The 57,671-nt window shown below is 42.4% G+C and carries 51 protein-coding genes, 4 tRNA genes and 2 pseudogenes (1 of these 57 only partly in view); 4 read left to right on the top strand and 53 right to left on the bottom strand.

Annotated elements, in window-relative coordinates:
- Nucleotides 1–103: 103 nt before the first annotated feature.
- From ASG89_RS29760 to ASG89_RS29840, 16 genes are all read right to left on the bottom strand, one after another.
- The gene (locus ASG89_RS29760; RefSeq protein WP_057314976.1) at nucleotides 104–319 is read right to left on the bottom strand and encodes a hypothetical protein; all 216 of its coding nucleotides are present in this window, start codon (nucleotides 317–319) and stop codon (nucleotides 104–106) included.
- Nucleotides 320–1,152: 833 nt separating this feature from the next.
- Nucleotides 1,153–3,945, bottom strand: a complete 2,793-nt coding sequence (locus ASG89_RS29770) for a polysaccharide lyase family 8 super-sandwich domain-containing protein (protein WP_057314978.1) — start codon at nucleotides 3,943–3,945, stop codon at nucleotides 1,153–1,155.
- Between the two features lie 44 nt (nucleotides 3,946–3,989).
- Nucleotides 3,990–5,378 (bottom strand): FAD-dependent oxidoreductase, encoded by a 1,389-nt coding sequence (locus ASG89_RS29775; protein WP_057314979.1) that lies wholly within the window; start codon nucleotides 5,376–5,378, stop codon nucleotides 3,990–3,992.
- A gap of 95 nt (nucleotides 5,379–5,473) precedes the next feature.
- Nucleotides 5,474–7,006, bottom strand: coding sequence for an extracellular solute-binding protein (locus tag ASG89_RS29780; protein WP_057314980.1), 1,533 nt, complete (start codon nucleotides 7,004–7,006; stop codon nucleotides 5,474–5,476).
- A 43-nt stretch (nucleotides 7,007–7,049) separates the two neighbouring features.
- The gene (locus ASG89_RS29785) at nucleotides 7,050–7,910 is read right to left on the bottom strand and encodes a carbohydrate ABC transporter permease (RefSeq protein ID WP_057314981.1); all 861 of its coding nucleotides are present in this window, start codon (nucleotides 7,908–7,910) and stop codon (nucleotides 7,050–7,052) included.
- Nucleotides 7,904–8,830: an ABC transporter permease gene (locus ASG89_RS29790; RefSeq protein ID WP_057314982.1), complete on the bottom strand. Its 927-nt coding sequence runs from the start codon at nucleotides 8,828–8,830 to the stop codon at nucleotides 7,904–7,906. The genes ASG89_RS29785 and ASG89_RS29790 overlap by 7 nt, the downstream gene beginning before the upstream one ends.
- A 153-nt stretch (nucleotides 8,831–8,983) precedes the next feature.
- Entirely contained in the window at nucleotides 8,984–10,723 is a 1,740-nt protein-coding gene (locus ASG89_RS29795; RefSeq protein ID WP_057314983.1) for a histidine kinase, read from the bottom strand.
- Entirely contained in the window at nucleotides 10,720–12,282 is a 1,563-nt protein-coding gene (locus ASG89_RS29800; protein ID WP_057314984.1) for a response regulator, read from the bottom strand. The genes ASG89_RS29795 and ASG89_RS29800 overlap by 4 nt, the downstream gene beginning before the upstream one ends.
- Before the next feature lie 148 nt (nucleotides 12,283–12,430).
- Nucleotides 12,431–12,742, bottom strand: coding sequence for a hypothetical protein (locus ASG89_RS29805; protein ID WP_057314985.1), 312 nt, complete (start codon nucleotides 12,740–12,742; stop codon nucleotides 12,431–12,433).
- Between the two features lie 9 nt (nucleotides 12,743–12,751).
- Entirely contained in the window at nucleotides 12,752–13,426 is a 675-nt protein-coding gene (locus tag ASG89_RS29810; RefSeq protein ID WP_057314986.1) for an MBL fold metallo-hydrolase, read from the bottom strand.
- Nucleotides 13,427–13,521: 95 nt separating this feature from the next.
- Complete coding sequence (locus ASG89_RS29815) at nucleotides 13,522–14,337, bottom strand: carbohydrate ABC transporter permease (protein WP_057314987.1); 816 nt, start codon at nucleotides 14,335–14,337, stop codon at nucleotides 13,522–13,524.
- 15 nt (nucleotides 14,338–14,352) lie between these two features.
- A complete protein-coding gene (locus ASG89_RS29820) occupies nucleotides 14,353–15,246 on the bottom strand; it encodes a carbohydrate ABC transporter permease (RefSeq protein WP_057314988.1) in 894 nt (297 codons plus the stop codon).
- Nucleotides 15,247–15,366: 120 nt separating this feature from the next.
- Complete coding sequence (locus tag ASG89_RS29825) at nucleotides 15,367–16,689, bottom strand: ABC transporter substrate-binding protein (RefSeq protein WP_057314989.1); 1,323 nt, start codon at nucleotides 16,687–16,689, stop codon at nucleotides 15,367–15,369.
- A gap of 12 nt (nucleotides 16,690–16,701) precedes the next feature.
- Nucleotides 16,702–17,580, bottom strand: coding sequence for an HAD-IIA family hydrolase (locus tag ASG89_RS29830; protein ID WP_235549980.1), 879 nt, complete (start codon nucleotides 17,578–17,580; stop codon nucleotides 16,702–16,704).
- Nucleotides 17,581–17,800: 220 nt separating this feature from the next.
- A complete protein-coding gene (locus ASG89_RS29835; RefSeq protein WP_057314990.1) occupies nucleotides 17,801–18,349 on the bottom strand; it encodes a glycerol-3-phosphate responsive antiterminator in 549 nt (182 codons plus the stop codon).
- Nucleotides 18,350–18,447: 98 nt separating this feature from the next.
- Complete coding sequence (locus tag ASG89_RS29840; RefSeq protein ID WP_057314991.1) at nucleotides 18,448–23,853, bottom strand: glycerophosphodiester phosphodiesterase family protein; 5,406 nt, start codon at nucleotides 23,851–23,853, stop codon at nucleotides 18,448–18,450.
- Between the two features lie 426 nt (nucleotides 23,854–24,279).
- Between ASG89_RS29840 and ASG89_RS38780 the strand changes: the two genes are divergently transcribed.
- Complete coding sequence (locus ASG89_RS38780) at nucleotides 24,280–24,402, top strand: hypothetical protein (RefSeq protein WP_200963583.1); 123 nt, start codon at nucleotides 24,280–24,282, stop codon at nucleotides 24,400–24,402.
- 578 nt (nucleotides 24,403–24,980) lie between these two features.
- On the opposite strand, the gene ASG89_RS29850 is transcribed toward ASG89_RS38780, so the two are convergent.
- From ASG89_RS29850 to ASG89_RS29875, 6 genes are all read right to left on the bottom strand, one after another.
- A tRNA-Leu gene (locus ASG89_RS29850) sits at nucleotides 24,981–25,062 on the bottom strand.
- Between the two features lie 16 nt (nucleotides 25,063–25,078).
- Nucleotides 25,079–25,150: transfer RNA gene (locus ASG89_RS29855), tRNA-Glu, on the bottom strand.
- 171 nt (nucleotides 25,151–25,321) lie between these two features.
- The gene (locus ASG89_RS29860) at nucleotides 25,322–27,064 is read right to left on the bottom strand and encodes a methyl-accepting chemotaxis protein (RefSeq protein ID WP_057314993.1); all 1,743 of its coding nucleotides are present in this window, start codon (nucleotides 27,062–27,064) and stop codon (nucleotides 25,322–25,324) included.
- Between the two features lie 146 nt (nucleotides 27,065–27,210).
- Nucleotides 27,211–27,299 (bottom strand) — tRNA-Ser (locus tag ASG89_RS29865).
- A gap of 5 nt (nucleotides 27,300–27,304) precedes the next feature.
- A tRNA-Asn gene (locus ASG89_RS29870) sits at nucleotides 27,305–27,380 on the bottom strand.
- A gap of 19 nt (nucleotides 27,381–27,399) precedes the next feature.
- Nucleotides 27,400–27,873 carry a SprT family protein gene (locus ASG89_RS29875; protein ID WP_057314994.1) on the bottom strand — a complete coding sequence of 158 codons (474 nt, stop codon included), beginning with the start codon at nucleotides 27,871–27,873 and terminating at the stop codon, nucleotides 27,400–27,402.
- 113 nt (nucleotides 27,874–27,986) lie between these two features.
- On the opposite strand from ASG89_RS29875, the gene ASG89_RS29880 reads away from it, so the two are divergent.
- The 3 genes from ASG89_RS29880 to ASG89_RS29885 all read left to right on the top strand — a co-directional run bounded on the left by ASG89_RS29880 (nucleotide 27,987) and on the right by ASG89_RS29885 (nucleotide 29,419).
- Entirely contained in the window at nucleotides 27,987–28,340 is a 354-nt protein-coding gene (locus ASG89_RS29880; RefSeq protein ID WP_057314995.1) for a hypothetical protein, read from the top strand.
- Nucleotides 28,341–28,413: 73 nt separating this feature from the next.
- Complete coding sequence (gene cmpA, locus ASG89_RS36830; protein WP_141692697.1) at nucleotides 28,414–28,578, top strand: cortex morphogenetic protein CmpA; 165 nt, start codon at nucleotides 28,414–28,416, stop codon at nucleotides 28,576–28,578.
- 250 nt (nucleotides 28,579–28,828) lie between these two features.
- Nucleotides 28,829–29,419, top strand: a complete 591-nt coding sequence (locus tag ASG89_RS29885; protein WP_057314996.1) for a hypothetical protein — start codon at nucleotides 28,829–28,831, stop codon at nucleotides 29,417–29,419.
- 233 nt (nucleotides 29,420–29,652) lie between these two features.
- On the opposite strand, the gene ASG89_RS29890 is transcribed toward ASG89_RS29885, so the two are convergent.
- From ASG89_RS29890 to ASG89_RS30020, 31 genes and pseudogenes are all read right to left on the bottom strand, one after another.
- Nucleotides 29,653–31,923 carry a Tex family protein gene (locus ASG89_RS29890; RefSeq protein WP_082593703.1) on the bottom strand — a complete coding sequence of 757 codons (2,271 nt, stop codon included), beginning with the start codon at nucleotides 31,921–31,923 and terminating at the stop codon, nucleotides 29,653–29,655.
- Nucleotides 31,924–32,008: 85 nt separating this feature from the next.
- A complete protein-coding gene (locus tag ASG89_RS29895; RefSeq protein ID WP_028553893.1) occupies nucleotides 32,009–32,359 on the bottom strand; it encodes a type II toxin-antitoxin system PemK/MazF family toxin in 351 nt (116 codons plus the stop codon).
- 3 nt (nucleotides 32,360–32,362) lie between these two features.
- Nucleotides 32,363–32,644, bottom strand: a complete 282-nt coding sequence (locus ASG89_RS29900; protein ID WP_028553892.1) for a CopG family ribbon-helix-helix protein — start codon at nucleotides 32,642–32,644, stop codon at nucleotides 32,363–32,365.
- 217 nt (nucleotides 32,645–32,861) lie between these two features.
- The gene (alr, locus tag ASG89_RS29905; protein ID WP_057314997.1) at nucleotides 32,862–34,052 is read right to left on the bottom strand and encodes an alanine racemase; all 1,191 of its coding nucleotides are present in this window, start codon (nucleotides 34,050–34,052) and stop codon (nucleotides 32,862–32,864) included.
- Nucleotides 34,053–34,075: 23 nt separating this feature from the next.
- Nucleotides 34,076–35,401 (bottom strand): YecA family protein, encoded by a 1,326-nt coding sequence (locus ASG89_RS37990; RefSeq protein ID WP_057314998.1) that lies wholly within the window; start codon nucleotides 35,399–35,401, stop codon nucleotides 34,076–34,078.
- A 174-nt stretch (nucleotides 35,402–35,575) separates the two neighbouring features.
- The gene (locus ASG89_RS29915; protein WP_321166540.1) at nucleotides 35,576–36,742 is read right to left on the bottom strand and encodes an outer membrane lipoprotein carrier protein LolA; all 1,167 of its coding nucleotides are present in this window, start codon (nucleotides 36,740–36,742) and stop codon (nucleotides 35,576–35,578) included.
- A 163-nt stretch (nucleotides 36,743–36,905) separates the two neighbouring features.
- Nucleotides 36,906–37,061, bottom strand: coding sequence for a hypothetical protein (locus ASG89_RS36835; RefSeq protein ID WP_157276865.1), 156 nt, complete (start codon nucleotides 37,059–37,061; stop codon nucleotides 36,906–36,908).
- An 87-nt stretch (nucleotides 37,062–37,148) separates the two neighbouring features.
- On the bottom strand, nucleotides 37,149–37,694 hold the full coding sequence (rfbC, locus tag ASG89_RS29920) for a dTDP-4-dehydrorhamnose 3,5-epimerase (protein ID WP_057315000.1): 546 nt from the start codon (nucleotides 37,692–37,694) through the stop codon (nucleotides 37,149–37,151).
- A gap of 168 nt (nucleotides 37,695–37,862) precedes the next feature.
- A complete protein-coding gene (locus ASG89_RS38310) occupies nucleotides 37,863–37,988 on the bottom strand; it encodes a hypothetical protein (protein ID WP_268795680.1) in 126 nt (41 codons plus the stop codon).
- Nucleotides 37,989–38,074: 86 nt separating this feature from the next.
- Entirely contained in the window at nucleotides 38,075–39,481 is a 1,407-nt protein-coding gene (locus ASG89_RS29925; RefSeq protein WP_057315001.1) for an undecaprenyl-phosphate glucose phosphotransferase, read from the bottom strand.
- Between the two features lie 6 nt (nucleotides 39,482–39,487).
- Nucleotides 39,488–40,354, bottom strand: coding sequence for a glycosyltransferase family 2 protein (locus tag ASG89_RS29930; RefSeq protein ID WP_057315002.1), 867 nt, complete (start codon nucleotides 40,352–40,354; stop codon nucleotides 39,488–39,490).
- Nucleotides 40,355–40,452: 98 nt separating this feature from the next.
- Nucleotides 40,453–41,415: a glycosyltransferase family 2 protein gene (locus ASG89_RS29935; protein WP_057315003.1), complete on the bottom strand. Its 963-nt coding sequence runs from the start codon at nucleotides 41,413–41,415 to the stop codon at nucleotides 40,453–40,455.
- A complete protein-coding gene (locus ASG89_RS29940) occupies nucleotides 41,415–41,822 on the bottom strand; it encodes a type II toxin-antitoxin system VapC family toxin (protein ID WP_057315004.1) in 408 nt (135 codons plus the stop codon). The genes ASG89_RS29935 and ASG89_RS29940 overlap by 1 nt, the downstream gene beginning before the upstream one ends.
- Nucleotides 41,819–42,058, bottom strand: a complete 240-nt coding sequence (locus ASG89_RS29945; RefSeq protein WP_057315005.1) for a hypothetical protein — start codon at nucleotides 42,056–42,058, stop codon at nucleotides 41,819–41,821. The genes ASG89_RS29940 and ASG89_RS29945 overlap by 4 nt, the downstream gene beginning before the upstream one ends.
- A 1-nt stretch (nucleotide 42,059) precedes the next feature.
- Nucleotides 42,060–42,191: a hypothetical protein gene (locus tag ASG89_RS38315; RefSeq protein ID WP_268795681.1), complete on the bottom strand. Its 132-nt coding sequence runs from the start codon at nucleotides 42,189–42,191 to the stop codon at nucleotides 42,060–42,062.
- On the bottom strand, nucleotides 42,188–42,352 hold the full coding sequence (locus ASG89_RS38320; RefSeq protein WP_268795682.1) for a sugar nucleotide-binding protein: 165 nt from the start codon (nucleotides 42,350–42,352) through the stop codon (nucleotides 42,188–42,190). The genes ASG89_RS38315 and ASG89_RS38320 overlap by 4 nt, the downstream gene beginning before the upstream one ends.
- Nucleotides 42,349–43,035: pseudogene (locus tag ASG89_RS29950) on the bottom strand (SDR family oxidoreductase). The gene ASG89_RS38320 and the pseudogene ASG89_RS29950 overlap by 4 nt, the downstream one beginning before the upstream one ends.
- 61 nt (nucleotides 43,036–43,096) lie before the next feature.
- Nucleotides 43,097–43,417, bottom strand: a pseudogene (locus ASG89_RS29955) (GDP-mannose 4,6-dehydratase); the annotation flags it as partial.
- A 240-nt stretch (nucleotides 43,418–43,657) separates the two neighbouring features.
- Complete coding sequence (locus ASG89_RS29960; protein WP_057315006.1) at nucleotides 43,658–43,996, bottom strand: EamA family transporter; 339 nt, start codon at nucleotides 43,994–43,996, stop codon at nucleotides 43,658–43,660.
- Complete coding sequence (locus tag ASG89_RS29965) at nucleotides 43,989–44,336, bottom strand: EamA family transporter (RefSeq protein WP_057315007.1); 348 nt, start codon at nucleotides 44,334–44,336, stop codon at nucleotides 43,989–43,991. Before ASG89_RS29965 ends, ASG89_RS29960 begins: the two co-directional genes overlap by 8 nt.
- Nucleotides 44,337–44,541: 205 nt before the next feature.
- Nucleotides 44,542–45,342, bottom strand: coding sequence for a glycosyltransferase family 2 protein (locus tag ASG89_RS29970; RefSeq protein WP_057315008.1), 801 nt, complete (start codon nucleotides 45,340–45,342; stop codon nucleotides 44,542–44,544).
- Nucleotides 45,343–45,368: 26 nt separating this feature from the next.
- Nucleotides 45,369–45,929, bottom strand: a complete 561-nt coding sequence (locus ASG89_RS29975; protein WP_057315009.1) for an HAD family hydrolase — start codon at nucleotides 45,927–45,929, stop codon at nucleotides 45,369–45,371.
- Nucleotides 45,926–47,878, bottom strand: a complete 1,953-nt coding sequence (locus tag ASG89_RS29980) for a lysylphosphatidylglycerol synthase transmembrane domain-containing protein (protein WP_057315010.1) — start codon at nucleotides 47,876–47,878, stop codon at nucleotides 45,926–45,928. Before ASG89_RS29980 ends, ASG89_RS29975 begins: the two co-directional genes overlap by 4 nt.
- Nucleotides 47,879–47,881: 3 nt before the next feature.
- Nucleotides 47,882–48,625, bottom strand: a complete 744-nt coding sequence (locus ASG89_RS29985; RefSeq protein WP_200963584.1) for a sugar phosphate nucleotidyltransferase — start codon at nucleotides 48,623–48,625, stop codon at nucleotides 47,882–47,884.
- Between the two features lie 444 nt (nucleotides 48,626–49,069).
- Nucleotides 49,070–50,701, bottom strand: a complete 1,632-nt coding sequence (locus tag ASG89_RS29990) for an alginate O-acetyltransferase AlgX-related protein (RefSeq protein WP_057315011.1) — start codon at nucleotides 50,699–50,701, stop codon at nucleotides 49,070–49,072.
- A 17-nt stretch (nucleotides 50,702–50,718) separates the two neighbouring features.
- Nucleotides 50,719–52,140, bottom strand: coding sequence for an MBOAT family O-acyltransferase (locus ASG89_RS29995; RefSeq protein ID WP_057315012.1), 1,422 nt, complete (start codon nucleotides 52,138–52,140; stop codon nucleotides 50,719–50,721).
- 566 nt (nucleotides 52,141–52,706) lie between these two features.
- The gene (rfbD, locus tag ASG89_RS30000; protein ID WP_057315013.1) at nucleotides 52,707–53,555 is read right to left on the bottom strand and encodes a dTDP-4-dehydrorhamnose reductase; all 849 of its coding nucleotides are present in this window, start codon (nucleotides 53,553–53,555) and stop codon (nucleotides 52,707–52,709) included.
- A complete protein-coding gene (gene rfbB, locus ASG89_RS30005) occupies nucleotides 53,552–54,574 on the bottom strand; it encodes a dTDP-glucose 4,6-dehydratase (RefSeq protein WP_057315014.1) in 1,023 nt (340 codons plus the stop codon). Before rfbB ends, rfbD begins: the two co-directional genes overlap by 4 nt.
- A 15-nt stretch (nucleotides 54,575–54,589) precedes the next feature.
- A complete protein-coding gene (gene rfbC / locus ASG89_RS30010) occupies nucleotides 54,590–55,138 on the bottom strand; it encodes a dTDP-4-dehydrorhamnose 3,5-epimerase (protein WP_057315015.1) in 549 nt (182 codons plus the stop codon).
- Nucleotides 55,139–55,152: 14 nt separating this feature from the next.
- Nucleotides 55,153–55,896: a sugar phosphate nucleotidyltransferase gene (locus ASG89_RS30015; protein WP_057315016.1), complete on the bottom strand. Its 744-nt coding sequence runs from the start codon at nucleotides 55,894–55,896 to the stop codon at nucleotides 55,153–55,155.
- A gap of 47 nt (nucleotides 55,897–55,943) precedes the next feature.
- On the bottom strand, nucleotides 55,944–57,671 hold the 3' portion of the coding sequence (locus ASG89_RS30020; RefSeq protein ID WP_057315017.1) for a hypothetical protein. It continues 225 nt past the right edge of the window; only the last 1,728 of its 1,953 coding nucleotides appear in the window; its start codon lies beyond the right edge, outside the window; it ends in the stop codon at nucleotides 55,944–55,946.

Raw genomic sequence — 57,671 nt, forward strand, 5'->3', positions numbered from 1 at the left:
TACGCATCAATTTGCAGATTGATATGTACAGATCTCATCATTTCATCGGTTGAATTCAATGATAACCGTTTGTGTGTGATAACTCCTTGCCTAAGGATGAATCTTACACAGCGGTTTGTTTCATTTCACGCATCATGCCCATCATCATCGTCATCATCTCATCGCATGACTGCATTTTGGACATCATCATATCCATATCCATCATGTCCTTCATTTCCATACCTTGCATGCAATCCATCATCATCTTCATGTTGTTCATTTTACACATCATTTCTTCCATACACATCGACATCATCATTTTCATGCTCATCATTTCCATTCGTTCCACTCCTTTCTCTCTACTTTATTTGTTTTCCAACAATTAGAAGATTAACCCATTTGAATGATTTAATCAAGCCTTTTTCAAAAAAAATATTGCATTCAGCTAAATGATTATGTTATATTTATTAGTTTGCTAAATACCAATTTCACCCCTTGGACTGAGGGTTTTAGTCGGATTTAATGCTAGTGCGCGAAGAAAAACGGCTGTGGATCAGCCAAGTTGGAGCAAGCGTGCGACTCCCGCTTTGGCGGGCCCTAAGTCGATTTTTTCGACTTACGAGCACGCTGCTCGCGCTTTGGCGGGCCCTAAGTCGATTTTTTCGACTTATGGGCGCGCGGCTCGCGTTTTGGCGGGCCCCAAGTCGATTTTTTCGACTTACGAGCACGCTGCTCGCGCTTTGGCGTGCTCTAAGTCGATTTTTTCGACTTACGAGCGCGCTGCTCGCGCTTTGGCGGGCCGTAAGTCGATTTTTTCGACTTACGGGCGCGCGGCTCGCGCTTTGGCGGGCTCTAAGTCGATTTTTTCGACTTATGGGGGCGCAGCTCCCGCTTTGGCGGGCTGTAAGTCGATTTTTTCGACTTACGGGCGCGCAGCTCGCGCTTTGGCGGGCTGTAAGTCGATTTTTTCGACTTACGGGCGCGCTGCTCCCGCTTTGGCGGGCTGTAAGTCGATTTCTTCGACTTACGGGCGCGCGGCTCGCGCTTTGTCGGGCCCTAAGTCGATTTTTTCGACTTACGGGCGCGCGGCTCCCGCTTTGGCAGCTCCGCTCGAGGCGCGCAAGCCATGAACCAAACGAAAAAGAAGCCTCTCGGCTTCTTTTTCCCTACCTGCTAAGGCACTGGCTCAAATTTAACCGCATCCACGGTTACATAACCATTCGCGCCATCGTTGCGCACCTTTACATTGCCTGACGTACCTGCATCAAACGTATACGTACCCAACAAATTCCACTGGCCGCCATCCTGGGTTTCATCTATGGTAACCGTTGAAGTAACGCCAGCATGAAGGATGTCCACCTGGGCATTCGTTGCCCTATTCGTGTGGGAAGGCCACCACATATACACCTTATACGTCCCTGCTGCCGTTAGCGTAGGAGTGAAGGCAGCACTCTTTAATCCATGATAGGTGTTACCGTCATGCAAATAACTTATGCCATACTTATTAGTCAGATTCGTGCCAAAAGACCACCTTCCAACCAGCGTAACGCCCGTAGTATCAGCATCATCCACAATAATCGTAGCTGCAACCGGCGCTAAACTGAACTTCACTTTGAACGCTTTCCCCTTCGCCCCATTCACATTCACGCTAAATTTAATCGTAGGGCTCAACTGGGTAACGGTAATGCCTGCATCTGCCGTGAGTGTCCCAGCCCCCGCCTTGTTAATCTCAACCTGAATAGAGCCCGTATTCGCCTGCTTCGGATCGGATACAGATATTTCGAAACCATTCGATGTTTCCTTCGTCATAACGGCTGTTTTCTTATTCGAGGTTATCCGATCCACAGTCGTCACCGCATCGTTCCAGAAATTCACACCTACAACATTCAGCGTATTCTCTTTCACCGCTTGCGCACTGGCGGAATTCTCCAACACCGTAATATTCGGATTGTTGGCATAGCTAGCAACCTCTGCGCTGGTCTTGTTCGGCAGAATCACATACTGATACGCCTGATCCGTTGCATTGCCGCCATGATCTAACCACATCGTCATATAATTCTTCGTAATGCTGGTGCCCGACGTAACACCCGTCGTCTTAATTTGATTCCATTTGCCGGTTCTCGCTTCCCGTTTCGCTTGGACCGCTACCGCCGTTGGGAAATAGTAGCCGATATCCGAACCTGGCACATTCCCTGCCAGATGCATCGTGCTAACGCTAGGCAGCGATTGCGACCATCCCAAACTAGTGGATTGCGCCACGCCATTCACCGTCAAAGCATTGGAACCTGTACTGTTCAATTTACGATTCTCAACAATCGTTTCAATCGACTTCGCATCAGCACTCGTAATTCCCACTCCTAATGCTACAATCTCATCATCAAACATAAACCACGATTTTTTGGCGGTTAACGTACTTGGCGTATTCGAGGTAATCCCCATCTCCATGCCAGTAACACCATATACGCCAAGGATATCTGTTCCTCCGACCCAATTGCTCGTATTATGCTGGCTTACCGCATACGTCGCAGAAACGACCGTCGTTCCAGGCAACCGATATTTATCAACTGTCGGCCAGAAATCCTCGCTATATTGGTTCAGGTCATTATTATACAGATAAGTCGTACCTACACCCGTATACCAGCCCTTCAAATTTTCACTATTGGCTCCTTCGTAGCTTCCTATTTTGTTCGAGAATAGAGCAAGACCGAATCCATAGCCAGGCCGAAGCTGGACCGTTCTAGCCATGGAGCTAAATTGTTGATATTTCACCAGTTCGCTAGCCGGAGCTACAGCAGAGTCGCTCATGATGCCTTGGGCTAACAAGATCATGTTGATGGATGCATCCGTGTAGAACTTGTTCGTGGTACTGCCTTGATTTTCCGCCCCAATCCAGTATTTGATCATGCTTTTGAAGGCGTTGGCATCCGCAGCAGGAGCAATTTGAGATAGACGAATTATTCCTTGCATAATGAAATGTCCTGCATCCCGATCCTGGGAAGTGTAGCGAGCGATTTCTCGGCCACGAGACATATCCATCATGGCCCCTTTGTAGATAAGCGGCTGATAGGATTTATAAATCCATTGATACACATTCGACTGGTTGGCATTCGTAATCTCGTAAGTTGAGCCTTTTAACAAATACATCATATTGGCCGTATCTATTAAGATGTTAGCGCCATATCCACCTGTGTACGCATAAACATTATGCTGGATGAAAGAACCATCTGCGTAGAACCCATCACCTGTCGTCACATTTGAAAATAAGGTCGTTAAGGCATCGCGAGCGGCAATAAGCTTCACACTGTCCTTAATAATCACACCTCGCAAGATGAGAACCGCTGCCTGCCATGACAGATTGGCTCCAGCTTTATTCACCGAAGGCAAGTACTTAATCACGGCATTCATGTAGTTCGTTATTTGCGTCGCGCTGAGTGAATCGTACATAAGTACAACGGTATCATTCAATGCTGTTGGTGCGCCGATCTGCCAATCCCACCAATTGTCATAGGAGGCTTTGGTAGAATTGTATCGCCATGTATTCATCCAATCCAACGCCATGATGACATCTGCAATAAGTTGAGGGTCCCCATACAGCGGAGATCCGTAAGTCTGTGTCGCTAACGCCATGTCCCTAATGCGACGGAATCCGGAAGTCACTTGACTGGACGTACGATCTCCAGCTGGCAAATCGACCCACAAATAATTCGTAGGTGCCGCCGGCGCCTTGTTCATACGGTCCCAATAGTCTTGAGCAGTAGCCGTAATCGCTGCGATTTTCGGACTAATATCCCCATCCGTCACGGAGTAGGAGGTTCCCCCAGTCAGCATTGTTTTCCATTTGGCCCTCAATGTATCGAATTCATCTGTTGCATACGCTTTTTGCGGGACGTAAGTACTTATAATCATAAACACCATTAACAACATGAAACTAACATACCAAATTCGCAGTCCTTTCCCGTTAACCATGGAACATCCCCTCTCATAATGGTAGTGCTATTAGCCGATCTCATTTACAAAATAATAGATCCCCCCTCTCGCAGCGTCGAGCGAAGCTCCTCCGTATTCACGTCGCCAACTCCGATATCTGCTCGCAGCGCTAGATAAGCCGCAACGCCAGCTGCTTCACCAGTCTGATTCATATTTACCATGACACGAACTGCACCATAGGCGACTTGATCCACATCAATCATGCGACCGCAGGTCAGCAAGTTGTCATAGCCTCCGGGAACTAAGCAGCGGTACGGTATCTGATAAAATGTAGGATCTTGCTCCGTTTTCTCCCGCCATCTCCCTTTGACCACGGGATATCCTGGGCGCACATACGCCTGCTCGCCATCCAAATATTGAAAGGTGATCCCCGGCTTATCATCATGGTGAATATCCACACGATAACTGCCATTCGCAATGGCATCCTCAAAGCGGACACCATACAGCACATCATTCCCAGTAAGGCGATACTGACAATGGATATGCCTAGTTTCGCGAATGCCAATGTAAGAGGGAAGCGAGAGCAGTGTCAGCTTATTGTCTGGCCCATATTTGCGTACCATATCCATGATCGCTCTAACCTGTCTTCTTCCTTCCATTTCGCTTTGTGTCAAGGATAACCCCTCCTTGCAGTCCACATCATACACTCTTGTCCCCGCATACATATAGACATCTTTACTGCCGGGTACGAAGCGCCCCCAACCGAAGCCCTCTGGCAAGTCGAATTCAGCCTGATGCTTAATGAGGGCATCATTTAAGTCAAGTCCCTTCAAAGAATTAAACCCTGTGACATCATTAAACCCTGGGCCCGATCCCCATCCACCGATTTTGGCACAAGTCGTAGGTGGTTGCCGATGATCCTCATTCGTTAACGGCAGCATCAGACGCGCGCACAAATCACCGTCACCTGTTGCATCGATGAACATTTTCGCTTTAATCGCACCTCTGCCTGACTTGTTCTCCACGAGGATGGCCGTTAATTTACCATCAGTAAGGACTGGTGCCACGAACATCGTATGCAAATAAGGCCCCACCCCCGACTCTGTGATGAGCTCATCCAATTCGATTTTCAACTCTTCCGTATTCAGCACATAGCCGACCGAATGGCTCTTCTTCTCTTCCGCCACAGCCCCTCGCCGATCCAATCGTTCCACGGTTTCTTGCGTTAAACCGCCAATAATCTGCTGCTTGAACTCGGTATCATAAAAGCTATGCCAGATATTGACTAAGCCCGACGTCGCAACGCCGCCGAAATTATTTTGCTTCTCCACAATAACCACACTTGCACCCAGCCTCGCTGCCCGTACAGCGGCGAAGACTCCTGTGCAGCTTCCGCCAAGCACACAAATATCCACTTCTTCAATGACTGGAACCGACTTCGCTTCTTCCAAAATATATTCGTTTGTATGCATCTGCATCGACTCCTCATTCATCCTTTAAATGTGAAAGGGCTGAAACGAAAGCTATTTGACAGCCTTGCTCCAGCCCCTTAAAATACCTTGCTTTTCTACTTGATATAGCCCAGCGGCTTCAGAACCAAGTTGCCTTGCTCCACATATTTGGATAGCTGATAGTTGGTCTCTAGTGTTTTGGTGAACGCATCGAAGCTGTCTAGTGGACTCTTGCCAAAAATAAACTTCGTAATCTCTTCGCTTTCGAAGCGATTTTTATCACTGATGGACACGCCTTCCGGATTCGGAATAAGCTCTGTATAGGTCTCAATGCGCGGTTGTTTCTCGGCAAAATCAATAAATGGCAGCTGCTTCGTAAATTTCGCTTTCAAATAATTCTTTTCATCTCGTCCTGTTAATTGATGATTGAAGGCGAAGCCTGTTTTGGAGCTGTCCGTCACGACAGGGATGTTATTTTCCATTTTATAATGCGTACCTTCGATTCCGTACATTGTCGTTAAATAGCCTGGGCCATCTGCGATATAATTGAAGTATTCTAGGATTTTATTCAGCTTCGCCGGGTCCTTCGCGACTTCCTTGGACACAGCAAACCGTCCACCTGTAGCACTGATGTCAAAATAGCCTTGGTACTTACCACCTGGACCTGTTAACGCATCCATTTGTACCCAATTCGCTGCTGGATTCACCGCTTTGTACTGCGCAATATAATCATCCTTGGTCATTTCGCCCCAGTTGATATATAGAATACCCGCTTGCCCTTTAAAAGCTTTCTCCTGATGCTTCAAACCTTTGTTCGTCATAAATTCCGGATCGACCAAGCCCTCGCTAATCATATCCTTAATGTAGGACAGGGCTTGCTTCGTTTCTGGCTGTGTAGTCGAGTACACAACTTTATTATCCTTGATCATGAACTGACCAGGTGAAGCCACGCCGAATGCGGAAAATACGGGGTCAAAGGTACTTGGTGTATTCACAGCATCTGGTGTTCCAATACCAATCCCGGTAATCCCGTACGTATCTTTTTTGCCATTGCCATCGGGGTCACGCTCTGTAAAAGCCTTCGCTACAGCCTTCAATTCATCCAACGTTTTCGGAGACTGTAAGCCCAACTTATCCAGCCAATCCTGACGAACCCAATAGCTCGACATCGGCAGATAGGCACGTTTCGCGATCGCATATTGCTTGCCGTCTACCTTACCTTTATTCAGATCAACGTCCTTCAACTTCGCTTTAATATTCGGCATTTTATCCATATAAGGGGTCAAATCCAGCAAAATCCCTTGTTTCACATAGTTAGCAAGCTGCACCTTGGACACCGAGAAAATATCAGGCGTTGATCCCCCGGCAATTTTCACATTCAACTGTTGGTCATAATCCGTCGCACCGACGTTAAATTGCAAATCCATATTCAAATCCTTGTTCAGCTTGCTCAAAATAAAATCGTCAGCCATGCCCGGATAGTTGGATCCGCCTATGAACAAATTAATTTTCACCGGACCTGCGGCCGTTGTCGTGCTTGGTGCCTTCGTGCCCTTCTCTTGGCCACTTTCAGTCTTAGATGAACACCCCGTCACAACCACACATCCAATTAATATCGTTGATAAGACTACTGATAGCTTTCTTTGCATCTGATAATCCCCTCTCATATGTGTACTAGAAACATTAACCCCATTAACCTTTAATGCCGCCAAGCAGAACGCCTTGTGTAAAATACTTCTGGATGAACGGATACACGATGATGATCGGTACCGCCGATAGCACAACAGCAGCCATTTGCAGGGATTGCGTAGGTAACACACTCTCTATATCCATGGGCGGCAGCATTGAGTTAATCAGAATCGTCTTCAAGACGACCTGGAGCGGATACTTGCTCGTATCATTGACATACATGATGGCCTGAAAGAATTCATTCCAGTGACCAACCGCATAGAAGAGACCGATTGTCGCAATAATGGGCAACGAGAGCGGAAGCACAATGGTCCAGAGGATTCGCAGTTCACCAGCACCATCGATTCTAGCAGCCTCATCGAGACTTTCAGGGAGATTTTCAAAAAATGTTTTCATAATCAATAAATTAAAGGACCAGACCAAGCTTGGAATAATTAACGACCAGACCGAATTAATTAACCCCGTCGCTTTGACAACAAGATAGGTTGGTACGACACCGCCATTGAATAGCAACGTAAAGGCAACCAAGAACAGGAGAATGTTCCTTCCGGGCAGTCTGCTCTTACTAAGCGGATAAGCCATCATCGTTGTGACTAACAGGTTCAGCACTGTCCCCACAACCGTAATGAAAATCGTAACCCCATACGCTCTTGGTATTGTAGGATCATGGAGGAAAGCCGAGTAGGCTTCCAACGTTAATTTTCTCGGAAAGGCTACGAAGCCGCCATTTTTGAGCACTTCACTAAGCGGTGTCAATGACACGGACAGCACGTACATGAGCGGGAATATAACAGATACGACGAGAAGGGCAAGGATCAGATAGACAAGGACATCGAACCAGACCTCTTGTTTACTTTTTACCATACGCCTTCCCCCCAACGTCTAGCTATGCGATTCGCTGTAATGACCAACACGAAACCGACAACTGATTTAAACAATCCAACGGCTGCAGCCAAGCTGAAATTCAACTCTTCCAACCCTGTGCGGAATACCCAGGTATCGATTATGTCAGCAACCTCGTAAACTTGCACATTATACATAATGTAAATCTGATCAAATCCGGCATCGAGAATCTGTCCAAGCTTCAAGATCAGAAGCAGGATGATAACATGACGTATGCCTGGAAGGGTCACATGCCAAATCATGCGCAATCTTCCTGAACCATCGATGCGTGCCGCTTCATACAGGGTCGGATCAATGCTTGTAATGGCAGCCAAGTAAATGATCGCTGTCCAGCCGATATCCTTCCACACATCCGATGCGACAAGAATCGTACGAAACCATGTGGTGGAAGTTAGGAACGAAATCGCGTCCCCGCCGATGTTCTTCACCCACAGATTGACCAGACCATCCGTTTCGGAGAGGAACGCTGCTGCAATTCCGTAGATAATAATCCAAGACAGGAAATGCGGTAAATAGGTGACGGTTTGCACGAATCTTTTGAAGAAACGGGCTCTGACTTCACTTAATAGAATAGCTAAAGCAATTCCCGGCACCATACCGAACAACAGCTTATAAATGCTGATCAGGAACGTGTTCCTTAGCAAAGTGAAGAAGTACGGTGAATCATAAAACGTTTTGAAGTATGCGTACCACGGGCTTGCCCATGGACTGTCGAATACGCCGAGCATGACATTGAAATTCTTAAATGCGATAATCGCGCCAAACATCGGACTATAGCGATACACCGCGTAATAAATCAAGCCTGGCAGCAGCATCGCGTATAAGACGCGAAATGACCATATGACGCTAAGTTTTCTTGTAAGTGTCGATGTTCTCTGCATCGCTGTGTCCCCGCTTTCTATCTGGTTGACCTTGCCTCCTGATAGATTTATGATAAGCTTTTTCCAATAACGGGGTAACAGGTCAGAATTAAAGAAACACATGACATTTTTAAGGCAAAAAAAGCAAGGACACATTCCCTCGCTTTCCGTTAATTAGTCCGTTGATTCCAGAATTGGATGACGCAACGTCGCTTTAAAGCCGTGTGGCACCTTGTTTTCTACCTCTACGCCATAGTGGCGACCGTAGTGCAATTGCAGCCTTCTATTTACATTATATAGCCCAATACCGCCTTCGGTAGCGCCTTGGACAGGAGTCGTCCATTTGTAATCTTCTAACTGGTCCGCTTCGCAGCCATTCCCATTATCCTCAACGAGGATAACGAGATCTTCAGCTTCTTGATAAACCGTAACCAAAATTTTTCCCTTACGTTCCGTTAATTTATTCATGCCATGCCTCACAGCATTCTCTAATAACGGTTGAACGAGCAGCTTTAATATTTTCAGATGGAGTGACGATGGTTGAACATCAAATAAGACCTGAAAAGCCTGATTATTGCGTAGCAGCTCAATTTTAATATAGTTCCTCACATGCTCCAGCTCTCGCTCAATGGTTGTCCATTCGTTCTCCTCATTCATGCTGAACCGAAGCATATTAGCCAGTGTCGTCACCATGTCGCCAATGGTTTGCTCATGCGCGGACTCTGCTTTCCATTTAATCGAATCGAGTGTGTTATAGAGGAAATGGGGATTGATTTGGTTAATCAACATCCGCTGCTGAAGCTGCTGCTTCTCGGATTCAATCTCTTTCGTCGTCTGCAGGAGACCCTCCATCCCTTGAATCATCGAGTTAAAGCCACGCACCATTTGCCCGATCTCATCCTTCTTCGTAGCAAATTTCTTGAAATAGAGCAGTCGCCCCAGCTGAACCTGCCGCATATGCCGGACAACCTCTTGGATCGGTGTGGTGAACTGGCGAACAATGAAGAATAGCATGACGAAAATAATAAAAAGACTCCCAACGATCATCCAGAAGGTAAATATTTTAATCCCATCAATCCGAACCGTTAAATCAGATACTGGAATGGTGGCAATCAGGCTCCACAGATCCTTCCCGCTATCGGCTATAGCTTGAGAAGCGACATAATACGATTTCCCTTGCATCAGCTCTGTTTCGAACGTACTCTTCTGACCTTGAAGGGTAGATGTTGGCAGCGAAACCGACTCTTCCGGCCCTATCGGCAAATTAGAAGCAAGGACATTCGCCTGACCATCCGCTAGCAGCAATCGGAAACGCGGGTATTGCGAAGGCGTAATCAGTTGCTTAGTCATCCACGTATGCGATATTTTGAACACCATCACACCGGCATTCTGAAAATCAGTGAGGGTGCGTATCGCCCGGACATAATAGAGATCTTTGGACGCTCCGCTTTGCCCCGTCTCGAAAGCCCAGTAGGCTTTTCCGCCTAATTCGAAGGATTTCGTGATTCGCTCCTTTGTCAGCTCCAACCCGAAAGAAGAATGGCTATTCATATAATTCGGATAGTTCTCATAATGATTCGGCAAAATGAACAACTCATAGGCCCCTCGGAGCTCCTCCGTAATTCCTTTCATCTCCGTGATGAATTCCGCTTCTTGAAAAAAGTCCAGAGGCGGCGGATTCTGCAGCATGCGCTGCAGCTTCGATGAGCCAATGACACGAAATCCAGCTGTATCCAGCTCTCTCAGAAACTCATTCACTTTCTCCGTATTATGCTGGAGATTATCCTGCAGGAAGGCGGACGTGACGTCCTCCACTTGCATTTTCGAACGCTCATAGGACAGGTACCCCAGTAGTACAACAGGGATAAAAATAGCGACCATCAAGGGCAGCAGCAGCTTTTGAAATAAGTTCATTTTCCGTATCGAAACTCCTTCGGGGTCTGCCCTGTCCGCTTCTTAAACAGCTTGCCGAAATACTGCAAATCTTGATACCCCACTTGCTCGGCAATTTCATATATTTTCAACTGGCTGTCGCGCAGCAGCTTCTTCGATTGCTCCATGCGCAGCTCCGTCATATAATCCAAAAAGTTCGTGCCCGTCTCTTTCTTGAACAACTGACTGAGCCATACGGGATGAATCGCTAACTGATCCGCGACACTCTGCAGAGTGATATGCTGCGCATACTGCGTGTCCAACAAGTTCTTAGCCTTTTCTATAATCGCATTGGAATGACTGCTAGCAACTCGCTTGGCCACACCCGTTAAGTAATTGAGCATGAGTGCCTTTAATTGTTCCAATTGTTCGCACTGCTCAAGATCTTCCCACAGGGACATCGGAATTTGATTCACTGGAACCGCATATTTATCCCGCAGCACACTATGCAAATTCAATATCCATTCCAGGCATTTCTTCGATACATCTTGGTAATCCTTCACTTCCTGGGCGGAGACGTAATAACTGACAATATGATCGACCGTCTTGCTTATTTGCTCCAAATCCCCCTGCAGCATGCCGCTCGCAGCTAATTCGAACGACAATCGACTCGGCTCCTGGTCGGACTGAAGCTCCTCAGCATATGTATGGACGTTATGGCCCGGAGTCATATAGACCATCTTCAAAGCTTTCAAGGCTTGTTGGTACGCTGTCGAAATGCTCTGGAACGAGAACTGTTCTTCACTTATTCCGAAGCCTAACGTTAACTTTTGATACTGCCATACTTGGGTTTGAACCTCCGCCACCATCTGCTCGATTACTTCACTAGGCGCAATCAGTATCCAATTGTGATGGATATTCGGGAACACGACTGATGGTTGAAAACTCTCGATCAGTTCCTCCGTAATGTTCCCAACGGCAAAGTTTTCTAACTCCGCTTGTTTATCCACGAGATTCGTCCGATCTTGCCGCACAATATCCAGGGCAATCACAGAAAAATTGGCATTCGCGAGCCAAGTGAGCTCCCACATTTGCAAGCGGTGGAAAATATGCTCCTGCAAGACAGTTGGCGTCATACATAAGCTTAGCAAGAATTTATTCTGGAGCAGCTTCTTCCCCAGTTCCGCCTGTTTCATTTGCCCTGAGATGTACTGGTCGTTCCTTCGCTCGCCTTCAATCATTTCGATAACCTGCTTGATTTTCGTACTAAATTCCTCTTTCGAGAATGGCTTTAATAAATAATCCATCGCACCCAGCTGCATGCTGCGCTGCGCATATTGGAAGTCACTGTAACCGCTTACCATAATGATTTTGGGATGATAGTCTGGCATTTGAATCGCTTGCAGCATATCAATCCCCGATTGTTGCGGCAGGACAATATCAGAAATAATGATTTCTGGTTTATGATGTCTAATCAGTTCTGTCGCTTCTTCCGAATTCGTAACGGTGAAGATTTCTAATTCATCCGTGGCAATCGCAGCCACAGCCTCTGCCATACCTTGCAAGATCTCCTGCTCATCCTCGATAATGATTAGCCTCATGGTTTCTCAATCCCTTACATAAGATGTGTCCTGTGAGATCATGATTGTCTTGCAATCACTTTACCATCATGGTGAGAGAGAAAACAATGGATTTCATCTCAAAATAAAAAAGACCCAACACCATAGATCCCATGGGTTGAGTCATTCCTCAATCGTACTTCTCTTCATCCACGCGTTCTACCCGATCTAGAATCAATTCTAATTCCGTCTCCAAATTCAAATGCAAAGGCGCAGGCAGCTCATCGAAAATATGTTGAATCATTTCATTTCCAAGCAGATCATCCAGGGTTAGAGGCATCGGTTCTTGACGGAGCACCCACTCACGGACCGTATCAATAAATACATAGAACGAAGATTGAAATTGATCGGCTACAGCTTCCTTCTCATCACTTTGATACGAGGTCATTACCCCCCAGTGATGAAGTGTCGTCTCAAAAGCTTGTTTGACTTTGGGATCCATGGCGTACTCCTATGCCTGACCTTGTGCAATTTGAGCAAGACGCTCTTTAATATTATCCGTACAAATGCCACCATGATATGTGATGACAGTTTCAATGTCATAGTTCAGCAGCTTTGCTACGGATTCGAGCGCTAACGGCATATCCGGCGTGAACTGAGGATTTGGAGGCATCAGTACGCCGTCTTGCGACGTCAGTGCGTCTCCGGAAATTAATGTTTTGCTGTTCGGGTGATACAGACTGATATGATCCTGTGTATGCCCAGGTGTATAAATGACTTGAATGCCGCCGCAATAAGGGAGAACATCCCCATCCTGAAGCGTCACATCCACGTTAGTCGGAGTGACCAAAATCTTGCGTTTCTCCGTAGGTATTTCCCCTTGAATGTAAGGCTTGCCTAGTTCGTGTGCCAGCACTTCGATCCGTCCTTCTGAAGCGTTGACCAGATCTGGCAGACTGCCGATGTGATCCATATCATGGTGCGTAATAATGATTTTCGTCAGCTTGTCAAAAGGAAAGGATGCTGCAGCAAGTTGCTCGCGAATGAGTCCTAACTGGCCAGGGATACCCGTATCAACAAGGATGACATCCTGCTCGTCCCAAAGTAGTGCCGCATGTACGGTGAATGAATTCCCATTAGCGTCCATATCCAAAATAAACGGTTGAATTCCTGCTTGATCAGCCATTCCTGCACCTCCAAAATAGTTGCCTAACATCTTAATTCCATTGTAATGGCTGGCGCATGCTAGATCAATTATTGCATCGATTGCAATGCCCCTTATTATTTGATCCCCGAATGCATGAAGCTTTCCACAAACTGACGTTGGAACACGAAAAATGCTGTGAGAAGAGGCAGGATCACCAACACAGTAGCCGCCGTTACTGTCCCCCATTGCGCTCCCGTCTCAAACGATTGGGCAAAGACTGCAATCCCTACAGTTAAAGGTCTCGTTTCGATGGAATTCGTTATGATAAGCGGCCACATGAAATCATTCCAATGTGCACTGACGGAGATTAAGCCAAAGGCCAAATAGGTCGACTTGGCTGAAGGCAGATAGACGTGCCAGAGTATTTGCCACCAACGGCAGCCATCCATTCTCGCAGCCTCGTCCAAATCCATTGGGATTTGCTTAAACGTTTGCCTGAGGAGGAAAACACTGAACGAGGAGGCCCAATAGGGCAGCATAATCGCTAATTTGGTGTCAACAAGACCCAGATCTTTCATGATTGTATAGTTCGGAAAAATGAGAATATCAGGTGGAATCATAATTTGGATTAGAAACAGCATGAACATGATGCCTCGGCCAGCAAAATTCAATCTAGCAAACGCATAGGCGGCAAGGGTAGCCGTTATCAGCTGTGCAGCCAGCACCCCGATGACGATGATGATCGTATTGGAGTAGTAGCGAAGAAAAGAAATGGTATGCCATGCCGTCTTATAATTTTTAAATGTTGGATGCTCAATTGCAAAGGGATTCACACGGGTAATGACTTCACTGGACGGTGTAAACGAAGTAAAAACAGCCCAAATGAGCGGAACCGCAAAAACGATAGCCAGCAGCGCGATGACAAGCCGGTTGGTGATCTTAACGACCATGACGCTGACCCCTTTCTAGTAATGGATACGTTTATCCAGAAATGCATAGTTAAAGATGGAAATACTCAGTAGAATAACGAGCAAAACGACAGTAAGAACCGAGGCTTTTCCCATATCCCAAAAGCTAAAAGCCGTCTCATAAATATGGTATAACAGCAGATTGCTTGCGTTGTTTGGGCCGCCTTTCGTCATCACATACAGGTGATCAACTAATTTAAAAGAATTCGTCGTGGCAATAATCATAACGAATAGCGTTGTCGGCATTAAGAGCGGGAACGTTATCTTTCTGAAAGTCTGCAAAGGGCGCGCCCCCTCCATTTCTGCAGCTTCATATACTTCCTTGGGTAAATTCTGCAAGCCAGCCAAGTAAAAAATCATAAAAAAGCCAGCTTCCTTCCAAATCACCATGAGCATCATCGAAAATAGGACCCATTGCGGATCGCCTAGCCAGTGCGGAGCTGGTATGCCAAACACGCTTAGAAATTTATCAAGCAATCCATAAGTTGGTGTATAAATAAACAACCATATATTTGCAATAGCAATCATTGGAATGACCGTCGGATAGAAAAATAGCGCACGCAGCAGACCGGTGCCTCTGAACTTATTATTCAACCAAATGGCTGCGTACATCGCCAACAAGATACTTACAGGAACTGTACCAATGGCCAGCAGCACATTATTTTTCAATACTTTTAGGAAGATAACGTCTTGAAAAACATGGGCATATTGATCGAGCCCGACAAACGTCTTGTCCGTGAAATCAGAGCTGTAGAAGCTCCAATAGATCGATTTGAGAATAGGATAAAAAGTGAATACCCCTAAGAATAGCAGCGAGGGCATGAGCAGCGCATAGGCGAAACCATGCAATTTCCAATTGATCTTGCTCTTTGTACGAAGTGCCGGTTGCATTGAATAAAATCCCCTCTTTCTCACAACTCGTGAAAGCCAGCGGAAGGGAAGCACCGGCCAATAACACGGAGATAACCTCCGTTAGCCAGCACTTCCCTCTCGTTACGCTATCCATCGCTGCTATTTTTGAAAGTTTTTCAAAATGTCATCCGCTTGCTGCTGTGATTTGTCCAAAGCCTCTTTCGGGGTCATCGTTCCTAACAACGCAGCTTGGATATTATCGTTAAACAGCTTGGTTACTTGGCCATTCTGATAAGTAGAAAGCTCACTATCCGCATATTTCAGTTGATCCCTTGCCACAGCCGCTTGTGGGAAATCCTTAATGTAGGTTTTCAGCTTGTCCGTCTCATAAGCAGCTTTGGTAGTGCCTACATAACCTGTGTCAATGGACCACTGCGCCACTCGATCAGGCTGTGTTAAGAACTGAATAAACTTAACGGATGCTGCTTTGTGGTCATCTGGAATATTTTTGAACACATACAGATTGCCGCCGCCCGTTGGTGAACCATACTTCTTATTGGCAGGCAGGAACGCTACCCCAAAGTTGAACTTCGCATCTGTTTTGACTTTTGTTAGATTTCCTGTTGTGTGGAACATCATCGCCGTTTTCCCGCTAATGAAGTCGGAAGGAACGGTTGCCCATTCGAGAGCACCTTCTGGCATCACTTTATCCTTGCGCCCTAAATCGGTGTAAAATTGCAAAGCTTCCAGTACTTCCGGTTTGTTGAAAAACACTTGTTTCCCATCAGGTGAAACGAGGTTCGTGCCCGTTTGAAGGGAAAGTGCTTGCGTCATCCAGTACTGATAACCTGTGCTAGGAATTTCAAGGCCCCACTGCGATTTGTCGCTAGTCGTGAGTTTAGCTGCGTACTCCTTTAGTTCCATCCAGTTCGCTGGTGCCTTCTCTGTATCTAATCCTGCCTTTTTAAATAAATCCTTGTTGTAGTACAGCACGATCGTACTGCGTTGAAAAGGTACGCTCCAAACCGTATCTCCTGACTTCGTATTTCCCATAAAAGCTTCGTAAAAACCGTTGAAATAGTCCTTGGAGAAACGAGGCGTCAAATCCTCAATGGCTTTCATCGAAATCAAGCTGTACAGATCCGTTGAAAGCAGTACGGCTAAATCAGGTGAGTTGCCCCCTTGTACAGCTGTTGCAACCTTAGTCATCGTATCTTGATAGCTGCCACCATACACGGGTTTGACTGTAATCGTTGGGTTTTCCTTATGAAAATCGTCAGCAAGTTGATCAATTAACTTGGTAATTGGTCCACCGACCGCTACTGGGAAGTAAAATTGCAGTTCAACCGGCTTTGTGCTTGCTGTAGCTTCGGCGCTTGCCGTCGGTGCTGCAGCCGTTTTGGTTTCTGTGCTGCTCTCTCCCTTCGCGCAAGCTGTAGCAACTAACGTGACCATGAGTAGTGAGACGAGTGCTTTTTTCATTGTTTTTTCCTCCTAAAGGTTACTTGGTTTAATTTCGTTAATCTGATTTAGAATATAGTCAGGTTCAATACCTGTTGCTACGATGTCATTCTTCGAGTCAGCACCTGTCAATACAAGCGCGGTGTACATGTCGTTCGCATTCCCGAATTGAATATCCGTTGATAATCGATCACCAACCATTAAGCATTGTGCTGGTGAGATTTTCAGCAGATCAAACGCTTTTTGCGCGTAATAAGCAGAGGGCTTCCCGATTATACGAACGGTTTTCTGCAGGCTCGCCGTTTCCAGCGCTTTGACAAGAGACCACGTATCCGGAATTACCCCGTCATCGATCGGGCAAAAGGGATCAGGATTAGCCGCAATCAGCTTGGCCCCGTTTCGAAGGGCATTCACACCTGCCGTTAGCTTCTCAAATGTAAACTGCCTGTCTAAACCGACAAGTACATGTGTCGCTTGCAGCGGGTCCTTCGTCATCTTGACGCCATATAGCGCTAATTCTTGTTCCATTGGGGCTTCACCTATCATCAGAACGTTGGCATCCGGCTCATGCTCTTGAAAGAACTTCCCAGCTACACATAAGGCCGTGAGCACCTCATTCACCTCGCAAGAAATGCCTAATTCGCTAAGCCTCATCTGCACGCTTTCCTTGGTCCGAATGGTTGTATTCGTAACGAACATGACCGATTTGTCATGCTCACGCAGCCAGTTCACTGTACTCAACACACCTGGCAATAGCTTACCGCCTGCATAGATCGTACCGTCTAAATCGAATAAATAGCCTTTAAATGCATGCAACTCCTTACTGCTTTTCCCTGAATGTTTTCGCTGAAAAGGCACGATACCACTCTTGCTATCGTTGCCACGCTCAGGAAATCTAGATGTTTCTGCCACAGCACTGCCTCGCTTTCAATAAAAATAACCCTTATCCAAAAAACACGGAAATAAGCCTTTTTAGAGGATGACAAGCATGCTCCTGCTTATTTTCACATGTTCCTGGACAAGGGTTTTCTCCTGGTCTCGACCCAAAGTATCAGTTCTTGTGATATTCATAGTTCTACTATAGATGAAGATTGTTCTCGGAAAATTAAGGGCATTTGATGATTTTGTAAACCTAGTGTCGACTCCACATGCTCGGATCCCCAATGGAGATGTAGTCTGCACCGCTATCGAGCGCTTCGACGATTTCTTTTTTGTATCGAATAAGACCTCCGACAATCAACGGTTGTTTAATTGTGCTTTTCAATTCCTTGATCACTCTTGGCATTAAACCAGGCATAAGCTCAACTTCATCCGGTTGTATGCTGTTGATCATGCGGACTGCCGTTTGCAGCGCTGCCGTATCAATAATAAAAATCCGCTGAATACTTCTAATGCCAGCTTGTTTAGCTGCCGCAATAGCGTTGGATTTGGTCGTAACAATCCCATCCACTTTAAACTTTTCTGCTAAATACCCAACCGCATGTGCATCTCGGCCAAGACCGCCTACCATTTCCAAATGTACATACACCTGTTTGCCTGCGCGGTGAAGCTGTTCCATGATGGATTCCAAATTGCCAATATGACCTGTCATTAAGTTAACTCGAGTTATATCACTTTCTAAAACTTTTGCGAGCTGATCGTCCTTCGTCACTGATGCGATCATTGGATATTTACTCGACATGCGCTCTCACCCCCACTTTAACCTTAACAAACATTTATTTGCTACGTATTAACACCTCCTCCGCCAATTTGAGCTCGGAGGAGATGTTAACGATATAATTAATTTGAAAAATGTAGAGCTTGCAGCATGCGGCTTAGCATGACAGCACTTTCCGCACGTGTACCGGTACTCAGCGGGGAAAAAGCATTACCATCCCTGCCGTTAATAATGTGCAGCGAGGAAGCCGTTCTGATCGCATCCTTGGCCCACTCCGCGATATTGGCTTCGTCACTGAACGTGGCAGAGCTGTTGGGCTGCAGCGCTGCGTTGAAGCCTGCGAAGCGTAATGCTCTGTCAATCATAACCGCCATTTCTTGGCGGGAGATGGGTGCGTCTGGGCGGAAGCTATGATCTTCATATCCACCCACAAGACCAAATTTTACTGCGAGATTAACTGATGCCGCAAACCAATCGGTAGCTTTGATATCCTTGAAGCTTGCCTTTGTCGCCTCTGATGAAGTTAAGCCAAATGATCTCACCAGCAAAACGGCGAATTCCGCGCGTGTTACTTGGCGGTCCGGTGCAAAGCTCGAAGCTCCAACACCTTGCACAATCCATTTATTTGCCATGGCTTCTACTGTTTGTTTGGACCAGTGATTGTTTAAATCACCAAATGTCACTGGGTTCGCTATAAGGAGATACGTGCTGTTCGTCCGGCTGTACATGACAACTTCATTGCCACGGATCATAAATGGAACCGGGTTATACACGGTATTGCCATTAGCATCACGCTCTTCGCGTACGGCAGCCATAGCTTTGGTGTCGGTTCCGGCGTCCAGCTTGATGGATCTAGCCATGAACGTTGAGAAGCTGGAAACATCTGCACTCTTCCCCTCATCTGCTCCTACTATAAGCGTAAAGTCGACGGCTTGGTTAACCGATAGCCCGTGCGATGTCGCCTCAGAAGCTGCCTCCTCATTCAATTTGAGATGAATGGTCAAGTTTAGCTTATCTTGTGAAGTTCCTAGCGTCCCTGCCCAAGCTTGCAAATCTACAGCTGATAGATTCAACTCATAGGAACCAAGTTCGCTTTGAATAACGACTGTATGATTATTCTCTGACGACAATATAGTTTGAAGAGTCGCTGCTGGCAGGATGGCAACTGCTTGATCCTTTTGCTCACTCAGAGGGACGGTTATGATCAACTTATTTGCTGTTCCCGATTGCTGGATAGCCGCTTGGATCATTGCATCTGTCACCGTGTACGCAGCATCCTTGATTTCTGTATCTACACCACCGCTGCCTACATTTTGCTCACTGTCGCCATCTGGTACACTTGGCTCGCTTGGCTCACTCGGCACACTCAGCGTGATTGGCTGTGTATACAAGTCATATTTATTGCCGTCATTCATCGTGTATGTGTATCGTAACAACGCATGCGCTACACCTGAACCCTTACCATTCGCTGTAACCTCATTGCCGTTTACATCAAAGGAATTATGCCCATCCAACAAAACGATCTCAGGTGCGATGGTTGTTGTATCCCCTTTGTAGGTTGCCACGCTAGCCTGAATCGAAAGTTGTTCCATTTTCGCAAACGTATACTCCGTCTTCTCCGGACGTATGGCTGCGGCCATATCGGCTGCCCAGTTGGCATAATCGGTCGTTAATCCCCATGCACCATTTAAGAAGAATTGATTAAACGCCTTTCGATCATTCAGTGTCCAAGGCGAAATTAAGATCCCACGATGTTTAGCGGCTTCCATAAAGCTTTGCGAGATTCCGCCGTACCCATTATTAAACGTAGCATTCAATGGCTGAATCGAACTAAGGACAGTCCGCAGCATCCCTTTGACACTTGTCCCTCCAGACAAGCTGGATAAGAGACCTGAAGGCATCGTCGGCATCAAGCTGTTTACACGCACAATCTGAGCGGCAACGAAGGACATGTTATCGATGTCAGCTTCGGCATTTTTGTCTTTAATCAATTGGACGAAAGCGTCGATGGCTGCTGGTGTCGAAGTCTTGATTTCGTTCATGATCATTTTCCCACGTTGCTGAACGAGATCAATTTGTTCTTCCAACGTCGGAATTCTCACATCTGGATAGTCCGTTGGATGAGGCTTGTTGGCATTGAGTGCCTTAATTTCGGCCAATGTGTACTTCTCGATATTGCCCGTTCCATTCGTCGTGCCCGCCAATTCTCCATCATGATGAATGACGAGATAGCCATCTTTAGAAATGTAGACGTCATTTTCGATAAAATCCGCCCCATAATCGAGCGCCAAGCGATTACTTTCAATTGTATTCTCCGGCGCAGCCGACGGAATTCCACGATGTCCAATTACATATGGCTTCCGAATCATTGTCTTGTTCTGGCTATATACGCTCAGTGCGGTGAAAGCCGCAGTTGGCGTATCCGTCACGATGCCGTTCACACCTGCCGTAATCAAGGTATGTATAGATAGATTTTTCCCGGGGGCTGCCGATTCATCTTTTGCCCAGACCATAATCGTTCTCATTTGCAAATAGTCCGTATTCTCTCTCGTTGCAGCCTTTTGTGGAAGAACAGCAATATGCGCAAGGCTTGCATTGGTTGTCTGGCGGATTTCCAGCAATTGTTCTTGGCTAAAGCTTGACATCGTGCCAAAATCTACAATTCCGCGAATAATCGGATACGCTAATCTTGCTTTTTTAACCAACTCGCCGTTATTAGACATCACGAATACGTCTTCGATGCGATTATCCTTCAAATAGGTAATAAGGTTATCGACAGTTGATTCATCCGTGATATAAAATGCCGGCATCGTCTTCGTCCCAAACTCACCTAAAATGGCCTCTAGATTTCCAATGACAACTTCGCCTGTTGGATTAGTTACTTTAAGTTCGTTGTTCACGTGTAAAATAGCCGTAGCCGGTGTTGCAGCATCCGCCCATTTCGTCAGATCGGCCGCTTGGGTAACCTCAGTTACAATGGTAGAAGCCATCGCAATTTGTGTGGCAGGCTCTGTAACGCTGGCGTATTTATCGGTAGCCGTGAGCGGAAGAGCATCCTGCTGCAACGTTACCCGAATATTATCAACCCTCATTTTACTGCCGTTTGATTGCAAGCCAATGCGACCCTTCGTATACGATTCTGCATTAGCTGTATCCACAACAACCTTGTCGTTAATCATTTCCATCACACGATTGTTAAATGCCTTAACCGTATAGTGGTACATTTTGCTCGGATCAATGGCTTCCGTAAAAGACCCCGTATCCATCACGTTCCAGGCATTCGCTGCGGTTCTTTCAGCAAACTCTATACCATTTGCAGCTGTAGCATCTTTTCTGACCGCCATTTGATAATACGGATAATCATTATTTTGAATGCGATACATAATGGAATGCCATCTTGCTGCATCGTTCGCTTGCAAATGCGTCACATCAGCTTCGATTTTATAATTACCAAATGTCCCTAGGTAGTCTGGCAGAAGCACACGCGAAGGATTGTCTGGAGCCGTTGCCGCATCGATTTCAAACCCTCCTGCTTTAACAACGGCTTTGCTCGCTGTCGTCCCTTCTTTGCGGCTCCAGCCTGCTGGAAGTGTCCCATCCGTTAGCTGGTCAAAATTTTCTTCATAGAGCACATACTCGCTGTCCGTTGCTTCTTTGGCTACGACGAGCATGGATATCGTAACACCATCTTTTTGGGCACTCAGGGCATACACCCCTTTTTGTGAAATGCTCAAGCTGCCATTATTCACAACGACTGATGGGCTGCCAGAGGTCCAAGTCAATTCATTGCCGGTTATTGTACCTGACGTAATATCACTAAAGTCTGCATGAAACGTTATTGAGTTTAAGGGTAATGGTTGATTCACTGTAGCCAAAAAGTAATCGTTATCGTGCGTGAGAGAAACTACTTTTGCTGGCCCCGAACTAGGAGTCACCGTTATTTCTTGCAAGTACTCAGCACTATCATAAATTACCCTTACCATGGTGCTACCCACTTTAAGCGGATATAGTGCATTATTTGTGACATTGATGATCGACTCATCAGAGGAGTAAACCTTAAATGGCTTGCTTCCAATAGGTTCACTATAACCGTCTGAATAATATACGTTGCCAGTGACACTCACAGGTCCAGTAAAAACTTCCATCGTGCTAGGTACAACGAGGTTTTTCAGATCTGCCGAAACTCGCGTCACTTTCAGGTTGTCGAATGAGACCTTGCTTTGATCCACTTGCAGCCCTACCTTGCCTTTTTCCATAACTACCGCTGTTGGCAGCGTTGTGTCGGTCACCATCGTGTAGCTTGGATCTGACTTGGCTTTCATATATTCTTTGACATTATTACCAAAAACGCGAACCTTCATCGAATAGTCCGAGTTTAATGTTAGTGCTCTCCAACTGCCGGAGATTGGTGTCGGGGCCCAACTACCGTCGGGTTTGCGATAAGCGAATTCATAGGTTCCGTTTTGACGAACCGCCATTTGATTGTAAGGATTTCCCCCTGAAGCAGGCACCCTTACCATCAGTGCTGCCCATCTCATGTTATTCAGCACAGATTCAAATCTTATATCCGCTTCAACTGTGTAGTTGTCCCATTGGACTGGAGCTACAATTCGCGCTTGTTTACCCGAGGCTTTTCCATCAAAAGTGATTCTGCCATTGCCATACGTATCCTGTACAACCGTAAACGAAGGACTTCCCGCATTCACATCAGAAACCCATCCATAAGGAATTGTGCCGTTTGGATACGCATCAAAATTCTCCTCTAGCAGCACGGGGTTCACCGCATCTGTAATTGGATTACTATCGATTAAGTTAATCACACCGAAACCGGTGGTATCATTCCAGAAAGAGCTTGACTGATATGCGCTCCAGTAGCTGTTTCTTTGCTGTGTCGCTTCTGTCCCATAGCGGTCCGTTACCCCAATTTCCAAGCCCAACTTCTTCGTAAAGAAAGGATCCATCTTCAACATATCCCATGGTATTGCAGTTTCTAAGGACCAGCCTGTTGCCGTCTTCTGTATGGCCCTCAAGGTCTTATTTGAATCCTTGCTGCTTTGTCCGTTTGTGGCAGCACCATAATGAAACTCTGGTGAGGTGGAATCTGCCTGATACACAAAACCAAGCTGCATATCATCTGCTGCATAAGGAGTCGATTGATGCATCGTAGGATCTAGAAAGAAATTAATGCTATCCTGGTCAAACCAATTCCCTGATCCTGCCGCAGTCAGGTTATCATCATCCGCCTTGACTCCGATGTACAGGTACTTATTGTCCCAGAGCATGCCGAATTTACTATCCTTAAACGTACCACTCCCTGTTTGTTTCGTTAAACTTTGGCTAATTGACCATAGTGACTCATCCAATTTCCCATCAATTACCGGAGCATTCACCGTTTTACTCACATTCAACGAATTCCTAGCGTCATTTGCGGCTTGAGCCTGCTGCTCAGGCAAGAGACCATGCGGTACGAAACTAGCAATTAGCGCAGCTATAATAAGACGATTCACAACCTTTTTATATCGTTTCATAGAATCAATCCTCTCTGATTTGAATGGCATAAATCTCTGTAAAATCAACCACCTAGTTCTTACATCACTCCTCTTTTCTGTTTTTGAGAACACAAAAAACCCTTCACGCATACAAACGACGCAGCTAGTTTTCACTAGCCAATCATTTGCTGCCTTGAAGGGTTTTCTCCTGGTCTCCTACCCCTGCCTATTCAGTTCAGTTCTCCTATAAACAATACTAGCGAGTGATTGTTTATTCCGTGTTATCTATGCAATAAGAAATTGTAAATTGCAATCGATCTCTACTCTCCAAAAATATTTGAGCTACACGCTGTACCCTACAAAAGCACATGCACGTCACTTATGTTTCACCCGCTGGACCTTGGAGGTTTCACGGGTTTTTAAGGGCAATTTGATTTCGATTGGCTGGACCGGGCAATTGCATTGTTGTCCAAGTATGGCATCAAGACAATTCTCGGCACCCCGACATTTACCAGCACGACATACATGGACAAATATTTCATTAAGCGCGAGCGCCAGCACAATGGAGCCGACGAATGTTGCAAATAAATTCAGAAATCCCATTACCAACGTGTTGCGTAGCACGAGATAGAACTGATCGTCGCGGAACAGCTGCGCAAATTTATCGAAACCTACGAATGGGCTGCCCGATATTCCTTTAATCACCTTGTAGTCTAGGAACGCCATGATCCATCCGTAGAGCGGCATATAGTTGAAAACAACCACCAACGCGACGAGCGGAAGTGTTATGAGCAACTGTTGCTTTTGTGTGAGCAGTTTACGCAACTTGGATGGTCTCGACTTCATTAGTCTTAACGGCGCTGGGGCCGATGTCTGTGTATTCTTCATAGTGTGTCGCTCCTTCCTGGCAACCGTGTGAAAACGTTATCTCTTATGGATTCATTATAACTTGCCGAGACCTTACTCTATAACCGTTCAAAACCTAGCGGTTAACCTTACAAAACATTTTACACTCTGGACTCATTTCTTTAAAAACATGAAAAAGAAAGAGGCTTCTCCAAGTTAGTTAAACTTACGAAAGGCCTCTCATTTTTATTTTCGTGAAAAAGTTGTTTCAAAATAGAAAAAAACCCTTAATAATAAGGGTTTCAATCTTAAAACTGGGATGCGGTCGGGGGGATTTGAACCCCCACGCCTTGTGAGCGCCACCCCCTCAAGATGGTGTGTCTGCCGTTCCACCACGACCGCATGAGAGATAAAACAATGACCCGTAGGGGACTCGAACCCCTGTTACCTCCGTGAAAGGGAGGTGTCTTAACCACTTGACCAACGGGCCATACAAAAGTCATTAAACATTTCAGCCCGTTAAGGACGACAAGTGTTATTATAAAGGATTCCGCGCCCTTTGACAAGCCTATTTATTGGAAATAAAGTCAGTCCAGGCTGGCAACTCAGGAGTCCCCATGTGCACGTTAACTCAACCATGAGAACTCCCATTTGCAGCCAACTATTTAATTTTGAAGTAGGTCACAGATTCATTCAATGTATCCACAACAGACTTCAGCTGTTCCGACGCAGCAGCAATATTCTGCATCATTGCAAGCTGCTCCTCTGTTGCTGCTGCCACCGTCTGAGATCTCATCAGAATGTGAGATGAGCTTGACGCTGACTGATCCATCGTAGCCGAAATTTCTTCGGAGCTAGCAGACATTTGCTCTGTGATGGCTGACGTCTCATGAATCTGCGAGACGATATGTGTCACAGATTGCATGATCGTTTCGAAGCTTTGGTTCACTTCCTGCATCATTTGTGAGCCAGCGCTTGCTTCCTGCTTCGTCGCATTCATCGACTGGGATACGCTATCAATCTCGACTCTCGTTTCGTAAATTAACTGATTGATGCCATCAGCGGATTCAATCGATTGTGAAGCCAATTTGCGGATTTCTTGCGCAACGACATTAAATCCTTTGCCATGCTCACCTGCTCTAGCCGCCTCAATAGAAGCATTCAACGATAAGAGATTGGTCTGGTTCGCGAAGCTCGTGATGCTCGATGCGATTTGCCCAATCTCATCAGATTTACGGGTCAACGACTGTACCGTATCAGAGAGCTGTTCAACCGAGCTCAGCATATTCACGATCTGATGTTGCAGTTTCGAGAGCAATTCATTACCGAGTGTTGCGTGCTGAGAGGTTAATGAAGAGTGATCCGCCATGACGCTTGAGTTCTCTGCGACACGTTGAATCCCAATCGCCATTTCCTCAATAGCTCGGCTCGTTTCTTCACTGCTTCTTGCTTGCACTTCGACTTCCTGCGTCATTTCTTGAATATTCGAAGCTACATGTTCTGCAGCGTGAGCAGACTCTTTGGAGCTGTCCGAGAGCTCCACGGAGGCATCGTGCACGAATTGCGTATTGTGTGCAATCGTGCCGATCAAGCCTCTCATTTTGGCAACCATATGATCAACCGATTCTGAAATCTGACCCAGCTCATCCTTCGCATACGTCAGTTGTGGCTCGTGACGCAAATCTCCTGCAGCAACCTCACCGGTAATGGTCAAAATCCTACGAATCACCGACATAATTCTCCTGATCACGAATCCGCCACTTCCGAACAGAATAACGATGACAACTGCCACGCCGATGTAAACACCTCTAGCTGTTGCTTTATTCTCCAGCTCAATATGGACAATGCTTTGGTTAGCATGCGTGTCTAGAATTTCACCAATAACATTCAGCCCTTCGCGTCCCTTCTCAAAGGTGGCCATCAGCTTCGGTTCATTCAAAACGCCTTTACCAGCACTCCCCGTTTGAACAACGGCATTCGCTTCTTTAACCCACTGATCAAAGGAGGCTTGGAAGCTCGATGCACTTTGCTCAATCTTCACTATCGTCTCCGTTTGTGCCGTTTCCAGTAATTCCTTTGATTTTAAAATAGTAATTGCCTGTCCTACCCTTGTATTCGTTTGTTCGATATTGTCTTTCATCACCTTCAACTGATTCGTTTTCTCCTCCGCAGTCAAGGTGCCAGACACCAGCAACTGATAAGCGTTCATGGCTTGATACATATCCCGATCCGCATTCAATATAAGCGAGACACTCTTCTCCGTCGTTTCATACAAGGAGGAGGTCAGCGTATCCGTATTGGACTTGTTTATTTGTAGGAGATATACACTCGAACTTAAATAAAACAGCGAAGGAATCAAAAGCAATAGGATAAGGCGCACACGTATCGATAATAATTTGGTCACTGGTAGTTCCCCCGTCGTAAATCTTTTTTATTCACTATATCTGACAATAGTTTAACAGGTATTAGAAATTTGTTAGCATAGGTTGAGATTCGGATGAACAAAAAATAAGTTCAATGGCATGAATGCCATTGAACTTATTTTTGTGACGGAGAGAGAGGGATTCGAACCCTCGCACCACTTACGCAGTCTAACCCCTTAGCAGAGGGTCCCCTTATAGCCACTTGGGTATCTCTCCATGTATGGCTCCCCGAACAGGACTCGAACCTGTGACAACTCGATTAACAGTCGAGTGCTCTACCAACTGAGCTATCAGGGAATGAACAAGTTTTATTTTATTATGAAGGCGCTGTTAAGTCAAGTGTATACGATTTCAATTTTCCCCTGCAATTTCCACAAGCGAATTTACGCACATCCATTTTACGTTTCCGATAATATTCCGTCTTGCAATTCACGCACTCTAACCTATATTTATAGGCTTGTTTCGTTCGGGGGCGCGGTAAGGATTGGCAATATCGGGTGCCTCCTACTTGGGCCAGCAAGGTTTTGAAATCTTGATCCCGATGCTGATAGCCTCGCTTCAAAATATGTAAATGATAATGGCAGAGCTCGTGCTTGATAATCTTCTCGATTTCATCCCGCCCATAGGTCTCCCACTGGCTCCAACTGATCTCAATATCATGTGATTTCATAAAATAACGTCCACCGGTCGACCGCAATCTCCGGTTAAAACGCGCCTGGTGAACAAAGGGTCTACCAAACGATTCCATAGAAATCTGCTCGATCCATTGCTGCAGCTCTTGATCTTCCATCTACGAACACTCCAATGACAAGTTCTTACTTGAATTTGTACCGTATGTACGGCTATACTGTCAAGTAGAAAAGAAGAACGAACGCTCTATACAGAAAGGAATTGAATCTCCCCATGCCACAAATGCGCTATGCGATATTGAAGCTTGACCAACAACTAGAATTCGTCGAAATGCCCTCCTCCTATTCCTATCAATTAACGGCTTTGAACCAACGTTTGCACAAAGAATTAGAGAAATTAACCGCTGATCATGTGCCACAGCTACCACGCGTAATTGCTGAGTGTGACGATTTGGAATTGATCGGTACGGCGTATACACTTATTCAAGGCTTGGATTACATCAATGGTTTGGAGAAAACGTTCGCTGGTATCCAAGAAAAATCGTACCCTTTGATCTCATTGTTAACTGAAATCCGCGCACTGCAAGCTCAGCTTGAACAATGGTACGAAGAGGAATTTGATCTCTAAAATAAGAGGACCTGCACCCAATACTCTCCTTCTTCATATGCTATAAGTACATGGCGAAGAAGGGGATGGGCATATGCCTCAATGGCTTTGTAATCAATTAATGCGTGCCTTCCAGAACAAAAACCGCAGACAAATTCGATTATTGAACGATAGTTGGTACTTTTACCGCACTCGCCGCTCACAAGAGGAGTGGCCCGACAGCCAATCGACGGACGGACCGAGCAAACGTAAATTTTGATGAGAAAGCTAGTACTTGTGACTACAAGTGCTGGCTTTTTTGCCATTGGGTACATACGAGAAAAAACAGTTGCATATTTGAAATGTGCCCTCTATACTGTAAATAAATGTAACAAATAGTAAATGCAAATAAGAATGCGAAAGTGAGTTAAATAAAAATACCTGAGTGAAGCACACTCGAGCTTGCAGATTATCTGCCGTTCGTTTGTGCTTTTTTTGCGTATTTATTTAGAAAAAGGGGGCTTATTTACATGCAGACAAATAGTAGTCAGTGGCTGCGCAGAATGCGCGAGAAGCATCGTAGGTTGTTTTGGAAAAAGAGATTGGAGGATCAGATTCAGGTGTTGCCAGAAGGTGAAAGTGAAAATCGAGGGCAAGGGAACAGGATGAGGGTAGATCAAGTTCTTAAGAAAGGAAAACGAATAGATCGAGTGCTAGAGAAAGGGGAAGGAAAAGAGCAAGTGCAACCGATTCGGAGTGGAGTAGATCACATGCAGCAGACTGGCGATCGAGTAGATCACATTCAGATGACTGGAAGTCGAAACAACGTTATTCCTTTGGAACAAAGGAGGATCGTTTCTAACCGCAACCCCCATCCTCCTACCATCGCTGAGCTTGAGGCGGACGTGTGGGAGCTTCGAAAAAAGTTTATACTCCAGATCGCCAATCGGCGTAATGGCAAAGTTCGGCTTCAAGAAGTGGCTGCCGAGTGCAATGTGAACGTTCGTGTCGCGGCTGAGTGGCTCATTCGCCTCTCGATGGAAGGCATGCTTTCCCTTGTGGCCGGTCAGAGGTACACGATGACATATTTGGTGAAGGAGGTGGCAAGAGCTCAGAAGTAACTGGATAACCTCCATCTATTTCCACACAAGTTTGCGATTTTGAAGGAATACTCAGAGATTAGCTACATGAAATCCAGCTAACGTACTAACATTACGACCCGTTATGAAAACTTCTGCTCGGGTGCTGCGGATGAGCGTCCATGAACACAAGGTTCACGCAAAAAAAGCAGCTGGGAGCGAACTCCCAACTGCCAGTTAACTACTATCAACTATCCACTGCTATCATCAACCTACTATTGCGGTTTCTTCATCGTTAAGCCTACGCGGCCTTTTTTCTGGTCCACGTTGAGCACCCATACTTGGACGATGTCTCCGACAGAAACAACATCCATTGGATGTTTCACGAAACCGTTCTTGAGCTGGGAGATGTGTACCAGCCCATCGTTCTTAATGCCGATATCGACGAAGGCGCCGAAGTCGATTACGTTACGTACCGTGCCTGTCAATTCCATGCCCGGCACAAGGTCCTCCAGCTGCAGCACGTCTGTGCGGAAGATCGGCGCGGGGACTTCGTCCCGCGGATCGCGCCCAGGCCGCTGCAGGCTGTCTAGGATGTCCCGCATCGTCGGGACACCAACACCAAGCTTAGGAGCCATTTCCTCTGGCTCCAGCGTCTGCAGCAGCGCTAGCGGCTGCTGTGAACCAAGCTGCGCGAGTTCGATGCGCAGCTCCTTGAACAAGCGATCCACCACGTCGTAAGACTCTGGATGGATCGGGGTGTTGTCGAGCGGGTTCCGGCCGCCCGGAATCCGCATGAACCCGACACACTGCTCGAAGGATTTCGCGCCAAGGCGCGGAACCTTCGACAGCTCCTGGCGGGAGTTGAACTTGCCATTCTCCTCGCGATACTTCACGATGTTTTTCGCCAGTGTCGCGTTGACCCCCGACACGTACGACAGCAAGGACGGGGACGCCGTGTTCAAGTCCACCCCGACATGGTTAACGGCCGATTCTACGACGGCCTTCAAGTTCTCGTCCAGACGTTTCTGCGAAACGTCATGCTGGTACTGACCGACGCCGATCGCTTTCGGCTCGATTTTTACAAGCTCCGCGAGCGGGTCCTGCAGCCTCCGCGCGATCGAAATCGCGCTGCGCTCGGCGACGTCGAGCTCAGGGAACTCCGTCTGCGCCAGCTTCGACGCCGAGTACACGCTCGCTCCCGCTTCGCTGACGATCAAGTACTTGAGCTTCCGCTCCTTGATCTCACCGATCAGCTCCGCAACGAACTGCTCCGTTTCACGGGACGCCGTCCCATTCCCGATCACAATCAGCTCCACGCTGTATGTGCTGATCAACTGCTTGAACTTCGCCTTCGCTTCCGCCACCTTATTATTCGGTGGCGTTGGGTAGGTGACGGCGATTTCAAGCATTTTACCGGTGTCGTCAATGACGGCCAGCTTGCAGCCTGTCCGGTAGGCCGGATCGACACCGAGCACCACATGGCCCTTAATCGGCGCTTGCAGTAGGAGATTGCGCAGATTTTCAGCGAAAATCTTAATCGCCTGCTCTTCGCCCGCTTCCGTCATTTCACCACGTACCTCGCGCTCAACGGATGGAGCTAGCAGTCTTTTATAAGCGTCTTCGACAATCGTACGAAGTACATCCCGTACAACCGAATCACCTCTCACGATTTGACGCAGCATGTAGTCGTGAATTTTATCTGCTTGGACATCTAAACCAACCTTCAAAATCTCCTCCCGCTCGCCGCGATTAATCGCGAGAATACGGTGAGGCGGCAGGCGCTTCACAGGCTCTTGATAGGCGTAATACATCTCGTAGACAGATTCTGCCTTCGCATCCTTCGCCTCTGTTCGCATAATGCCGTTATCCTGTGTGAATCGACGCACCCAGGCACGTATTTTCGCATCATCCGCGATATTCTCCGCCAGGATATCCATCGCGCCTTGAATCGCCTCAGCGGCGCTTCCAACCTGCTTGTCCGCGTTAATATAACGCGAAGCCTCTTGCTCCAGCGAGCCTTGACGAGGCTGCTTCCAAATCCACGCGGCAAGCGGCTCCAATCCGCGTTCCTTCGCAACGCTAGCTCTCGTTTTCCGCTTTTGGCGGTAAGGCCTATAGAGATCCTCGATTTCCTGCAGTTTCACGGAACGCTCGATTGCACTACGCAGCTCGTCCGTCAGTTTACCTTGCTCGTCGATCAAACGAACAACCTCGATCTTACGATCCTCGAGATTACGCAAATATTGCAGCCGCTCCTCGATATCTCGCAGCTGATTCTCGTCGAGCTCGCCCGTCATCTCTTTCCGATAACGCGCGATAAACGGAATCGTATTGCCCTCGTCCAGCAACTCCATCGTCGTCTTCACTTTGCCGCTTGGCAACTGTAGCTCAGCGGAGATTTGCTTCAGGATCCGTTCCTGTATCTCCGCTTTCTTCTCCGCAGAAATCTGTATCTTCGCTTTCGGTTCTTCAAACTCACTTGCTTTTGGTTTTCCTATGTTCTCCGTTACTTGACCTTCCGTCTCCACATTCGCCACAGTCATACCTCTTTTCAATTGATCGTATGTATATGTATGTACAAACCAAAAAACGAGGGTACCTAGCGCCCTCGTCCGTTCCAGACCTTATTCAAAATTCTATCAGTCCCACACTAATTTGCAAAGCGTCGTCAACCTTTCGCATCGTTTCTTCATCTAAATGCGTAATTTTGTCCGTCAATCTTTGCTTGTCGATTGTTCTGATTTGCTCAAGCAGAATGACCGAATCTCGATCGAAACCGTGCGTCTCCGCGTCGATTTCCACATGCGTGGGAAGCTTTGCCTTTTGGATTTGAGCTGTAATCGCTGCAACAATCACAGTGGGGCTAAAGCGGTTGCCGATATCATTTTGGATCACTAGAACAGGACGGACTCCTCCCTGCTCCGATCCTACGACCGGCGAAAGATCTGCGAAAAATACATCGCCACGTTTCACAATCACGTCTTACACCCCGCTTACTAAGCGATCAAGCGTTCCGTCCGCTTCTTCCTCCGCTTGAAAAGCTTCAGATGCCATGCTGAGATTTATTTTCGCCATTTCCATATACCCACGCTGCATGGATTCGCGTAGACTGCGCTTTTTGCGTTCAATTAAATACAGCTTCATTGCCTGACGAATGAATTCACTCCGATTGGAGTTTTCCTTCTCAACAATTCCGTCCACTTCTTGCAACAGATTGTCAGGCAAGCTAATCATGATCCTTTTCGTATTATGCGCATTGCTCACACTCTCGCACCCCCAGAAACGATACAAAGACAATATTACCAGTATGTCATTCCAAAAACCAAATTATACAATAGAATATATGCCTCCGGTATATCAATTATGTTACACCTTAAGATATAAGATTGTTACTACATAGTATTCTATAAGCTATTCGTGAAACCCTTTTCCAAACCTTCAAAAGTTGCATGGTAAATTCATGAAGCAATTTCCCCCGTTATTAATAACGGTGACGCATCAGCGGATTTAAAGCTTCAACCCGCTCCCCATTACGCACATACACACGCGCAACACGGTGTGAAATCATACAAATTATTTCATAAGGAATCGTCCCCAGCAGACGAGCCACATCTTCCACAGTAATTCGTTCTTCGCCCTGCTCGCCGATGAGAACAACCTCATCCAGTGCTTGCACGTCCGGCACATCGGATACATGGATCATACATTGATCCATACAAATCCGGCCGACGATCGGCACTCTTTTGCCACGAACCAGCACCTCCGCTTTACCCGAAAGCATACGAGAGTATCCATCCGCGTAGCCGATCGGCAATGTCCCAATTTGCTCATCACCTTTGGTGTGATAAATCGTTCCATAACTAACACCTGAACCCGCAGGCAGTGTTTTGAGATGCACAATCCCTGTCTTGAGACTCAGGACTGGCTTTAGCTCAATTTTCGTTTGATCCACATCCTCAGAAGGATACAGACCATACATGGAAATCCCCAGACGTACCATCGAATAGGTTAATCCGGGCAAATCAATGGCTGCCGCGCTGTTTCCGGCGTGAATATAAGGGAACGTCTCCCCTTTATCCGTAAAATAGCTCACGATCCGCTCGAACCTGCCGTACTGCTCTAGCGTATAACTCTTATCGACTTCATCAGCATTCGCATAATGTGTAAACAGTCCTTCTACATCCACACCCGGCAGCAGCAAGGCTTCTTCTATAAAAGGAATCGCATCTGCTTCCGTATGCAAGCCGAGTCGCCCCATGCCGGTATCCAATTTGATATGGATTTTCAGCTTCTTCTGCGATGCGTTCTCTTGCTTCCTACCTTGCTCTCGCAAGGCTTCCAGTACGTCACGGCTGTATACTGCAATCGTCACATCCAGCTCTCGTGCCCGACTAATCCCCTCTGGGGGCGTATAGCCGAGAACAAGAATAGGCGCAGTAATTCCTGCATTTCGGAGCTCTAGTGCTTCATCAAAGAACGCGACACCCAAATAATCCACACCCGCGGCGAGAACTTCTTTGGATACTTCTACAGCCCCGTGTCCGTAAGCATCCGCTTTAACGACTGCCATCTGCTTCATGCCTGCAGGCAGTACTTTCTGAAATTGTTCAATGTTGCTTCGCAGTGCATCTAACGATATTTCCACCCACGTGGGCCGATAAAAAGCATCCACCAGCGTTCACCTCTTCTATCCTGTTACAAACAACATTTTTTATATTTCTTCCCGCTGCCGCATGGGCATGGTTCGTTACGTCCGATTTTCGGTTCAACAGCAATGCTAGGTGTATGATTAAGCACATAGGCTGCCTCGTTTACGAAATAACGGAATACGCGATTTCCAGGCTCAAGAACCGTCATCACGACTGGCTTTCTTTCAAACCCATATTTCATCTCTGCATCTGGTAAGAATTGCGCAGTTATCACACCGAAACGAACCAATATAGTAGCTACCGCATGCAAAAACACATCAGCACTTGTATCGAGCAAGATACCGGATTGTCGATGCATATCCCATTCTTTTTTCACATTATGTTCTTGACCAACAGGCCAGCTTGCTAACACACTTGCAATGGCTCTTCTCCAGGCTTGAATATCTTCTGGGCGGCCACCTTCGTTAACTTCCTCGAGAATTCCCCAGTTCACTCGATTCCAGAGCGCATCCAAGAGAATAACAGCTTGTTCCTGCTCGGTAAGTGCCAAATAAAAAGCTAATTGCTTCGCATTTACGGTTAGTTGTGTTTCTTCTTGTGTGATCCCTAGCACTACCGCTACATAGAAAAAGAATTGATACACCGGCTCTTGATCTTGATTCAATGTCGGCTTACGGAAAAGCTGCAGATTCTGCCCCTCATCGAACTCGTTCCAGAATTTCCGCGGCAAATGTTTGCGCGCAGCCGACAACTTGACGTTCTTTCCGGTCTGTACAGCCTCGAGAAAAGCTCTGAATTCCTGAACGATTGGTGGCACAGGCGTCCGCCCATCCATCCAAAGTTGAAGCAGCTTCTGGTCAACCACAAGAGGCTTCAGCTTTCGCTTGGAAGCTGGCGTTTGTTCTTCAATATAGGCTTCTATATCATTCGAGTTCAACCAACGTTCCAACGCGTAGTCATTATCTGCTTCCATGTACTGCTCGTATCGCTCTTCGAAATAAGATTTATGCTTACATACTTCATTCAATGAAGTGGACTGTTCTTTTGAAATTCTAAATGTCACTTGAAGGAATTGAATCCACTTTTTGAAAGAAGTCAAATAAGCACCAATATCAGCTTCCTCTGTGCTAAGCACATGGCTGATTAAGAATCGACCTACAAAATCGACAATGGTATCACCCAGAACATCCTCATAGCTGATGCCATAACGCACGAAGTATTCGGTCATCACAAAGTCCATACGATCCACATGTTTGTTAGCCGTTGCTGGCTTCAACTTTCCCTCATCATTCAAGAACGTTGCGAAAGCCTTCGTCTCATTTTCCCAAAATTCTCGTTGCTGTTCCAAAGTCATTTCATTCTTGTTTGTCATCCTAAACACTCCAATTATCTATTCGCTCCAAAGTTGCATTATACCAAAAAAACGACCGTTCGTGGGAGTTGGATAAATCTTCTTGTAAATTTTATTCCAAATTCTCATCGTATACATGAGAAAAAACCCTGCACCATAGGGTGCAGAGCCATTTCTTTTTACATAAAATCGAACTTATTTCCCGGATTGTCCATCCGTTGCCATCGCAACTTGAATCATTTCATTCACCGGCATATCCCCCGTAAACATCCGGAACTCAACACCATCGTTCGTCCAAGTCAGTGTTCTAGGCTCATCCTTCGAGCCATTCCCTGTGATCACACCAACCGTGAATCCGAGATCAACAATATCTCCCGGCGGCAGTGAAACTGATTTGGCTTGAGGTCTGACCTCGATCAGATTGAAGCTGTATTTCCCTTTATATCGTAAAAGTACAGCAGAATCCTCACCAAGCTTCATATCGCTGATATCCTGCTTCACAACATCCTTCGGCAAGTAGTACGGCTCAACAATGCCAACACTTTGGGCTTTGGCAGCTGCTGGCGCGGTTTTCGTCGCATCTGGTTTCGTCGTTGTGCCCGTAGCTTTGGATTGATCGGATTGACCGCCTGTGGCGGACAGATTTTTATCCGTTACCGATTTGCCCCCGGTTGCCGCAGGGTGATCTGCATCTGTCACTGCAACGTCAGCTGACGTTGGCATTGTTTGCTGCTGCAAATTCCAGCTGGTCATGTTGCGCTCCATTTGGAAGTAATCCTTATCGAACGATGTATCGAATTCAAAATGCGTGAAATTCACCTGCACCAACACATTTTGGTTCGCATCTGACACTTGAACTTGTGCAGGCGCGAGTGTTTTCTTATTCAGCCAGATTTTCTGGCGAGAAAGTTGCTCATTCTGGTAGTTCGCGGCAACATCGAAGACATAAGCATCCTTGTCCGTCGTAAATTGACGATCCTTATCCGCAATTATGCTCTTCGCTAAAGATTGGAACAGATACACTTGACCTTGATTCTCTGGCCAATCACTTTGGAAGCGGAAACTCTTCTTCAAATGCGGCGTCAAGACAAACACACCTTCTTCATTGCGCAAAACGATTTGTGTAACATCCTTCGTAGCATTCGTCAGGGAAATCCGGTAGAAATGCTCAGGCGAGAACGCCACCTCAACCTGATACTCCTGAGGCTGCTGCCCGGTGTTTAGAATCATGCTTCCTGTTGCTTGATAGCTGCTCGACTTGCCCATCACATGATCCAAGTCCTTTACGATAGATCCTGCATCCTTTTTACCCATCCCGCATCCTGCGAGAACCAATGCTACACACATTACCACTGCTACCATCCATGTGACCCGGCGCATTCGATCATCCCCTCACTCATGATTAACATCCTCATAGTACATGCATATGAGGGGACTTGTTCGATTATGCAGCCAAGCTTACGGCTTGGACGAAAAAGTGTTGCTGAGGTGATTTTGAAAAGAAAAAACAGAATTAGAATAATCTCTAATCCTGCTCTTTTGGTGTCGATTTGTCTTCAATATTTTCTAATCTTCTATCCGTACGGTCAAGTATTTCTTTCATTGCTGTTAGATCAGCACCAATTTCATTCAATCTATCCATCATCGCAACTAAATACTCACGATTCGTCATCTCAGCCACAGCATCCACTCCTGATCAAAATAAGCTTACCTAATTATAACTCAGACTTCCGTTAAAATGGATGCAACTTCTTGAGTCTCACTACATTCAAAAATTAATCTCCGCGTCCCTTAACAAAGGATGCTTCTCATCCTTAGCCGATAAAATCGGCGATGTCGTCGGCCACTGAATACTTATTGCCGGATCACTCCATAGAATCCCACGGTCATGCTGCGGCGAATAATAGGCATCCACCTTATAAAGCACCTCAGTCTTCGGCTCTAATGTACAGAAACCGTGTGCGAAGCCCTGTGGAACCAGCAACTGTCGCTTATTGGATGCGCTGAGCGTAACACCCACCCACTGGCCAAATGTTGGGGAGCTCGTGCGAATGTCTACTGCAACATCGAAGATTGAGCCTGCGACTACTCTTACTAACTTCGTTTGCGCATGCGGATTTAATTGATAATGGAGCCCGCGCAGCACGCCTATTTCTTCCGAAAGCGAATGATTATCTTGGACAAAATCTATCGTAATCCCCTCTTTGGCCAACTTCGCCGCATGATAGCTTTCCATAAAAAATCCCCGATGGTCCCCATGGACCTCAGGTTCAATAATCACAAGCCCAACTAAAGCCGTTGGTGTCATCTTCATATTGTCCTCTCACCTCTTCGACTAGCATATGCAAGAGAATCCTAGAAAGCCTCAGACAGCCGTTTATAGACAGGTGACCTCTTCCTTATCGTTTGGGCTCTAGGCAAGCGTAAAAAGGCCGCCAAGAGCTTCACAGCCCCAGCAGCCTTTTTCTTGTATGAGATGCATCTACCATATATATACGATACCTGCAATAATACCTGCCCAAATCAGGGAACCGAAGACCACACCGACAATCAAACCTTTGCCGATCAACACATGCTCATCCTGATAAGCATCTTCATGATCAATCATACCCATAACCTCCCCGCCTACTCAGTATATGCAATAGTATGGGGAAAATGTTGGCGAATCATGCGGTCGTTTCAATATTTTTTAGATTAATAGGCATTCTTATTGATAAAGCCTTTCACGACAGTTCTCCAAATAATTTTGATATCAAATAAAAAAGTCCAATTTTCGATATAGAAAATATCATGCTTAATCCGTTCTTCGATTGACGTATCGCCGCGCAAGCCGTTGCTTTGCGCCCACCCCGTAATGCCTGGACGAATATGATGCTTCACCATATATTTCGGTACTTCTTCTTTAAATTGTTCCACGAAATAAGGACGCTCCGGCCTCGGCCCAACCACACTCATATGCCCGAATAACACATTGAAGAATTGCGGTAGCTCATCGAGACTCGTTTTACGTAGGAATGTGCCGACCTTGGTCCGCCGCGGGTCATTTTCCACCGTCCACTCCGTATTTGAAACCTTGTCTCCAAGGTTCTTCATGCTGCGAAATTTGTACATCATAAAGCGTCTGCGGTTCAGGCCGACTCGCTCTTGCTTGAAGATGATGGGACCTTCGGAGGTGAGTTTAATGGCTATTGCCGTCGCAAGCATAACTGGCATTGTCACCAATATCGCAATAGATGCGAAAACAATGTCAAAAACCCGTTTGAAAAGTCGGTTGCGGAACTCATCTAGAGGGATATCACGAACATTAATCAACGGCATATCCGCAAAATTATCAAAATACGGCCTCGATGGTAGGAAATCATAAAAATCAGGGATAATCAGCGTTTTGACGCCAACTTTTTCACAAACATTAATAATACTACCGAACTTCTGGTGGGCGTCCAATGGAAGGGCAATAATGACCTCATCCACGATGCGATCGTTTAGAATAAACTCAAGTTCGTCTATTTTCCCGATAATCGGCTTATAGTTCTGATAAGTAACCTCATGCTTCTCCTGATAATCATCGAGGAACCCGACTACCTCATAACCCAACTCTGGATGTTGTTTAAGCTTGGTGTAAAATTGACGCCCCAATGAGCCTGCACCGAGGATTAGAATGAACTGTTTATTGTAGCCTTTTTGCCGCGCGCGTTTGAGCGAGATCTTGATCATATAACGATAAAAACTGATAATAAGGATGTTATTCACCAGGAACAGCAATAGGTATGAACGCGAAACATCGACTTCTTTTAGGATAAATAAAACACTAAGAAGCATCAATAAACTAAACGCATGTACTTGAATAATTTTCAAAACCTCAAAAGAGAACCGCTTTCTCCTCTTCGGTGTGTAGAAATTCACTAAATAACTAATAAAAATAGCAATAATCGCGTAAGTTAAGCTCCACATCACGTAGTGTTTAAAAGACAGCGGCGAGCCATATGGAATCCAACCACTTCTAAATTTTAACCACCATGAAAAGAGAAATACGAGCTGGATACATATGAAATCAGCCAAAGCGTATAGTTGGGTTAGAAAACCTTGACTCTGACGAATCAAACAGGATCACCTCGTTGGACGTAATTTATTTCGAGCTAGAGAGAGACCTAACTTCACGCCTACACCTATGTATACCACGGCATTCGTAAGCCAGGAATACTTTTTGCGATAGTGCTTATTATGGAACAAAATCATCGCTCTATGAAATTCATAAATAATCTTAAATGGTTTTCTTCGGCTGCTAGCCCCTTTGTGATGAACAATCTGAGTTCTAGGGTAATAATAATTCACCCAGCCCGCTTCCTTAATTCTATAACACCAATCGATGTCTTCACCATACATAAAAAATTCCTCATCCAGCATGCCGACATGCTCTATCGTCTCGCGGCGTACAAGCATGAATGCTCCGACTAGTGAATCGATGGGATATTGTTGGTCAGGATCTAAATAACCAAGCTGATATTGATTAAATCGAGGGTTGCGTGGGAATAGTTTGGCAAACCCAAAGGCATAGTAGAAAGACGCTGAGGGCGTTGGGAAACCCCGCTTGCATGCTTTATCGAGTGAACCGTCCGGTAATACAATTTTACAGCCGCTGGCTCCTACTATAGGGTTCTCGTCCATGAAACGCAGCATGATGTCTAACGTGTCTGGTTGAACGATTGTATCTGAGTTCAGGAGCAGGACGTAACGACCTTTGGAGATGAGAATGCCTTGGTTGTTGGCTCTTGAGAAACCTACATTCTCTGTATTGGCGATAGTGATCACTTCAGGGTACCGCTCATTCACAGATTGAATAGTGCTGTCATTAGATGCGTTATCAATAAGAATGATTTCATAGTTGTATGATGTAGTTGACGAAAAAACCGATTCAATGCAGGCTAGGGTTAGAGCCTTCGTTTTGTAGTTCACGATGATAATGGATAAATCCAAGAGATGACCTCATTTTTTGATTGATTATACTTAGTATAGCACGGGAATATTAATTTTCGCCTAAAAAAATAAGACTAGCGGCTGCTAATCTTAGGTAATTATTTTTTAAACCATTTATTCACTTCGGACGACGCTTGTCTCTGTTTTGAACGAATTAAGCTTCTCTTGTTTCTCAGTTTCGGGTACTTGCGATAAAAATCAAACCAAGCTCCTAATAATTTGGGTTCACGGATGAGTGCGTACACAAAACTTAGACATTCATAAACCAACAAAGGGAAAAACTGCTTCATCACGGTTTTGATGTCGTCATTCTTCAGCATCATTTTATAGCGATTAATATAAGATAATCTTCGAACAAAAAGCGGTTTACTGCTCCTGCCGCCTTCTTTCCAGCCACGTTCATGATAGGCGATTGCTGTTGGCTCATAAAGTGCCTTCCAGCCTAACAACTGCGCTCGCCACGCAACATCAACATCTTCTTTATAGGCAAAGAAGTCTTCATCAAAAAACTCCCCATTAAGGCTAATGTCGTTGATCATCTTGCGTGAGTACATGGCAGCGGCGCCAGAAACACCGAAAACTTCTTCAGTTTGTTGATACTGATCGTTGGTCTGGTGTGCACCCCTGTCAAAGGCTCTTCGCGCTTTGTTGATGATGAGTCCCGTGCTATCAATGTGGTGGGGGGCTGCTTTGAAAAGCAATTTGCCTGTTGCGCTGCCTGCATGAGGGTTATTCTGCATCACATGAACTGTGTTAAGTACGTAGTCTGGTTCAATGGCAACATCTGGATTGAGAATTAAACAATAATCCGTTTCTGTCAACCGGATCGCTTGATTGTGCCCTCCCGCGAAGCCGTTGTTTAGCTTATTCTGAATGAGTATGCATCTCGCTTGCCATTTTGCCAGCGTATGGAGCGTATGATCCTTGGATGCATTATCTATGATAATTATTTGTTTAATAGGATGGGATTGTCTCAGAACCGCTTCCAAGCAATCCTCGATATGTTCAGCGCTGTTATACGTGACGATATGGACACTGACTGTATAGTGTTTAATCTTCATTAAACTTCCTTGACCTTTAAATCATACACTTCACGAACAAACAACATACCCTTATCTCTAGTAACTAAAGTAAGTTCATGCAGCAGAGCTGTGGCTATTATAAGTGCATCCGGTGCCTTCACTCTCCTACCTTTACTTCTCTCTTGTACACAAATTTTTCCTGCCTTATATGATAGTTCATCTGTAACATCCAAAAACTTCCCCGATTTTAAAAATTCAAACCTAGTAACCTCTTCCATTGAAGAAAATCCAGCCATGAATTCACATTTTGTTACAACAGAAAAATAAATGTTATCTTCCTTGAGACTATTCAAAAAGTTAATTATCGACTCATCATTATTAACAAGTCCAATTAAAATATTCGTGTCTAAGAGGTAATTGTCTGTGGGCAAAATAATCGGCCTCATCTGTTCCAATCCTCTCGCGCATTACGTATATTTTCAGACACTTCTACTCTTTTATCGTCAGGGATCAGATTAGGAATGTTTAATAAGTCATTTAAAATAGTATTCGATGTATTCATAACTTCAACCGTTTCATGATCCAAATCAACATCTAACGTGACTTTTTTACCGGAAATACCTGCTTTCCTCAAAAGCTCCAAAATACTTTTCGTTGTCTCATTGTTAAGTGATTTAGCCATTTCACGCCTCCTCTTTCTTCTCATTATACGCAACATGAAGCACAAAGAAAACGACATATACATAATTAGATAAGTGCACTAAAGAGCCATCAGCCAGCCACCTATTAGGGTAATTGACAGCTCTGTGTTTCATTGACTTTCTCCTAGCTCCTTCAAAAAAGCCTTGAGTCCTTCCCGCCATGGACGTAAATCTTCAAATCCATTCGCTCGAATTGCCGCATGCTCCATCGCAGAATTCCGTGGTCTTGGAGCAGGTCGCGGAAATTCTTCCGTTGTACATGACTCTACCTTCATCGTGATGCCACTTTCTTCAAAAATGGCCCCAGCAAATTCATACTAGGAGCAAACTCCCGTATTAGAAGCATGATAAATACCGTAACGATCGGTTTGAATGAGCTTTCAAGAAAAAGGGCAAGATCGACTGTATACGTAGGTGACCCATATTGATCACTTACAACCTTTAAAGAATCTCGTGTTTTAGCTAGTTCCAACATCGTTTTCACGAAATTCTTACCGTATACGCCATACACCCAAGAGGTTCTTACAATAAAATATTGGGTCAATATCGCTTGAACATGGAGTTCTCCCGATCTTTTGGACTTGCCATATATACTTTGAGGATTCGTAGTATCATCTTCTCGATAGGCATGTGATAACTTTCCATCAAAGACATAATCCGTACTAATAAATACGAACTTAGCCCCTACGCTCTCAGTAGCCCATCTCCAGATTCTTGGTTCCATCTGAATTTACTCGAAATGCTTCCAGTTCATTCGTCTCTGCAAGTCAACAGCCGTATAGGCAGCACAGTGGATAATAACATCGGGTTGTAAACGCTGAATTACCTCCATACATTGCCCCTCATTCGTAAAATCGAGATCCTCTCTCCCTAATCCGTGAACCTGGTGCTGAGCTTCAAGCAGCTTAACCACATCTTGCCCAAGTTGCCCCTTAGATCCCGTAACGACGATTCTCATGCATGTTCACCTAACCATATTGCTCATTAACATATTTTTGATACTCACCAGTCTGAATTCATTTCCACCAATCTTGATTGTTCAGGTACCATTGAATCGTTTCCTGAATCCCCGTCTCAAAATTATGTTTCGGCTTCCAGCCCAGCTCATTCGTAATTTTTGTAGCATCAATCCCGTAACGACGATCATGTTCTGGACGATCTTTGACAAACTGCATAAGAGATTCAGGCTTGCCAAGCTCGCAGAGAATCGTTTGGATAATTTGAATATTGGTACGTTCATTATTTCCACCGATATTATAAACTTCACCACTAACTCCCTTGTGTAGAACCAAATCAATCACGCTACAGTGGTCCTCGACATAGAGCCAATCTCTAATATTATTTAGAAAAAAGTTATGTTCACCTTTCAGTAATTTACTCTAATAGACTACGATCTACTCTTTTAATGTGAATAAAACAGTATTGAGGTTTATGGTCTCTGTTATGGAGCGGCTGATTCAGTATTTCAGCATATCAAATCAAAATTCTACCGCACCCAGTTCATTACCGGATATGTAATAATAGGAATTAATGTCCACCTATTCCGCATCTTTCTTTTCATCAGTTGATTTTTGAATTTTCTAAAAACCTCCTATAAAGACAGCTCCAAACACAATTAAAAAAATTCCAAACATTTTATATTTTGTGATTTTTTCACCCAAAAAAATTTTAGCAATAATCAATGTCCAGATATAAGTAATTGCTGTAAGAGGCATCACCACGGAATACTGGATGTGTTTGAGTACATAAATATTTAATATTGCGCCAAGTACATAAAAAAAAACACCTGTATATATATACCGTCTTTTTAACATGTTAATAATACCATTTGAAACGGTTGCTTTTTTCAAGAAAAATCCACCAAATGATCCAAATAAAGTAAGTAGAAGTAACGAAATCAATATATATATATTACTCATCTCCTACTCCTAATATTACGACACCTAATAGAATTAATACTATACCAATGATCTTATTAGTACCTATGGTTTCTTCTAGCAAGAAATATCCTATTATAAGGGCAAAAATATAACCAAGTGTTAACATTGGATGAAGAACTGAAAACCCTCCAAATTTAAAAGCAATCATCATCAGTACTGCACCAATACCATATAATGTAAATCCTATTCCTAAAAAGTAAAGATCAGTACCTGATGATATTTTCCAGAAAAATTGTCCCCAAGTAGTGCATAATGAAGAAAAAATTATAAATAAAATTCCAACCTTATTTTTGTTAAAAGAATCTATAAATCTACTCATAAACATCCTCATATTTTGAATAATTTTTCAAAAAAATTAAACTCTTTTGGTGCTTCTGACACAAGTAATTTATGGTTTATGAAATGAAACTATTGAAATGACTCACTTTTCCTCTTAGAAGTCGGTTCAAAATATGTGTTATAATCATATAATTTATTGAAGAATGATTTGAAAATTATCCAAACGGAATAACAAGTGATCAAAGTTAATTTCTTATTTTATCTGTAATTTCATCTGCATTATAATTTTCAAAACATTTTGTTCTAAATTCTTTTCTAATATAATTTTTACCACTAAACAAGCTATTGAATACTATTTTCACAGTTTTTAAAGCTTGTGAAAAAAGCTTTACATTGGATACTTGATCTTCTTCTCTCCAGGTAATAGGAAAAAACCGTGCATTTAACCTAAGTCGTGGTAATGCGATAATCATGAAACAATTAAATGTCAAGTCGTCTGCAAATTTAAAATAATATTTATTTTTTAATGATTCAGTACAGTACATATTTAATCCTGCACCTAAATCATATATTTTACGTTTTGTAGCAATAGAAAAGAGAATATTGAATACACGGTTACCAAAGGTTCTAAAACTAGAATAACCTGGAAGTTTAGATGATTTCATAAATCTTCCTCCCAACAAACAATCCACTTTTTGATATGTCCCATCTTTTATATATGGTATCAAATCTATTAGACTTCCTTGATCATCTCCATGCAAGACAATTACATATCTAAAATTGTTCTCAACTGCATACTGAAAAGCAACTTTATGGCTACCTCCTAGACCATAGTTTTGATTGTTTCGCAATAATTTAATTGGTTTTTCTGGGTGGTTTTTAATGTAATCTAATACTACATTTTCAGTATTATCTGTTGATCGATTATTAACCACTATAATACAAGAAATTATTTTCATTATTTCTTCATCACATTGCTGAAGTACCCTAGTAATTTGCTTTTCGCAATTATAAGTAGGTACAAATAACAGAATTTTATCATCCATGTTTACATTTTCCCTCTATAGTTGATTTATAATACGCGTAAAGTTCTAGCACCAGCGTTTCTTCCTGCTTCAACACCTTCATCAGAGTCTTCAAATATTAATGTATTCTCTTTTGAAATTCCAAAAAAATTCATTGCTTTTATATATCCTTCAGAGTTTGGTTTTGGTTTCGAAACATCTTCTTGAGTAATAATTAAGTCAAATAATATTTTTCTGTTAAAATAATCCAATAAATCATGGCAATTTTTTTTGGATGCGGTTGTAACTAATGCAATATAATATTTCTCGGAAAGGCATTTTAAAATATTTATTAAATGTTTATTTTCCACTACGTGATTAATATTTTGAAAATATAGTGACTGTTTCTTTATATGAATTTTAGAAATTAAACTCTCATTATAACCTTGTTTATCTAAAATTTTTGGTAAGAACTCTTTATAATGTTTACCTTGACATTTTTCTGCAAAGTATTGATATTCCAAATCAAACCCAAACTCATTAAGAGCTTGTTTGTAAGAATAATAATTAGCTTTTAATGTGTCATACAATGTTCCATCCATATCAAAAGCAGCTAAAGAATTTTTCATTTATAACCATCCTCATAAATATCATTTAGTAATACAATAAATGCCGCATAATAAATAAGTGCTCTATCAGGTACCATTTTGAATTTATAAGGTAATAAACGCAACACATGTATTATCTCATGATAATATATGCTTTTAATTTGATATTTATTAAATTTAGATTCAAGATATTGTTTATACTTGTGATATAAATTATCATATGCTTTACTTCTTAAATGAGGATAATTTATTATATTTAAGTATGTTTCAACAGTGGAGGTTTTTTGTAAAAACTCATAGCCGTAATGCAAAGATTGTAATAATTTTCCATAATCTATGAATGGAGTATTGTGTATGTTTAGTGAATTGGGATCTATTAGGTAATATTTTTTTTCTCTATTAGTTGAGAAAATTATATTCTCCACAGTTAGGTCACCATGTATATCTGAACATTCATCTTGTGAAAATATCTTAAATAGATAGTTTTCATCTATTTTACTTTCAAAATACTTTAGATTTTTATACTCTTTTCCATTAATTATCAAAGTGTCATAAGATAGTATTGAAGACAATTCAGGTGTTATTTTTAAAGTATTAATATTACCTAAGTACTTTTCTTTAATATATTTCTGTATTAATAAACTATCATGCTCACGTTTATTTTTAGAATGCAATAGATGATCAATATCTTCAAGTAAAGTATATAGAATGTTCCATATATTTTCATCATCCATTGAATGGATCACGGTAAAAAAATCTTTTGCATCACTATCATATTTCATATCATAATAATAAACATTTTCACTTAAAAACTCATCTTTTGTCTCAGGAAGAGGAAGTTTAGTAGCAGCCTGTTCCTTGATCCAATCGGCTTGCACACGCAATTTATTCCCTTCGCTTCCAAAGGCATATTTACGATAAATAATATCATCATCTTTTATCGCCTTCAATGTGGTTGCATGTGACCCACCGCTCATATCTTGTAAAATACTAATATTCCGATTGATATTAACATAAGTTTTATAATATTCTCTATCTTCCCCTGAGAAATAATCAACAAAAAATTTTAATCTTTCTTGTTTTGTAACAAAAGGAACCATATTTATTGTTGCATCTTTCATTAAAAAGTTTTCTTTTCTAAATTTACCAATGAAATTTTCTAGCCATTGATTGTGTATAAAAGAGGCAATAAATATGAAAATAATGGGTGATACTGTGAACAAAATTGTCAGTAACAATACGTTTATGTTGCCATTTGCCAATGAGCTAATGGCAGTAAGTTGAGGTTCTGCTACATTCCCTAATGAAAATAGAGATAAAAATAATTGTGAAAAATCTACATGTAAATTTAAGCTAGTTAATGCATTACAAAAAGAGACATAGGAAAATAAATAACCTAGCCACATAATAATTGATAATAACAATAAAGATAATTTATTAATACGATAAAATAAATCCTTCAAAATAGAAATGGTAGACCATGCAAACATTAAACTTTTTAAACGTAAAGTTTCATTAAATACAGACGCAAATATGTTAATTGATTGCTTCGTTTTTTTATTCAAAGCAAACATAATCAAGATTACTGATATTATCAAAACAATAATAAAAAAATATTGAAATGCTGTGTGAACATAAACTTCGTAATAAAAAAAATTTGTATTAATATGTAAACCTGCAAAAATAACTAAAAATATAAAAACACAAATTATATCCAATAATCTATCAATAACAATTGTAGAAAAATAAAATATTAAACCTGTTCTTGTTTTTCTCGAAGCAATATACGCTCTGACTAGCTCACCAATACGAAAAGGAATAAACAAATTCACAGCATAACCTATCGAAAGGGCTTTTAATAATTTTTCATATTCCGTTTTTTCATAGGGATTTGTTAATAACTCCCATCTAAACACTTTAATTAGATGACTAAATATAAGCAAACCTATTGATAGGGATAACCAAAGCATATATTAAACTAGCCCCCAAAACAAATCAGAATTTTTAGCTAAATAGTATTCTTCTGGAGTTCCAAAGGGTAAATGAAAATCTACATTAAAACTTTCTACCGTTTTACCTTGAGCAATTATAGTATTAAATAGTCCGCTAACAAAATATTCTTTATATTCACATTCATTTAAATATACTTGAGCGGCATTCAAAAATGTTGCTTTATTCTGGAAATAATAAGATCCACATATAGCGCGTGAACTAACAACCTTTTTCTCTACAGTTCCAGTAATATTATTTTCTTGATCATATGCAATATAGCTGAAATTAGGATTTTGAGATTTAAAAGTTAATAAAGCCCCCCCTATTTTCTGCCTCAAATCATTATCGTGAAAAAAATTATAAAACTCTTGACTTTTGAATGCATGATCACAATCATTAATCACGATCCCTTTATTGTTATTTATATGTTTTATTCCTTCTAAAGAAGTTAATACAGGCCCATTTAAAACATCTGGAATTAATACAATTTCTGCTGATGGGTAGAGACTTTTTATACATTTTGTTATCTGATATTTTCTTTCATGCTCTTCTAAAACAACAAAGATCAGTTGTTCTATAGTCACAAACTTTTTTATGGATTGTACAGCCCAATAAAAATATGGTTTTCCATGTATTTCGATTAAAGGCTTTGGTGTTACAATACCTTTTTCAAAAAAACGGGATCCGCGACCTCCCATTGGCATCAATAGATTTATAATACCCACATAATCATCTCCTAATTGTAACAGCTTGGTATAGAGAATTAATAGATAAAGTAATTAGAACTCTCTTGGTGGATTGTTTTATCTCATTCTTTTATCGTTTCATAATCTATTTAATTTGAACTAAAGAACATCCAACAACATCCTCACACAGACAATCAATTACTTTTTTCTTCATCTAGTATTGCCACATGGGAATCTGTGTATCCAAAACACATGACTTCGCAACACTTGGAATATTATTCAACGCATGATTAATATTTGTGTTTAGGAGAAACAACGAACCCACTCAAAATTTGCGGTTCGGGAATAACATGATTTGAACGTAGAAAAGAACGGTTCTTCGACGCTGGCAGTAATACGAGGGTGCCAGCTGCAGCACTCGGTAATCGCCATGTACTTAAGTTATTTCCTTAGATTCCATCTGCAATCTTTGGAGTTTCGTGCTCAGTACAACAGCAATGGAAGGTTTCTCTCTACAATCTCGAGGACAACGACACTTGGTTTTTCCTCAGTTATTCTAGATTGACTAACTTTATAATCGGTTAAAAACGTACTGTTTTTAAAATGATCCGCTAAATAAGGTATCATTGCTGCACCGAAAGAATCGCGATACATAAGCAATTGTCTGCTCTCTGATTCGTTTACATATGACGTCAAGTAATTATCGGATTTAATAACTTTGGATGTTCTCTTGAACTTTGGCACTAAGCTAACTAACGTATCATCTAATTTCATAGATAGCATAATGGCTAAATCCAGCTGCATCCTATAAGTGACAGTCGATATATTAAAGTCTTCTCGACTATGAGGATGATAATTAGATAAAGAGTTCAACAATTTTTGATAAGCCAAATATCCACCAAAATCATTCCAATGAGTATCTGTAGCGTAATATGTTTGAAAATCAACTTTACTTTGAATTAGAGTATCTCTAACGTCAACAAATTTTATTTTTGAGTGGGCTCTCAAATAGTCTAGCAATTGGTCGTAACGGGTTTCGTTTTTAAATCTTACATACTTGTTTGGTATGTACTCAGGATAAATTGTTTGCTTATTCGGACCTACCATAAAAATAAATTCAGCGCCTACACCTTCCGCCGCATTCTTCGCCTTTTCAAGATTAGATGTTATCTTTTCAAGCTCAGCATCACTAAATCTAACTAGTCCTTGGTAGTCTTCTATAGATTTTTCAGCGGAGTAGAACTGCCACCCATTTTTTCCTATTACTACATTAGGGTTAGCTGACTTGCCGAATATATGATATTTAATATTACTATTCAATTTGACTAGTTCATTACGCAATCCAAAGTGATCATTAAAGTAAGATTCGAATTCTTTTGTAAACTTTTTGTAATCCGTGATTGAAGTTGTAGGCTTTGCTGCTAAAACTCTATTTTCTGTCGTAACAGTTTTCGAAGGAAAAAATATTGTTGTTAATACTGGTACAAAGATGAATATTAACAAAATACTCTGCACTACGGCTACATTAGAATGAGTTTGTGCCTGTTTATATTCTAATAATTCCAAATATGTTACTAGCCACACTATTATGACGGAGATAAGAAACGAAAGCATATATAACATTATTTCACCCGAGCTGATACCTCCAGTCATATCCTTATTAACCTCACTTAAGTGTAAATAAGGATCAATGCCTGTTGTTTTTATTTTTAATGATGACTTGTTCTGCTCTGTCTCAACCATATTACTCGATTTTAAATAGCCTAGTAATGATTTGTTTTTATATTTAATTGAGTAAATAACGATGTCTACTCCTGGTTTCACACCCAAGTCGAATCTTAAGTTTAGAATATTTTCCTTTGCTGGTAAAGCAAATTTAAGATTAGCTTTACCCTCCGAGCTTTTACTCATTATGCGAACTGATTTTTGTTCAGTAAAACCTTCGCCGGTATCGTAGTAAAGAACATACTCATTAGTATGGTGTGATTGAAGTGTAACAAACACTTCATTGCTTAGTTTCTCTCTATTTAAATAGCTTTTGTTAATTATTAAGACAGAAATAATGAATAACATGATCAACATAAATGCATTTACAAACTTAAAGTATTTTCTCACGGAGGCATCTTCTCCTACTAAAATCTGAAATAAATGAACGGATTATATGTTTGACTTGCTAACGCAGCAGATACAAGAAGCAAAATAATGCTCCCCGTGATTACTATGAAGAATAGTTTAAGAATTTGATACTTGCTATTTTTCCTGTCTAACCAGGACTCTCCATAGCTCAACAACATTTTTAAAAGAGGCGTTGCACCTATAATCGCGAGAATAATAACAGTAATCAGCTCTTTATCTAAATAATACATACTGCTGTACATACTATTTTTATTTAACCCAACCATCGTTTTTATATATGCAATTGCATGTTGAAAATCATTCGCCTTAAAGAATATCCAGCCGACCATAACAACAAGCAACACATATGCATGCTGAAATGGAGCCCACATTTTATCCAATAGTTTACCTAATGGTGAGCGCTCAAGAAGCATGAAAAAACCATGAAATAATCCCCAAAAAACAAAATTCCAGCTTGCCCCATGCCAGAATCCAGTACAAAAAAACACTATTACTAAATTTAGATAAACTCGGACACTACTAACTCGGTTTCCTCCCAGTGGGATGTAGAGGTAATCTCTAAACCAATTTGACAATGAAATATGCCATCTTCTCCAAAAACCCACAATATTCTTAGCTATATAGGGATAATTAAAGTTCTCCAAAAAGCTAAATCCAAAAATTCTTGCTAAACCGATTGCCATATCTGAATAGCCAGAGAAATCAAAATAAATCTGCAACGTATAACAAATGATTCCTAGCCAGGCTGCACCTGTAGTTAATTCTTGGGTATTTTGAGCAAATATCTGATCTGCTACTAATCCTAATGGATTCGCGATCAAAACTTTTTTCCCCAATCCAAGAATAAATCGCTGAAAACCTTGGTTTATGTGTTCTAAAGACAAAATTCTTGTTTTCAATTGTTTAGCAATATCATGATACCGAACGATTGGTCCTGCAACTAGTTGAGGGAAAAAGGATATGTACAGAGCAAGATCAAATAAATTCTTTTGCGGCTCTGATTTACGTCTATATATATCTATTACGTAGGATAAGGAATGAAATGTATAAAACGAGATCCCTAGTGGTAGCGGAATTGGTTCCAAATAGAAATTTACATGAAACATTATGTTGAAGTTATCAACAATAAAGTTTATATATTTATAAAAGATCAACATTCCAAGGTTTGTTACAATGGCAAAAAACAGAACCAACTTTCTAGTTGTATCTTTATACTTCTTGGCTACTAACAATCCATAAAAATAATTTATTACTATAGAAATAACCATCAACACTACGAATTGAGGTTCGCCCAAAGAATAAAAAAGAAGACTCACAACAAGCAGTAATAAATTGCGATATTCGACTTTAATTAACAAATGTATGACAAGAACTACCGGTAAAAACAGAAACAAAAACATCGGAGAACTAAACACCATTTACGTCGCGCCCTTTAATTTTGATGTAAATTTGTGACCAACAAATTTCGATTGATATTTAATAGTTATCACTAGTACGGATAAGACTCAAGGTAATCTATATTTTTTTGAACAAAATTTGTTAATCTCAGTATATTTTTGGTATCATGCAGTCGACTGACTCAGATCATAATCGTTCTCATAGGCTTCTGGTCGGATTAGATTCCGAAATACAAGATACTTTGCATTCCACTTGCTCAATAATGATTAAATGCAATGTAGAGAGTATCGATTAATTGTTGCCGTTGTGCTCTTAGATCAATTTTCATTTGAGGGTTCAGTCTTCAAAAAAATTAAATCGATTTACATCGATCTGAGAGACATGTTTTTGCAAGTAAAGTAAAAACATGTCTCATCAAAATATAATCGACAGTCTCATGTATCAAGTGTGTGACAAATTTGCTACAGTACCTTCTACTACATTTAAGTCAATAACAATATAGACATGGTATATAACCAAAAAAGTGCCGCACTATTGCATAGTGATCTCGTTGACTGAGGACTAATTATACTGATAGCTTTGCCTATTATTTAATCGCCCCAAGCTCTTTTAAAAAAGCCCTGAGACCTTCCCTCCAAGCACGCAAATCTTTAAAACCAATCCTTCGAATCGCTCCATGCTCCATGGAAGAATTTCGTGGTCTAGGAGCAGGTCGTGGAAACTCTTCTGTTGTACAAGGCTCTACTTTTATCGAAACACCACTTTCTTCAAAAATAACACATGCAAAGTCATACCAAGAGCAAACGCCTGAATTAGAGGCATGATAGATACCGTAATGATCTGTTTCAATCAGTTGTTCAAGGAATAAGGCAAGATCAACCGCATACGTAGGTGAACCAAACTGGTCACTTACTACCTTTATTGAATCTCTTGTTTTAGCTAAATTCAGCATGGTTTTAACGAAATTATTACCATACATGCCATATACCCAAGAAGTTCTTACGATAAAATGCTTTTTCGACAGAGAAAGTACATGTTGTTCTCCTGCCCTTTTCGACTTGCCGTACACACTTTGCGGATTCGTTTCATCATCTTCTCGGTAGGCATTCATAGCCATTCCATCAAATACATAATCCGTACTGATATAGACAAGTTTCGCGCCAATGGACTCAGCTGCGAGTGCTAGATTTTTGGTTCCAGTTGCATTGACAAGAAACGTAATTTCTTCTTCTGTCTCTGCTAAATCAACTGCGGTATAAGCCGCACTATGAATAATGACATCTGGCTCTAATTTTTTTATGAGCTCAAGACACTGATTTAAATTGGTAACATCCAGTTCATCTCTTCCTAAACCCTTAACTTCATGCTGAGCTTCAAGTAGCTTAACCACATCTTGCCCAAGTTGCCCATTTGCGCCGGTTATGACGATCCTCATGAATGTTCACCTAAACGAGAACCATACTGCTCATTAAAATACTTTTGATACTCACCTGTCTGAATTCGTTTCCACCAATCTTGATTGTTTAGGTACCATTGAATCGTCTCATGAATACCCGTCTCAAAATTATGCATCGGCTTCCAGTCAAGCTCAGTCGTAATCTTTGTAGCATCAATCCCGTAACGACGATCATGTCCTGGACGATCTTTGACGAAATGCATCAGAGACTCAGGCTTGCCAAGCTTTTTAAGAATCGTTTGGATAATTTGAATATTCGTTCGCTCATTATTTCCACCGATATTATAAACCTCACCATTGATTCCATTATGTAGAACCAAATCAATTGCGCTACAGTGATCCTCAACATAGAGCCAATCTCTAATATTAAGTCCATCACCATACACAGGCAGAGCCTTGTCACTCAAGGCATTGGCAATCATCAAAGGAATTAATTTCTCTGGGAACTGGTAGGGTCCATAGTTGTTTGAGCAACGTGTTATGTTTATTGGTAGTCCGAATGTTTCATGGTAAGCTTGCACCAGTAAATCAGAACCTGCTTTACTCGCAGAATATGGACTATTCGGAGCGATCGGCGTTTCTTCTGTAAAAAGTCCCGTTTCACCAAGAGATCCGTACACTTCATCTGTGGAAACATGGACAAATTTCTTAACAGTATGCTTCCGCGCAGCTTCTAGCAATACCTGTGTACCCAATACATTCGTTTTAACGAAAATGTCTGGTTCCAGAATACTTCGATCTACATGCGATTCCGCGGCGAAATGAACGACCGTATCAATGCTCCTGTCGAACAGACTGCTCACGAGTTCAGGATTCGTAATATCCCCCTTGACGAAGGTGTATTGACTATTCTCTTGAATGGATGTCAAATTTTCTAAGTTTCCTGCGTAGGTCAACGCATCTAAATTAATGATTTCATAGCTAGGATAACGATCCAGCATATAATGAACGAAGTTGCTTCCGATAAAGCCGGCACCGCCAGTTACAAGAATTTTCATATGAGTATGGGGCTCCTATTTAAAGTTAATTTCCGCATTTTTCAGCAGTGGGTGTTTCTGATCTTTATCTGATAGAATTGGTTTGGAAGTCGGCCAATCGATCCCTAATTCAGTGTCATTCCAGAGAATACCGCGATCATGTTCAGGTGAATAATACTCGTCCACTTTGTAAAGAACCTGTGTATTCGGAATAATCGTACAGAAGCCATGTGCAAAACCTTGAGGAACTAATAGCTGGCGTTTATTTGATTCACTAAGAATGACACCTACCCATTGTCCGAATGTTGGAGAACTCTTTCGGATATCAACCGCTACATCATATATAGCACCTGCCGCCACTCTAACTAACTTCGTTTGTGCTTTAGGCGTCAACTGGTAGTGAAGACCACGCAACACACCAGCTTCCACAGACAGAGAGTGATTGTCTTGGACAAATTGATGATCCACACCTAGCCCAGCAAACTTCGAGCTACTGTAGCTCTCCATAAAAAAGCCCCGATTGTCTCCAAAGACATCGGGTTCAATGATTACTAACCCTTCTAACTTCGTTGTTTTGATTTTCATCGAATTAGCACCTCTTACAATTTAAGTTTCCCAAACTCTTCTCCAAACAACAAATCTTTAGCTAATTCATTCGCCTTAGCTAAAGAGGCATGTGTACCAGCATCCGTCCACCAGCCTTGTAGAATATTATAGGTGAGTTCATTTTTCTCGATATATGCGTTATTTACATCAGTGATTTCGAGTTCTCCACGGCCTGAGGGCTTAAGTGTTTTAACAATTTCAAATACTGAACTATCATACATGTAGATGCCAGTCACTGCATAATTACTTTTCGGTTGTTTAGGTTTCTCTTCGATCGAAATGATCTTATCACCACTCAACTCAGGAACGCCATACCTTTGAGGGTCCTGTACCTCTTGAATGAGAATCTTAGCTCCATTACCTTGTATTGTAAAGTTATTCACGAATGGAACGATGCTTTCTTCAAAAACATTATCGCCTAGGATAACAATCATTTGGTCGTTACCTATAAAATGTTCAGCTAGATCAAGCGCCTGAGCAATACCACCTGCTTCATCTTGAACTTTATAAGTGAATGAGACTCCCATTTCGCGACCGCTGCCTAGTAGGTTAACAACATCACCCATATGTTCTTTTCCAGTGACGATAAGGATATCTTGGATATCGGCTTGCTTAAGTTTTGCCACTGAGTGGAAGATCATTGGATACTTTCCTACAGGAAGTAGATGCTTGTTGGTTACTTTGGTTAAGGGATACAGGCGTGAACCTGTACCTCCTGCTAATATGATACCTTTCATTTTTATCACCCTTTAGTTCGTTATTTTTGTGGTCTATTTCGGAATATTTATTTAATTGTTGCAAGTACATATTTTATGGGAAGATTAATAGTCCATCCTTCTGGATAAATTTTAATAAGAACTTTATCTGATTTCTTATCATCTTTATTTTCATTATATGCCATTTGGATATTATTTTTTAACACTCCACGCTCATTCCAGCTCATAACAGGCTTGTTTAATTCAATTAGATGTGAGGTATTAAAAACAGAGAATAACAATAAACACGCAAAACAACTAATCACAAACCCTTTTTTGAAATGATTACCAATTTCATCTAATACTAGGGTTAGAAGAACAACTACTAGTATATTAATACCATAAAAATATCTATCAGGGAATGTACTCTGATAACCATTAAATATACTCGTAAAACCAATACGCGGTATTACCAGACCTATCCAATATATAAATGTCGATAAAAAAATTAATAATATAGATAATAAATGTCTCTTGTTTGAATAAGAAATTATTACTGCACCTATGAGTAAAATAATATAGATCAGAAAAATAATTAACACTTTGAAATCTGTAAATTTGGTCCAAGCCACTGACGCTAATGGATATATAAATATTCTTCCAATTGAGAACTCAATCAAATGGCTCAAATTTGTAGAAAGACCTTCTGAACCTCCTTTTGAATGTAGGAAAGAAGGAACCATTATAACAAATAATAAACAAGTAACTATAGGAAGCATTAAATCTAATAATGTCTTTTTAAGATTAATTTTCTTTTTATTCAAAAATATATTCAAAATAATATAAGTACCTACAATTACAAAAGAGACGGGCAAAGTTAAGCAAGAAATAATATTAAATATATCAATCAATATTTTTATATACCGATTCTTTATATGAAATCTTGCAATAAGTAAGAATACAGTAGCTACTGGAAATAGAAATCCCAGATTTAATATTCTTCCTAAAACTTCATTTCCATCCCCTCCCAAGGGCACAAATATAACAAAGAAATATGTGATAACAGCGGATTTAATTGAAATTTTCTTCATAATATAGAAACCAGTCAAAGCTACAAATGTAATAAATGTCAATGATATAATACCATAAATTATTGGTAGATAACTCAAATCTAAGCCGAAAACTAATTTAGAAATAACTAAACCTATTTTCATAAGTATTATTAATCCCATGACAGGAAAATCATCTCTCGCATTTAAACCAACTTCAATAAAATCTTTTTCAAGTAAATAACTTGTCCAAACTCCTTCTTCCGCATAAAGAATTGGATTCAAGAAAGGATCAGAATTGCGAAGAAATAGAAATAAAAAACCTACAATAAATAATAAAATAAAAAATAGTATCTCTTTTGAATTTGCCTTAATGATTTTATAATATTTCTCCAAAATATTGTTACGGAATAAAATACAAATTAATGATAAAAACAAAACAAAATTCAATAAAACCTTTAACCAATTTGTTGATCCAAATACTAATTTGTAATTAATACTTCCATTAATATCCTTACTGTTTATAGTAAGCTTATCACCATGATTCAGAAGCTTCATGTTTTTCCATATTGTCACAGCATTTCCAGGTTTCCCATCAACACTTGAAATTTTAATTATTAAATCTTTAGATTTTGATTTAGTCAGAGTGTCTAAAAATAAAATATTTTCAAAAGAATTATCTACTAATTCACTAGTATTAATAACCTTTCTTTCAATTATTCTATTTTCAACAATAAATTCAATGTTTAATTCTGATGTATTAACCCT

It is taken from the genome of Paenibacillus sp. Soil766 (genome assembly GCF_001428105.1).
GTDB lineage: Bacteria > Bacillota > Bacilli > Paenibacillales > NBRC-103111 > Paenibacillus_E.

What these genes read in the sequence shown, in the direction of transcription:
- ASG89_RS29760 (WP_057314976.1), bottom strand. Translation starts at nt 319, where the DNA reads ATGGAAATGATGAGCATGAAAATGATGATGTCGATGTGTATGGAAGAA.
- ASG89_RS29770 (WP_057314978.1), bottom strand. Translation starts at nt 3,945, where the DNA reads ATGGTTAACGGGAAAGGACTGCGAATTTGGTATGTTAGTTTCATGTTG.
- ASG89_RS29775 (WP_057314979.1), bottom strand. Translation starts at nt 5,378, where the DNA reads ATGCATACAAACGAATATATTTTGGAAGAAGCGAAGTCGGTTCCAGTC.
- ASG89_RS29780 (WP_057314980.1), bottom strand. Translation starts at nt 7,006, where the DNA reads ATGCAAAGAAAGCTATCAGTAGTCTTATCAACGATATTAATTGGATGT.
- ASG89_RS29785 (WP_057314981.1), bottom strand. Translation starts at nt 7,910, where the DNA reads ATGGTAAAAAGTAAACAAGAGGTCTGGTTCGATGTCCTTGTCTATCTG.
- ASG89_RS29790 (WP_057314982.1), bottom strand. Translation starts at nt 8,830, where the DNA reads ATGCAGAGAACATCGACACTTACAAGAAAACTTAGCGTCATATGGTCA.
- ASG89_RS29795 (WP_057314983.1), bottom strand. Translation starts at nt 10,723, where the DNA reads ATGAACTTATTTCAAAAGCTGCTGCTGCCCTTGATGGTCGCTATTTTT.
- ASG89_RS29800 (WP_057314984.1), bottom strand. Translation starts at nt 12,282, where the DNA reads ATGAGGCTAATCATTATCGAGGATGAGCAGGAGATCTTGCAAGGTATG.
- ASG89_RS29805 (WP_057314985.1), bottom strand. Translation starts at nt 12,742, where the DNA reads ATGGATCCCAAAGTCAAACAAGCTTTTGAGACGACACTTCATCACTGG.
- ASG89_RS29810 (WP_057314986.1), bottom strand. Translation starts at nt 13,426, where the DNA reads ATGGCTGATCAAGCAGGAATTCAACCGTTTATTTTGGATATGGACGCT.
- ASG89_RS29815 (WP_057314987.1), bottom strand. Translation starts at nt 14,337, where the DNA reads ATGGTCGTTAAGATCACCAACCGGCTTGTCATCGCGCTGCTGGCTATC.
- ASG89_RS29820 (WP_057314988.1), bottom strand. Translation starts at nt 15,246, where the DNA reads ATGCAACCGGCACTTCGTACAAAGAGCAAGATCAATTGGAAATTGCAT.
- ASG89_RS29825 (WP_057314989.1), bottom strand. Translation starts at nt 16,689, where the DNA reads ATGAAAAAAGCACTCGTCTCACTACTCATGGTCACGTTAGTTGCTACA.
- ASG89_RS29835 (WP_057314990.1), bottom strand. Translation starts at nt 18,349, where the DNA reads ATGTCGAGTAAATATCCAATGATCGCATCAGTGACGAAGGACGATCAG.
- ASG89_RS29840 (WP_057314991.1), bottom strand. Translation starts at nt 23,853, where the DNA reads ATGAAACGATATAAAAAGGTTGTGAATCGTCTTATTATAGCTGCGCTA.
- ASG89_RS29875 (WP_057314994.1), bottom strand. Translation starts at nt 27,873, where the DNA reads ATGGAAGATCAAGAGCTGCAGCAATGGATCGAGCAGATTTCTATGGAA.
- ASG89_RS29880 (WP_057314995.1), top strand. Translation starts at nt 27,987, where the DNA reads ATGCCACAAATGCGCTATGCGATATTGAAGCTTGACCAACAACTAGAA.
- cmpA (WP_141692697.1), top strand. Translation starts at nt 28,414, where the DNA reads ATGCCTCAATGGCTTTGTAATCAATTAATGCGTGCCTTCCAGAACAAA.
- ASG89_RS29885 (WP_057314996.1), top strand. Translation starts at nt 28,829, where the DNA reads ATGCAGACAAATAGTAGTCAGTGGCTGCGCAGAATGCGCGAGAAGCAT.
- ASG89_RS29890 (WP_082593703.1), bottom strand. Translation starts at nt 31,923, where the DNA reads ATGACTGTGGCGAATGTGGAGACGGAAGGTCAAGTAACGGAGAACATA.
- ASG89_RS37990 (WP_057314998.1), bottom strand. Translation starts at nt 35,401, where the DNA reads ATGACAAACAAGAATGAAATGACTTTGGAACAGCAACGAGAATTTTGG.
- ASG89_RS29915 (WP_321166540.1), bottom strand. Translation starts at nt 36,742, where the DNA reads ATGGTAGCAGTGGTAATGTGTGTAGCATTGGTTCTCGCAGGATGCGGG.
- rfbC (WP_057315000.1), bottom strand. Translation starts at nt 37,694, where the DNA reads ATGAAGATGACACCAACGGCTTTAGTTGGGCTTGTGATTATTGAACCT.
- ASG89_RS38310 (WP_268795680.1), bottom strand. Translation starts at nt 37,988, where the DNA reads ATGATTGATCATGAAGATGCTTATCAGGATGAGCATGTGTTGATCGGC.
- ASG89_RS29935 (WP_057315003.1), bottom strand. Translation starts at nt 41,415, where the DNA reads ATGAAGATTAAACACTATACAGTCAGTGTCCATATCGTCACGTATAAC.
- ASG89_RS29940 (WP_057315004.1), bottom strand. Translation starts at nt 41,822, where the DNA reads ATGAGGCCGATTATTTTGCCCACAGACAATTACCTCTTAGACACGAAT.
- ASG89_RS29945 (WP_057315005.1), bottom strand. Translation starts at nt 42,058, where the DNA reads ATGGCTAAATCACTTAACAATGAGACAACGAAAAGTATTTTGGAGCTT.
- ASG89_RS38315 (WP_268795681.1), bottom strand. Translation starts at nt 42,191, where the DNA reads ATGAAACACAGAGCTGTCAATTACCCTAATAGGTGGCTGGCTGATGGC.
- ASG89_RS38320 (WP_268795682.1), bottom strand. Translation starts at nt 42,352, where the DNA reads ATGAAGGTAGAGTCATGTACAACGGAAGAATTTCCGCGACCTGCTCCA.
- ASG89_RS29960 (WP_057315006.1), bottom strand. Translation starts at nt 43,996, where the DNA reads ATGAGTAATATATATATATTGATTTCGTTACTTCTACTTACTTTATTT.
- ASG89_RS29965 (WP_057315007.1), bottom strand. Translation starts at nt 44,336, where the DNA reads ATGAGTAGATTTATAGATTCTTTTAACAAAAATAAGGTTGGAATTTTA.
- ASG89_RS29970 (WP_057315008.1), bottom strand. Translation starts at nt 45,342, where the DNA reads ATGGATGATAAAATTCTGTTATTTGTACCTACTTATAATTGCGAAAAG.
- ASG89_RS29975 (WP_057315009.1), bottom strand. Translation starts at nt 45,929, where the DNA reads ATGAAAAATTCTTTAGCTGCTTTTGATATGGATGGAACATTGTATGAC.
- ASG89_RS29980 (WP_057315010.1), bottom strand. Translation starts at nt 47,878, where the DNA reads ATGCTTTGGTTATCCCTATCAATAGGTTTGCTTATATTTAGTCATCTA.
- ASG89_RS29995 (WP_057315012.1), bottom strand. Translation starts at nt 52,140, where the DNA reads ATGGTGTTTAGTTCTCCGATGTTTTTGTTTCTGTTTTTACCGGTAGTT.
- rfbD (WP_057315013.1), bottom strand. Translation starts at nt 53,555, where the DNA reads ATGAGGATCGTCATAACCGGCGCAAATGGGCAACTTGGGCAAGATGTG.
- rfbB (WP_057315014.1), bottom strand. Translation starts at nt 54,574, where the DNA reads ATGAAAATTCTTGTAACTGGCGGTGCCGGCTTTATCGGAAGCAACTTC.
- rfbC (WP_057315015.1), bottom strand. Translation starts at nt 55,138, where the DNA reads ATGAAAATCAAAACAACGAAGTTAGAAGGGTTAGTAATCATTGAACCC.
- ASG89_RS30015 (WP_057315016.1), bottom strand. Translation starts at nt 55,896, where the DNA reads ATGAAAGGTATCATATTAGCAGGAGGTACAGGTTCACGCCTGTATCCC.